At 65.1% G+C, this 57671-nt stretch carries 45 protein-coding genes (1 of these 45 only partly in view); 14 read left to right on the top strand and 31 right to left on the bottom strand.

Features of this window, described 5'->3' with window-relative positions:
* Positions 1-793, bottom strand: the 5' portion of a protein-coding gene (locus tag IFT58_RS13620) for a hypothetical protein (RefSeq protein ID WP_192095501.1). Its footprint begins 65 nt before the window's first position; 793 of the gene's 858 nt are visible here — the first part of the coding sequence; it begins with the start codon at positions 791-793; its stop codon lies off the left edge, out of view.
* A 100-nt stretch (positions 794-893) separates the two neighbouring features.
* Complete coding sequence (locus IFT58_RS13615) at positions 894-1376, bottom strand: Lrp/AsnC family transcriptional regulator (RefSeq protein ID WP_188325584.1); 483 nt, start codon at positions 1374-1376, stop codon at positions 894-896.
* Between the two features lie 125 nt (positions 1377-1501).
* Between IFT58_RS13615 and phhA the strand changes: the two genes are divergently transcribed.
* On the top strand, positions 1502-2395 hold the full coding sequence (gene phhA, locus IFT58_RS13610) for a phenylalanine 4-monooxygenase (protein WP_192095500.1): 894 nt from the start codon (positions 1502-1504) through the stop codon (positions 2393-2395).
* Between the two features lie 320 nt (positions 2396-2715).
* Here the strand turns inward: phhA and IFT58_RS13605 are convergent, their stop codons facing one another.
* The 9 genes from IFT58_RS13605 to IFT58_RS13565 all read right to left on the bottom strand — a co-directional run bounded on the left by IFT58_RS13605 (position 2716) and on the right by IFT58_RS13565 (position 12253).
* On the bottom strand, positions 2716-3810 hold the full coding sequence (locus IFT58_RS13605; protein ID WP_192095499.1) for a GDSL-type esterase/lipase family protein: 1095 nt from the start codon (positions 3808-3810) through the stop codon (positions 2716-2718).
* Positions 3811-3986: 176 nt separating this feature from the next.
* Positions 3987-4742, bottom strand: coding sequence for a 2-dehydro-3-deoxy-D-gluconate 5-dehydrogenase KduD (kduD, locus tag IFT58_RS13600; RefSeq protein ID WP_188325581.1), 756 nt, complete (start codon positions 4740-4742; stop codon positions 3987-3989).
* 84 nt (positions 4743-4826) lie between these two features.
* Positions 4827-5675, bottom strand: a complete 849-nt coding sequence (gene kduI / locus IFT58_RS13595) for a 5-dehydro-4-deoxy-D-glucuronate isomerase (protein ID WP_123699973.1) — start codon at positions 5673-5675, stop codon at positions 4827-4829.
* A 127-nt stretch (positions 5676-5802) separates the two neighbouring features.
* Complete coding sequence (locus IFT58_RS13590; protein WP_188325580.1) at positions 5803-6864, bottom strand: LacI family DNA-binding transcriptional regulator; 1062 nt, start codon at positions 6862-6864, stop codon at positions 5803-5805.
* A gap of 39 nt (positions 6865-6903) precedes the next feature.
* Positions 6904-8493 carry a family 43 glycosylhydrolase gene (locus tag IFT58_RS13585; protein WP_192095581.1) on the bottom strand — a complete coding sequence of 530 codons (1590 nt, stop codon included), beginning with the start codon at positions 8491-8493 and terminating at the stop codon, positions 6904-6906.
* A 70-nt stretch (positions 8494-8563) separates the two neighbouring features.
* Positions 8564-9847: a TRAP transporter large permease gene (locus IFT58_RS13580; protein WP_192081967.1), complete on the bottom strand. Its 1284-nt coding sequence runs from the start codon at positions 9845-9847 to the stop codon at positions 8564-8566.
* 1 nt (position 9848) lies between these two features.
* The gene (locus IFT58_RS13575) at positions 9849-10394 is read right to left on the bottom strand and encodes a TRAP transporter small permease (RefSeq protein WP_188325577.1); all 546 of its coding nucleotides are present in this window, start codon (positions 10392-10394) and stop codon (positions 9849-9851) included.
* A gap of 10 nt (positions 10395-10404) precedes the next feature.
* Complete coding sequence (locus IFT58_RS13570; protein ID WP_192095498.1) at positions 10405-11406, bottom strand: TRAP transporter substrate-binding protein; 1002 nt, start codon at positions 11404-11406, stop codon at positions 10405-10407.
* A gap of 37 nt (positions 11407-11443) precedes the next feature.
* The gene (locus IFT58_RS13565) at positions 11444-12253 is read right to left on the bottom strand and encodes a 2-keto-4-pentenoate hydratase (protein ID WP_188327143.1); all 810 of its coding nucleotides are present in this window, start codon (positions 12251-12253) and stop codon (positions 11444-11446) included.
* A gap of 178 nt (positions 12254-12431) precedes the next feature.
* Here IFT58_RS13565 and IFT58_RS13560 point away from each other — a divergent pair, with 178 nt between their 5' ends.
* The 5 genes from IFT58_RS13560 (at position 12432) to IFT58_RS13540 (ending at position 17676) form a co-directional block, all read left to right on the top strand.
* Complete coding sequence (locus IFT58_RS13560; RefSeq protein ID WP_249405705.1) at positions 12432-13430, top strand: alpha/beta hydrolase; 999 nt, start codon at positions 12432-12434, stop codon at positions 13428-13430.
* Positions 13427-15049 carry a carboxylesterase family protein gene (locus tag IFT58_RS13555; RefSeq protein WP_192095496.1) on the top strand — a complete coding sequence of 541 codons (1623 nt, stop codon included), beginning with the start codon at positions 13427-13429 and terminating at the stop codon, positions 15047-15049. Before IFT58_RS13560 ends, IFT58_RS13555 begins: the two co-directional genes overlap by 4 nt.
* 208 nt (positions 15050-15257) lie before the next feature.
* Positions 15258-16049, top strand: coding sequence for a rhamnogalacturonan acetylesterase (locus IFT58_RS13550; RefSeq protein WP_249405710.1), 792 nt, complete (start codon positions 15258-15260; stop codon positions 16047-16049).
* Between the two features lie 127 nt (positions 16050-16176).
* Positions 16177-16761, top strand: coding sequence for a cysteine dioxygenase family protein (locus IFT58_RS13545; protein WP_192095492.1), 585 nt, complete (start codon positions 16177-16179; stop codon positions 16759-16761).
* Between the two features lie 102 nt (positions 16762-16863).
* Complete coding sequence (locus IFT58_RS13540; RefSeq protein WP_192095490.1) at positions 16864-17676, top strand: hypothetical protein; 813 nt, start codon at positions 16864-16866, stop codon at positions 17674-17676.
* A gap of 42 nt (positions 17677-17718) precedes the next feature.
* Here IFT58_RS13540 and IFT58_RS13535 read toward each other — a convergent pair whose 3' ends face one another.
* From IFT58_RS13535 to IFT58_RS13525, 3 genes are all read right to left on the bottom strand, one after another.
* Complete coding sequence (locus IFT58_RS13535; protein ID WP_192095488.1) at positions 17719-21534, bottom strand: LamG-like jellyroll fold domain-containing protein; 3816 nt, start codon at positions 21532-21534, stop codon at positions 17719-17721.
* Between the two features lie 47 nt (positions 21535-21581).
* Positions 21582-24767 carry a TonB-dependent receptor gene (locus IFT58_RS13530; protein WP_192095486.1) on the bottom strand — a complete coding sequence of 1062 codons (3186 nt, stop codon included), beginning with the start codon at positions 24765-24767 and terminating at the stop codon, positions 21582-21584.
* 236 nt (positions 24768-25003) lie between these two features.
* Positions 25004-27730, bottom strand: a complete 2727-nt coding sequence (locus IFT58_RS13525) for a TonB-dependent receptor (protein WP_192095484.1) — start codon at positions 27728-27730, stop codon at positions 25004-25006.
* Between the two features lie 286 nt (positions 27731-28016).
* Between IFT58_RS13525 and IFT58_RS13520 the strand changes: the two genes are divergently transcribed.
* The 4 genes from IFT58_RS13520 to IFT58_RS13505 all read left to right on the top strand — a co-directional run bounded on the left by IFT58_RS13520 (position 28017) and on the right by IFT58_RS13505 (position 33301).
* On the top strand, positions 28017-29036 hold the full coding sequence (locus tag IFT58_RS13520; protein WP_188325568.1) for a sugar kinase: 1020 nt from the start codon (positions 28017-28019) through the stop codon (positions 29034-29036).
* Positions 29023-29661 carry a bifunctional 4-hydroxy-2-oxoglutarate aldolase/2-dehydro-3-deoxy-phosphogluconate aldolase gene (gene eda, locus IFT58_RS13515; protein ID WP_192081958.1) on the top strand — a complete coding sequence of 213 codons (639 nt, stop codon included), beginning with the start codon at positions 29023-29025 and terminating at the stop codon, positions 29659-29661. The genes IFT58_RS13520 and eda overlap by 14 nt, the downstream gene beginning before the upstream one ends.
* Before the next feature lie 315 nt (positions 29662-29976).
* On the top strand, positions 29977-30369 hold the full coding sequence (locus IFT58_RS13510) for a hypothetical protein (RefSeq protein ID WP_192095482.1): 393 nt from the start codon (positions 29977-29979) through the stop codon (positions 30367-30369).
* A gap of 115 nt (positions 30370-30484) precedes the next feature.
* Positions 30485-33301 (top strand): TonB-dependent receptor, encoded by a 2817-nt coding sequence (locus IFT58_RS13505; protein WP_192095480.1) that lies wholly within the window; start codon positions 30485-30487, stop codon positions 33299-33301.
* Positions 33302-33662: 361 nt separating this feature from the next.
* Here the strand turns inward: IFT58_RS13505 and ligD are convergent, their stop codons facing one another.
* The 3 genes from ligD to IFT58_RS13490 form a co-directional block, all read right to left on the bottom strand.
* Entirely contained in the window at positions 33663-36155 is a 2493-nt protein-coding gene (gene ligD, locus IFT58_RS13500) for a DNA ligase D (protein WP_192095478.1), read from the bottom strand.
* A gap of 3 nt (positions 36156-36158) precedes the next feature.
* Positions 36159-37124, bottom strand: a complete 966-nt coding sequence (locus IFT58_RS13495) for a Ku protein (protein ID WP_192095475.1) — start codon at positions 37122-37124, stop codon at positions 36159-36161.
* 279 nt (positions 37125-37403) lie between these two features.
* On the bottom strand, positions 37404-37808 hold the full coding sequence (locus IFT58_RS13490) for a hypothetical protein (protein WP_188325562.1): 405 nt from the start codon (positions 37806-37808) through the stop codon (positions 37404-37406).
* A gap of 150 nt (positions 37809-37958) precedes the next feature.
* Between IFT58_RS13490 and IFT58_RS13485 the strand changes: the two genes are divergently transcribed.
* The gene (locus tag IFT58_RS13485; protein WP_192095472.1) at positions 37959-38306 is read left to right on the top strand and encodes a hypothetical protein; all 348 of its coding nucleotides are present in this window, start codon (positions 37959-37961) and stop codon (positions 38304-38306) included.
* 57 nt (positions 38307-38363) lie between these two features.
* Here the strand turns inward: IFT58_RS13485 and IFT58_RS13480 are convergent, their stop codons facing one another.
* Positions 38364-40490, bottom strand: coding sequence for a TonB-dependent receptor (locus tag IFT58_RS13480; protein WP_192095470.1), 2127 nt, complete (start codon positions 40488-40490; stop codon positions 38364-38366).
* A gap of 167 nt (positions 40491-40657) precedes the next feature.
* Here IFT58_RS13480 and IFT58_RS13475 point away from each other — a divergent pair, with 167 nt between their 5' ends.
* The 3 genes from IFT58_RS13475 to IFT58_RS13465 all read left to right on the top strand — a co-directional run bounded on the left by IFT58_RS13475 (position 40658) and on the right by IFT58_RS13465 (position 43803).
* Positions 40658-41860 carry an aromatic amino acid transaminase gene (locus tag IFT58_RS13475; protein ID WP_192081952.1) on the top strand — a complete coding sequence of 401 codons (1203 nt, stop codon included), beginning with the start codon at positions 40658-40660 and terminating at the stop codon, positions 41858-41860.
* Between the two features lie 136 nt (positions 41861-41996).
* Positions 41997-43013 (top strand): class 1 fructose-bisphosphatase, encoded by a 1017-nt coding sequence (locus tag IFT58_RS13470; protein ID WP_192095468.1) that lies wholly within the window; start codon positions 41997-41999, stop codon positions 43011-43013.
* Between the two features lie 82 nt (positions 43014-43095).
* Positions 43096-43803: a 2OG-Fe(II) oxygenase gene (locus IFT58_RS13465; RefSeq protein WP_192081951.1), complete on the top strand. Its 708-nt coding sequence runs from the start codon at positions 43096-43098 to the stop codon at positions 43801-43803.
* Between the two features lie 268 nt (positions 43804-44071).
* On the opposite strand, the gene IFT58_RS13460 is transcribed toward IFT58_RS13465, so the two are convergent.
* From IFT58_RS13460 to gyrB, 13 genes are all read right to left on the bottom strand, one after another.
* Positions 44072-44458: a hypothetical protein gene (locus IFT58_RS13460; RefSeq protein ID WP_192095466.1), complete on the bottom strand. Its 387-nt coding sequence runs from the start codon at positions 44456-44458 to the stop codon at positions 44072-44074.
* A gap of 421 nt (positions 44459-44879) precedes the next feature.
* Positions 44880-45449 (bottom strand): DUF6624 domain-containing protein, encoded by a 570-nt coding sequence (locus IFT58_RS13455; protein ID WP_192095464.1) that lies wholly within the window; start codon positions 45447-45449, stop codon positions 44880-44882.
* A 47-nt stretch (positions 45450-45496) separates the two neighbouring features.
* Positions 45497-46612, bottom strand: a complete 1116-nt coding sequence (locus IFT58_RS13450) for a PA0069 family radical SAM protein (RefSeq protein ID WP_192095462.1) — start codon at positions 46610-46612, stop codon at positions 45497-45499.
* 319 nt (positions 46613-46931) lie between these two features.
* Positions 46932-47675, bottom strand: a complete 744-nt coding sequence (locus IFT58_RS13445) for a pyridoxine 5'-phosphate synthase (RefSeq protein ID WP_192095460.1) — start codon at positions 47673-47675, stop codon at positions 46932-46934.
* Between the two features lie 42 nt (positions 47676-47717).
* On the bottom strand, positions 47718-49178 hold the full coding sequence (gene cls / locus IFT58_RS13440) for a cardiolipin synthase (RefSeq protein ID WP_188325553.1): 1461 nt from the start codon (positions 49176-49178) through the stop codon (positions 47718-47720).
* A 111-nt stretch (positions 49179-49289) separates the two neighbouring features.
* Positions 49290-49703, bottom strand: coding sequence for a biopolymer transporter ExbD (locus IFT58_RS13435; protein ID WP_188325552.1), 414 nt, complete (start codon positions 49701-49703; stop codon positions 49290-49292).
* A 3-nt stretch (positions 49704-49706) separates the two neighbouring features.
* Positions 49707-50132 (bottom strand): biopolymer transporter ExbD, encoded by a 426-nt coding sequence (locus IFT58_RS13430; RefSeq protein ID WP_188325551.1) that lies wholly within the window; start codon positions 50130-50132, stop codon positions 49707-49709.
* A 55-nt stretch (positions 50133-50187) separates the two neighbouring features.
* Positions 50188-50946, bottom strand: coding sequence for a TonB-system energizer ExbB (gene exbB, locus IFT58_RS13425; RefSeq protein WP_188325550.1), 759 nt, complete (start codon positions 50944-50946; stop codon positions 50188-50190).
* Positions 50947-51034: 88 nt separating this feature from the next.
* On the bottom strand, positions 51035-51592 hold the full coding sequence (locus IFT58_RS13420) for an energy transducer TonB (protein ID WP_188325549.1): 558 nt from the start codon (positions 51590-51592) through the stop codon (positions 51035-51037).
* 255 nt (positions 51593-51847) lie between these two features.
* Positions 51848-53068 carry a tetratricopeptide repeat protein gene (locus IFT58_RS13415; RefSeq protein WP_192081946.1) on the bottom strand — a complete coding sequence of 407 codons (1221 nt, stop codon included), beginning with the start codon at positions 53066-53068 and terminating at the stop codon, positions 51848-51850.
* Between the two features lie 131 nt (positions 53069-53199).
* On the bottom strand, positions 53200-54006 hold the full coding sequence (locus IFT58_RS13410; RefSeq protein ID WP_192095458.1) for a M48 family metallopeptidase: 807 nt from the start codon (positions 54004-54006) through the stop codon (positions 53200-53202).
* Between the two features lie 213 nt (positions 54007-54219).
* A complete protein-coding gene (locus IFT58_RS13405; protein ID WP_192081945.1) occupies positions 54220-55074 on the bottom strand; it encodes a type II CAAX endopeptidase family protein in 855 nt (284 codons plus the stop codon).
* A gap of 68 nt (positions 55075-55142) precedes the next feature.
* Positions 55143-57608 carry a DNA topoisomerase (ATP-hydrolyzing) subunit B gene (gene gyrB, locus IFT58_RS13400; protein ID WP_192081944.1) on the bottom strand — a complete coding sequence of 822 codons (2466 nt, stop codon included), beginning with the start codon at positions 57606-57608 and terminating at the stop codon, positions 55143-55145.
* Positions 57609-57671: the final 63 nt, after the last annotated feature.

Below are 57671 nucleotides of genomic sequence, written 5' to 3'. Positions count from 1 at the left end.
CGATCTCACCCCAATGTTCGAGTCCTTCACGCGGATAACTGATGCGAATCAGGGTGTCGCGCGAAGCGATCATGAAGGTGTGTTTACATTCGGCGTATCCGATCTCACTGCTCTTGACCAGCTTGCCGTCCCGATATTCGACGCCTGATGTAATCACTTCGCGTGGCGTGCATTTGACCACGGTGGTGACTTCGCCATTTTGATCCTTGGAAAGAAACCAGTCGGAGTGCCACTCGGCCTGCATGACCGGCGCATCTTCACGCAATCCCTTCTTCCGGTAGTGGGCCCGCACGACGTTCATGTCCAGGTAGTAAGGGCTCAAGCCGTATACGGTGGGGCCACCGAGGCGGCCTTCCAACGTTTCTTCAGGATCGTCTTTCTTGTATTCCATCGGGACGTAGTTCCTACGCATTGCCTCATGCACATCGATCCTATCGATGAAGTCGTAGTCGACCGTAACGGTGCGCGCAGAGACATCCGCTGTCAGCCCCATCCGCTCCCCCGGCTTGAACGGTTGCAGCGATGGGTACTCCAATGCCAACGCGTAGCTGCCATCGTGCTCGGCGCCGATCTGGTTGTAGAAATAGTTCTGCGGGATCTCCAGCAGATAGGGCCCCAGGCAGGCCTGCTTCAACGGCGGCGGCTCCTTGAATGGATCCTGCGGCCCGACGCTGCGGATACGCGTGCAGCCTTGCTCGTTGGTCTGCGTCGTGGCCACCGCGTCCTGCCGCGCGCACGCCAACAGCGGCAGCATCAGGCACAGGACGCATCCAAGTTTGATCATCAGTTTCACGGTAGCGCGGAACTCCCGTCCTGGAGTGGGTGAATGCACGATGCACTTCTGCAACTATGAACGAAGCCTGCAACACAGGGCAAAGCCGAGCACGCCACGCTTATTCCAGCTGCGCCAGCGGCAGCGCGCGGAAGGGCTTGACCGTGCGCAGCACGAAGCTGGAGTTGACGTCCGCCACGCCGGAGGCGTTGAGCAGCTTGTCCAGCAGGAAGTTGGAGAAATGCTCCAGGTCGCGCACATAGATCTGCAGCAGGTAATCCATGTCACCGGTCAGCGCATGGCAGGCCACGACCTCATCCCATTCCACCACACTGTCGGCGAAGCGGGCGATGGCGGCCTGGTCGTGCTTTTCCAGCTGCACGCGAACGAAGGCCTGCAGACCCAGACCGATCAGCTTGGGTGCCAGCCGCGCGCCATACCCGGCGATGATCCCTTCGCCTTCCAGCCGCTGCAGACGACGCAGGCAGGCCGAGGGGGACAGGTTCACCCGCCCGGCCAGCTCGGCATTGGGGGCGCGGCCGTCGCGCTGGATCTCCGCCAGCAGCCGTAGATCCGTGCGGTCGAACTGGACTTCAGCTGCCATTGCTGCCTCGCAACATGGGATGTGCGCAATGATATTGCGCTATGACGGCTTGAGCGCGCAACTTTGCAACCCTGTTGCGCGTCCCCTGCCCTAGCATCGACACATACCCGTCAGGAGTGGAACCCATGGACCAGAGCATCCCCCGCCGCGTCGAGCACCAGCAGACCGACAAGGGCTATGTGCCGGTCTATACCACGGCCATCGTGGACCAGCCCTGGGACAGCTACAGTGCCGATGACCATGCGACCTGGGCGACGCTGTTCGAGCGCCAGCGCGCGCTGCTGGTCGGCCGTGCCTGCCAGGAGTTCCTTGATGCGCAGGATGCGATGGGCATGAGCGCCGACCGTATTCCGCGCTTCGAACAGCTCAACGAAGCCTTGGCGGCGGCTACCGGCTGGACGCTGGTTGGTGTCGAAGGCCTGCTGCCGGAACTGGACTTCTTCGATCATCTGGCCAACCGCCGCTTCCCGGTGACGTGGTGGATCCGCCGCCCGGACCAGATTGATTACATCGCAGAGCCGGACATGTTCCATGACCTGTTCGGGCACGTGCCGCTGCTGATGAACCCGGTATTCGCCGACTACATGGAGGCTTACGGCCGTGGCGGCGTCAAGGCGCATGCACTGGGCCCGGACGCGCTGCAGAACCTGACCCGGTTGTACTGGTACACGGTGGAATTCGGTCTGATCAACACACCCGAGGGACTGCGCATCTACGGCGCCGGCATCGTGTCGTCGAAGGGCGAGTCGCTGTACTCCCTTGAATCGGCCGCTCCCAACCGCATCGGCTTCGACCTGGAACGCATCATGCGCACGCAGTACCGCATCGACACATTCCAGAAGACGTACTTCGTGATCGACAGCTTCGAGCAGCTGATGCAGGCCACGGCCCCGGACTTCACCCCGATCTATGCGGGATTGGCCCAGCAGCCGCAGCTGCCGGCCGGTGATGTGCAGGCTGACGACCGTGTGTTCCAGAAAGGCACGGGCGAAGGCTGGGCGACGGGCGGCGACGTCTGACGCTGTGGGTGTGCGGTGGGTGTGATTGGTGGTGCCGATTGGTAATGACGACGGGTTACGCCGATCGGTTACGTCGACTGGTTACGTCGACTGGTTATGCCTACCGGTCATGCCGATTGGTAGAGCCGACTTTAGTCGGCTGCGTCGCCTTGGACGAACAGCAGCCGACTGAAGTCGGCTCTACCGGTTGGCTGCTTCGCCCGGAATGCAGAGCAGCCGACTGAAGTCGGCTCTACCGGTCGGCTCTACCGGTCGGCTCTACCGGTCGGCTCTATCCGGTCGGCTCTATCCGGTCGGCTCTACCCGGTTGGCTCTACCCGTCAGCGCGGGTATGCGAGCAGCACCACCAGGTCATTCTCGCCGCGCTGCTGCAGCGCATGGTGACTGCCGGTGCGGGTCAGCAAGGCGTGCCCTGCACGCAAGTCGTACTGCTTGCCATCCAGCACGTAGGATCCTTCGCCGCTGACGATGTAATAGATCTCGTCCTTGTGCTGCGGATGCAGGCCGATCCCTGCCCCTTTGTGCAGCACGCGTTTGCGCAGCACGAACGGCAGGCCCTGGGCGTCGGCGAAGAACGGATAGGCCGTGGTCGGGCCCGCGCCGCCGTGCGGACCGGGCTGGGGGCGCGCGATGTCGTCCTCATGCACGATCTGCGACGGTCGCTGGGGGTCGGCCCCCTGCCCTGCAGCGCCGTCGACATCGCAGTCGATGTCGCGCACAAGCGCGGGCTTCAGTTCCGGCTGCAATGCCACCCAGTCGCGCAGCACCAGGCACGCCACGGCCGTCGCGCCAGCGCTGCTGAAGTGGGTGCCATCGGCCTTCTGTTGTTCCGGCACGAACAGGAAGTACGGCTTGGCGCCCTGCTCGCCCAGCGCGCGGATCCAGCGCGTGGAACTGCCGTTGAGGTCGATCAGCGCGATGTCCTCGCGCGCGGCCAACTGCTTCATCGCCGCGGTGTATACCCCATGCGTGTCCAGCAGCGAACCGAAGTCGTACAGCAGTCGCGCCACCGGCGTGATCAAGATCGGCGTAGCGCCCTGCTCGCGTGCCAACTGCACGTAGCGCATCAGGAAGGTGGCGTAGTCGCCGGCAGGATCGGTGTAGCGCGTGGGGTCTTCGAACTTCGCATCGTTGTGGCCGAACTGGATCAGCAGCACATCGCCTTTGCGGAGTTCACCGGCAATGGCATCCAGCCGCCCTTCGGCGATGAAACTGCGGGTGCTGCGCCCGCCCTTTGCATGATTGCGCACCTCGATGCGCGCCGGATCCAGATAGCTCTGCAGCATCTGCCCCCAGCCCGCCTGCGGCGCCCGCTCCGGCCCATACGGGGCTGCAGTCGAATCCCCGGCAATGAACACCCGCACCGGCGCCGCGTGGACACCGGGAGCGACGATGGACAGAAGCAGGAATAGCATCAGACGCACGATGTGTACCTCGGCAATGCCGGCCTCCGGTCTGTATCTGGAGGAGAGCCCCCTGAGTCAGGGGGCGACCGCGAAGCGGTGGGGGTCTGGAAGCAAGGTGACGCGGGGCCCGCGGTTTGCAGTGCAAACCGGGGGAGCGCCAGCGCAAATGCGATGGTGCTATCGCGTTACCGCGCCAGCCAGCCACCATCAACCGGCAGCACTGCACCGTTGACGTAGTCCGACGCCGACGAGGACAGGAACACCGCCGCGCCGGCCAGGTCCTCCGGATTGCCCCAGCGTGCAGCGGGAATGCGGTCCAGGATCGACTTGTTGCGGTCTGCATCGGCGCGCAGTGCGGCGGTGTTGTCCGTCGCCATGTAGCCCGGTGCGATGGCATTGACGTTGATGCCCTTGCCTGCCCATTCGTTGGCCAGCAGCCGGGTGATGCCGGCGATGCCGCTCTTGCTGGCGGTGTAGGACGGCACGCGCACGCCGCCCTGGAAGGAGAGCATGGAAGCGATGTTGACGATCTTGCCGTGGCCCTGCGCGATGAAGTGCCGGCCGGCCGCCTGCGAGATGAAGAAGGCCGACTTGATGTTGACGTTCATCACGTCGTCCCAGTCCTGCTCGGTGAAGTCCACCGCATCGGCACGACGGATCAGCCCGGCATTGTTGACCAGGATATCCAGGCCACCCAGGCCCTCGATGGTTTCGCGCACGACGCGCTCCACCGGCTCGATGCTGATCAGGTTGGCTTCGATCGCCAGGCAGCGACGGCCCAGTGCGGTGATCTTTGCCACGGTGTCGGTCGGCGGTGCGATGCCGGCCACGGCCACGTCGGCGCCTGCGGCGGCCAGTGCCACGGCGATACCCTGCCCCAGGCCGGTATTGCCACCGGTGACCAGCGCGACCTTGCCTTCCAGACTGAACGGATTAGCCATTGATGCATTCCTTTTGGGTACGTGCCTTGCCGGCACGGATGACGGACCGCCGCCGGCCACCGGGCCGACGGCGATGCGGATGCCTTACTTGAGCTGGCAGATGTCCAGCACGTGCATGTCGGTGTAATCCAGGTTCTCGCCACCCATCGCCCAGATGAAGGCGTAGTTGCTGGTGCCGGCACCCATGTGGATCGACCACGGCGGGGAGACCACCGCTTCGTTGTTCTGGATGACGATGTGGCGCTGTGCTTCCGGCTCGCCCATGAAGTGGTACACGCGGTCGTTCTGGCCCAGGTCGAAGTAGAAATACACTTCGCTGCGACGGTCGTGCAGGTGCGGCGGCATGGTGTTCCAGACGCTGCCCGGCTTCAGCACGGTCAGGCCCAGCAGCAGCTGCGACGACTGGCAGGTGGCCGGCACGATGTACTGGTAGATGGTGCGCTCGTTGCTGGTTTCCAGCGCGCCACGGTCCAGGGCCACAGCGTCCTTGATCGACAACGCCTTGGTCTCGAAGCGCGCATGCGCCGGGGTCGAGGCCAGGTAGAACTGCGCCGGGTTGGCCGCATCGTCCGAAGCGAACACCACGTCTTCGCTGCCCATGGCCACGTACAGGCCGTCCTTCGGGCCCAGCGTGAACACGGTGCCGTCCACGGTGATGGTGCCGCTGCCGCTGCCGACGTTGATCACGCCCAGTTCGCGACGTTCCAGGAAGGCATGGCCGGCAGCCGAAGCCGGCTCGGTCTGCTTCGGCAGCGATACCGGACCGTTGACCGGGGCGGCGCCACCGAGCACGAAGCGCTCGTAATGGGTGTACTTCAGGGTCACCGCATCAGCGTTGAACAGGCCATCAAGCAGGTACAGGTCACGCAGGTCGTCATTGCTGGCGCCCTTGATGGCATCGGGATGGGTGGCGTAATGGGTCTTGCAGTACATGGCTTCTCCAGAGCAGGGGGCGGGCCGATGGGTCGGCTCCCGCGCGGTTCGATGGCTAGTCTAGCGGTCATGGACACCGGTGTCATTTTGCAGCGCAAGGTAGCGCTGCGACATGACGGGGGGTCCTTCAGTCGTCCTGCGGCGGCTGGCAGGAATCGCGCACGATCAGGTGCGGGCGTACGCTGGCGATCTGCATGGCGGGCTGGCCGTCAGGCTGGATCAGCATCGCCGCGGCGGTGCGGCCGGTGTCCCGGGTGTGGCGGCGTACCGAAGTCAGCGAAGGCCACAGGCGCGAGGCCAGCGGGCTGTCGTCGTAGCCGATGATCGACAGCTCGCGCGGGATGTTGATGCCTGCGCGCAGCGCCACCTTGTAGATACCGGCGGCCATTTCGTCGTTGCCGGTGAAGATCGCGGTCGGCCGCTTCTTGCCCAGCAGCAGCTTTTCCGCTGCGGCCACGCCGGATTCAAAGGTATAACCCGCTTCAACGATGCGGTCCTTCGGCAGCTCGATGCCGCGCTTTGCCAGTGCATCGATGAAGCCGGACGTGCGCTCGTGGGCGGAGCGATACGCGCTCGGTCCGGTGACCAGGGCGATGTCGCGATGCCCCAGTGACAGCAGGTAGTCGGCCGCTTCGGCCGCACCATCGCGGTCATGGGTGACCACCATCTGCGAGGTCTCATCCAGCGGCAACGAGGCGATGCGGGTGAACCGGCAGCCGATCTCCTGCAGCGCGTCCGCCAGGGCCTGGTCTTCGGATGCGCGCGGCACCAGGATCACCCCATGCAGCTTCTGCTGCTGCACGAAGCGGCACACGCCTTCAATATAGCCGGGGCTGCGGCTGTCACAGGGGTGCACCACCAGCTCGAAACTGGAGCCCCTAAGGGCATCGAGTGCGCCGTACTGCATGTCCACGATGTACTGCGCGGTGGGGTTGTCGTAGACCATGCCGATCAGGAACGAGCGGCGGAAGGCCAGGCCACGCGCCAGCGGGTCGGGCGTGTAACCGACCTCGCGCATCAGGGTTTCGACTTTCTCGCGCGTGTCCTTGCGCACCAGCGGCGAGTTGTTGATGATCCGCGAAACCGTTTTCTTGGACACCCCCGACAGTCGCGCGATGTCATTGATCGTGGCCGCCTTGCCCTTCATCACTGCCGGCTTGACGGCATCGTTCTTGTTGCGCACTGACATGTCTTCAACCCGAGGTGTCCGAAGATTCTAGCCGCGCGCTCAGTCGAGCGCGCGGTAGCGGAAATTGCGGAAGGTGACGGCGCCGTCGCCGGCGGCGTAGATCGCCGGCTTGAGGGCCAGGAACTTGCCTGCCACATTGTGATGGTAACCGGACACTTCCATCTGAACCGGGTACTTCACCCAGGTCCGGCCGTCGGTGCTGGAGTGGATGGTGACGATGTGGCGGTTGTTGGTGACCCGCAGCCAGAGCTTGCCGCCGGTGGTGCTGGGTGCCAGCCGGGTGGGGCGCTCCTCACCGTAGCGGTGCATGATGAACTTCTCGCCATTGCTGCCCACGCCCACGTACAGGCGGTCGCTGTAGTACAGCAGGGCGCCGCCCACTGCGCCGGGCGCGACGTCCATCTCGACCTCGAACTGGTAGGCCTTGTCACCGGCGATGGCGGTCAGCGGGGAGCTGTCACGCGGGGTCTCACCCTTGCCCTGCAGCACCAGGCCCTTGCCGGTGAAGTCCAGCCGCTTGTATTCGTCCTGCGCCGGATTGAAGAAGGACCACTGCGGGCCGAGCTTGCCGCCATTGAAACGGTCCGACAGGGCCATGCCGTGCTGGCCGACCGACTCGCCGGATGGCTTGCGCAGCGGCTGGCCGAGATCGCCGCCCTTGGCCACGAACCAGCCATCGGCGGTCCATTCGATGGGTTCCAGCAGGGCTTGGCGACCCAGCGTCCAGTACCCGTTCTCGTAGCCGTGGTACATCATCCACCAGCGTCCGTCGGTGCCTTCGATCACCGTGGCATGGCCACGCGACCACCACGGCTCCGCCGCTGACTGGGTCCGCATGATCGGATTGTTCGGTGCATTCACCCACGGTCCGTGGATCGAGCGGGAGCGTGCGGTGATGACCATGTGGCCGGTAGGCGGCCCGGCGGTGCCGCCCACGGCGGTGGTCATGTAGTACCAGCCATCGCGGAAATTGATCTTCGGGCCTTCCTGCGCATAGGCCTCCACGTCCCAGCTTTCCGGATACTTCCAGCCGTCGTAGACGTGTTTGGGGGTGCCCACCACGCTCAGGCCGTCGTCGGCCAGCTGCACGTAGTCGCCGCCACTGAGGAACAGGTAGCGCTTGCCGTCTTCGCCGACAGCGTGACCGGGATCGATGTACTTCTCCAGGCCGATGTCGATCGGCTCACTCCACGGACCCTTGATGTCATCGGCCCACACCACGAAGTTGCTGCGCGTTTCACCGGTACGCGCCGGGAAATAGATGTAGTAACGGCCTTCGTGCTTGATGATGTCCGGCGCCCAGATCGCACCGACATTCTTCGTGATCGCATGCCCCAGCGGCTGCCAGTTGACCAGGTCGCGCGAGTGCCACAGCGGCAGGCCGGGATAGGCGTCGAACGAAGACAGCGTCAGGTAGTAATCGTCGCCGTCCTTCAGCACCGACGGATCCGGTCGGTCGCCGGCGAACACCGGATTGAGGAACGTGCCGTTGCCCAGGTCCGCCTGGCGCTGGTTTTCGATGCCGCGCGTCCAGTTCGTGGCGGCTACGGGGCCTGCCGCAGCGGCAAGCGAGGTGGCCATCAGCAGGCCACTGGCCAGCAGGATCTTCAACGTGTGCTTCAACTGCATCGTGGTCCCTCCCAGGATCATGATTTCAAGAACGGAAGGGGACGACCGCCGGCCGTCCCCTTCGCCTGTATTACGCGCGCAGCAGGTGCGGCAGCCACAACGACAGACCCGGGAAGAAGGTCACGATGAGCAGCACGCCCAGGGCGGCGAACCAGAACGGCCAGATGCTGCGCATGCTTTCGCCGACGCTGATCTTGCCGATGGCGGTGCCGATGAACAGCACCGAGCCTACCGGTGGTGTCACCAGGCCGAGGCCACCGGTCAGCACCAGCACCAGGCCGAAATGGATCGGATCGATGCCGTAAGCCTTGGCGACCGGCAGGAAGATCGGCGTACAGATCAGGATCATCGGCGCCAGGTCCATGAAGGTGCCCAGCAGCAGCAGCATGATCACGATCATCAGCAGCACCATGAACTGGCTGTGCGCGAACGACTGCAGGAAGTCGACGGCGGCCGTGGGCACCTGCAGGAAGGCCAGCAGCCAGCCGAACACCGCGGCCGTGGCGATCACGAACAGGATCACGCCGGTGCTGCGCGCGGCATGGATGACCGTGCCGAAGAACTCGCGCCACGGCAGCTGCCGGTACAGCACGGTGGTGACCAGCAGGGCGTACACCACGGCAATGGCCGCACTCTCCACCGCAGTGAAGATACCGGCGCGGATGCCCACGAAGATCAGCGCCACCAGGCCCAGGCCGGGCAGGGCGGAGAAGATGCGCAGGGCCACCGCGCGCCAGCCCGGGAACACCTCCACACCGTAGCCGCGACGACGCGCCACGATGTAGCCGGTGATCATCAGCGCCAGCGTCATCAGCAACGCAGGCACGATGCCGGCCGCGAACAGGTCGGCGATGGACAGGCCACCACCGGCAGCGGCCGAGAACAGGATCAGGTTGTGCGACGGCGGCACCAGCAACGCCACCAGCGCGGCGGTGATGCTGACATTGACCGCGAAGTCGCGGTCGTAGCCGCGCTTGACCATCTGCGGGATCATCGTGCCGCCCACCGCGGACACATCGGCGATCGCCGAGCCGGACACACCGCCGAAGAACAGCGAGGACAGGATCGACACCTGGCCCAGGCCGCCGCGCATGCGGCCGACCAGCGATGACGCCAGGGCGATCAGGCGCTCGGAGATACCGCCGCGCATCATGATTTCACCGGCGAAGATGAACAACGGAATGGCGATCAGCGAGGCCGAACCGGTACCGGCGGATATCTGCTGTACCAGCACGATGCTGGGGATATCCAGGTACAGCAGGGTGGCCAGGGCCGCAGCGGCCAGTGCATAGGCGACCGGCACACCCAGCAGCAGCAGGCCGGCAAACACCAGGAAAAGCAGGGTAATGCCCATCTCAACGATCTCCTTCAGCGTCAGCGTCGGCCACGACGGCGAGCGGGTAGTGCACCCGCCACGCGCGGTTGAGCGCGAACAACACCATCAACGCACCGCCCAGCGACAGCGGCAGGTAATTGATGCTCTGCGGCAGGTTGGCCCCTGCAGTCTTGATGTCCAGTCCGTCCTGCAGCAGCACCATCGCCCACACGGCGATGAACCCGCCCAGCACGGCGATCACCAGCTGCACGAAGGTATCCACTACGCGGCGCAGGCCAGCGCTCATGTAAGCGGCCAGCAGGAAGAACCCGAAGTGGCGATTGGTATGCACACCGCAGGCCGCACCCAGGCTCATCGCCGTGCTCAGCAGCAGCAGCGTTACCGGTTCGGTCCAGCTGGGCGAATCGTTCAACACGTAGCGTGCGAACACCTGCCAGCCCTGCACCACCACCAGCCCGAGCAGGGCGGCCACGGCGATGTAGATGGCGATGTCGGCGATGCGGTCCAGCAGGCGCTGGCCGGCACTCAGGGCGATCGGGGCGGTGCCCGTCGTCGTATCGGTCATGGCGGAATCCTCAGGCGAGATCGCGGATGCGGTTGACCATGGCGGCCAGCTCGGGCTGCTTCAGGTACTCCTGCAGCAGCGGATCAGCGGCCTTGCGGAATGCCGCCAGGTCCACCTCGTTGGTCTTGACGCCGAAATCGGTCACGGCCTTGCGCGCTGCGTCCTCCGATGCATCCCACTGCTGGCGCATCACGTTGACCGATGCACGGGCCGTGTCGAGCAGCAGCTGGCGATCAGCCGGTTGCAACTGCTCGAAGCTGGCGCGCGACATCAGCAACACGTCGGGGGCATACGAATGGTCGCTCTGCGACCAGTAGTGCGCGGCTTCGAAGTGACGGCTGGAGTGGAAGCTGCGCATGTTGTTTTCCGCACCGTCGATCATGTGCGTTTCCATGCCCGAGAACGTATCGCCCAGCGACATCGGCGTCGGGTTCGCACCGAACAGACGCATCAACTGGATGAAGATGTCCGACGATGCCACGCGCAGCTTCAGGCCGCGCAGGTCGTTCGGCTCCACGATGGGGTGCTTGGTGTTGTAGAAGCAGCGTGCGCCCGAATCGTAGATGGCCAGGCCGATAAGATCGCGTGTCTCGAAGCTGCGCAGCACCGCGTCGGCCACGCCGCCGTCCAGTGCGGCACGCATGTGCGCCACCGAATTGAACACATACGGCAGGCACAGGGCCTGGGTGAGCGGGAATGCATTGTTGAGTGCACCGGAATACACACGGGTGATGTCGATGGCACCAAAGCGCGCCATGTCGATCGCCTCGGACTCGCGACCCAGCTGGCCAGAGTGGTACTGGCGCAGGCGCAGGCGGCCACCGGTTTCGCGGGCCAGGGTCTCGCCGATCCACTTCACCGCGGTCACGGTGGGGTAATCAGCGATATGGACATCGGTCGCGGTGAGCAGGTGCCCACCGGCCACGCTGTCGCCGGCTTTGCTGCAGCCTGCCAGGACCGGCGCAGCAAGCGCGCCGAGGCTGGTGGCAAGGAAGTTTCTACGTGTGATCATCTGCGCCCTCCCGCGCGTGTTCACCTGGCCGGCGCGGTCATCCCGCTGCCACGGCCCGGCAGGCAATGTCTCCGAAACCAGCGAACCGCACCACTGCCGTCTGGCCTACGCTGATGTCGTGGATACCGGTCGCATTGCCGGTGGCGATGAGTTCGCCGCGCTTGAGCGGGCGGCCACGCTTGGCCGAGCGGGACAAGGCAAAGGCGATGGCGGTACGCAGGCCGCCGGGCAGACGCGTTGCACCACCGGTGCCGACGACCTCACCCTCGATCAGCGTCTCCGCGCGCAGTTCGCTGTCATCGCGGGTGGTCCAGTCGGTGATTTCCGGCCCCAGCAACAGCCCGTTGTTGTTGCCGAAATCAGACACCACCACCAGCGGGCCGAGAATGTTGATGGTCGCCAACGGGCTGCTGGCCACTTCCACGCCGATGTACAGGCGCGCCGGCAGCGCTTCGGCCTGCTCGGGCGTCCACTCCAGCTGATCAGCCGGTGCATCTTCCAGCAGTTCGATCACGTACTCGGCCTCGACCGCGGCGAAACCGCCTTCGAAGACCGGAATGTCGAGAACTGTTCCACCGGTAGCATTCTGCAGCCGATTGTTGAAGATCGGGCCCAGCAGGCGGTCATCGCCGGACACATCGCGGCGCTCTTCGGCGATGTAGCCGACCTTCCAGCCCACTACGTCATGGCCCCATTCGGCGATGGCCAGGTCCTGCACGTGGTAGGCGGTGACCAGGTCGGCGGGGATCGTACCGGGGAAATCAGGCAGGGAAGCGCCTGCACGACGCGCGCCGGTAAAGGCGCTGGCGATGGCGGCCGGGTCGGCCGGTGCGGTTGGCAGGTCCATGTTGCCGGGTTCGTTGCTCAAGGAGGCTCTCCCTTTGGCGTTGTTGCGCTGCGCATCGACAGCGTTCGGATGACGTGTATATGGTAAACCGGTGTCATCTGGCAATGTGCAGTGCGTCAGAAGGCATTCCGGGGTCCGCCCGCAACGACCCGTCCTTCTGTCTGGAGCCTTGCGCCATATGAGATTGCCGTTGTTTCTGCTGCCGCTGTCGCTGATTTCCGCGATGTCGTTGTGCGTATCCGCCGCTGCAGCGCAGCGCGCCGTGTCACCGGTCGAAATGGCGGCCGACGAGGCACCGGGCGAGCGCATCCCGCTGTGGCCCGCAGGTCAGGTTCCGGGCGAACAGGGCACCGCCCGCCCGATGCATGTGGTCGAACGCAGCACCGACCCGGCCCGGCCTGACCGCTATGTCGACCAGGTGGACGCCCCGTGGCTGGTGGTGCATGCGCCCGCGCGGCCCAACGGCAAGGCCGTGCTGGTCATCCCCGGCGGCGGCTACCAGCGCGTGGTGATCGACAAGGAAGGCACCGAGCTGGTTCCGGACTGGGTGGATCGTGCGGGCTACACGTTGTTCGTCCTGCGCTACCGGTTGCCGCAGCAGGGCCGTGATCGCCAGGCCGCACTGGCCGACGCGCAGCGCGCGCTGCGCAGGGTGCGCGCCATGGCCTCCGGCCGCGGGCTCGACCCGGATGACATCGCCGTGATGGGGTTCTCCGCCGGTGGCCACGTGGCCGCGCGGCTGGCGACCGGTTTCGATGCCACCGCGTATCCCCCACGCGACGACCTGGATGGGCTCAGTGCCAGGCCGTCGCGGGTCGTTCTGGTCTATCCCGTGATCGACATGGGCACGCACGCGCACAGCGGCTCGCGGCAGCACCTGTTGGGTGAGCATCCCGATCGTGCCCTGCAGGACACGTTCTCCCTGCAGACGCAGGTACGCCGGGACATGCCGCCCACGCTGCTGCTGCATGCAGCCGACGATGCAGTGGTCAGCGTGGACAACAGCCTGCTGATGGCGCGTGCCTTGGCCGATGCAGGTGTGGAGTACGAACTGCATGTATTCGCCCACGGTGGCCACGGCTTCGGCATGCGGGCACCGGTAGCTTCCACCACGGCCCTGTGGCCGCAGATCGCGCAGCGCTGGCTGCAGCACCCGACTCGCAAGGAGCAGCCATGACCGACCTCGCCGACCTGCAGCGCCGCCGCTTCCTCAGCGACAGCGCACGCTGGGCCTTCGCCGCGGCGACGGCTGCCGCATTGCCCAGCGCCTTCGCCCGACCTGCGGCGCGGACGGACAACCAGGTGCTGGCCCGTGTGCGGGGCGGCCGCGTGCGGGGCCAGCGCGAGCAGGGCATCAACGTGTTCCGTGGCCTGCGCTACGGTGCGGATACTGCCGCGTACCGCTTCCAGCCGCCGCGCGCCGAGCTCCCTTGGCGGGGCATCGCCGATGCCCTGGAGTTCGGCAGTGCCGCCCCGCAGGGCGGCAAAGAGGGGCCGGGCAGCGAAGACTGCCTGTTCCTCAACGTGTGGACGCCTGCGCTGGGCGACGGCGGCAAGCGGCCGATTCTGTTCTATATCCACGGCGGCGGCTTCAACAACGGCTCCGGCAGTGATCCGCTGTACGACGGCAGCGCCCTATGCCGTCGCGGTGACGTCGTGGTGGTGACCGTCAACCATCGCCTCAACCTGTTTGGCTATCTGTATCTGGGCGCGATGGGCGACCCACGCTATGCCGCATCCGGCAATGCAGGTCAGCTCGATCTGGTGCAGGCCCTGCAGTGGGTGCGCGAGCACGCCGCGACCTTTGGCGGCGATGCGGCCAACATCACCGTGTTCGGCCAGTCCGGTGGCGGCGCGAAGATCGCCACGTTGATGGCGATGCCGGCAGCGAAGGGACTGTTCCAGCGCGCGTGGACGATGAGCGGGCAACAGGTGACGGCCGCGGGACCACGCGCCGCCGCGCAGCGCACCGACATCGCCATGAAGGCGGCAGGGGCAGACGACATCGATGCGCTGCTGCGCCTGTCACCGGCCGCGCTGCTGGCAGCGGGCAAGGCACGCGATCCGTCGCGTGTGGAGAACAGCAGCCTGTATGTCGGCCCGGTGCTGGACGACGTGGTAGTGCCGGTGCATCCCTTCTTTCCCGACGCTCCTGCCCAGTCCGCTCACATCCCGATGGTGATCGGCAATACGCGCGATGAGACCCGCGCGTTCCTTAGCAATGATCCGGCCAACCATGAACTGACATGGGACACGTTGCCGGCGAGGCTGGAGCAGGAGCAGTACGTTGACCTGCGGCCGCAACGCGTCATCGACGCCTACCGGCGCATGTATCCGCAGTACACGCCGTCGCAGGTGTTCTTCGCAGCCACCACCGCAGGCCGTTCGTGGCGTGGGGCCGTGGAAGAACTGGAGGCGCGTGCGCGCCAGCCGGTCGGGGCCGCGCCCACCTGGGCCTACCAGCTGGACTGGGGATCGCCGCTGGATGGCGGGCGGTTCGGGGCGTTCCATACGCTGGATATCCCGTTGGTGTTCGACAACGCCGGCCAGCCCGGCTCGCGCACCGGCGATGGTCCGGACGCGACGGCGGTCGCCGCGATGATGAGCAGCGCACTGATCCACTTTGCCCGCACCGGCGACCCCAACCATCCGGGCATCGCACGTTGGGAACCGTATGACCTGCCGCGTCGGCAGACCCTGCTGTTCGATACGCGCAGCCAGTTGGCCGATGATCCACGTGGCGGCGAGCGCGAACTCTATCGGCAGGCGCCCTTCATGCAGCGCGGCACGTTCTGAGGCGCTGCTGCGCGTGTTTCCCGTTTCCGCCAACCGCTGCCGAGCATGCTCGGCGACCACGGGACCTCGTGCCGTGGGTGATGACCGCAGGTCGTCGCGCTGTTGCCGCTGCGCTCGCTGAGCATGGCTCGGCGCTACCGGAGTTCCGTCGATGTCGAACCGTCGCTGCGTGTTGTCCCTGCTTGCTCTCTTCGCTGCGTTGCCTGCCATGGCGGGCGACAGGCCGCTGCCTGCGCCCATCCGGGCGAGCAAGATCATCCTGGTCGGGGACTCGACCACGGCGGTGCAGGGCGGGTGGGGGCCGCGCTTCTGCGGCGACCATGTCACGTCCTTCGCGGCCTGCATCAATCTGGCTCGCGGTGGGCGCAGTACGTACAACTACCGTGCTGAAGGGTCATGGTCACTGGTGGAATCGGAGATGCGCGCACCGGGCTATGCCGCCACGTGGGTGCTGATCCAGTTCGGGCACAACGACCAGCCGGGCAAGCCCGGACGCTCCACCGACCTGCAGCACGAGTTCCCGGACAACCTGCAGCGTTATGTGCAGGAGGTACGGGCCGCGGGTGCCGTGCCCGTGCTGCTGACACCACTCACCCGCCGACAGTTCGCCGATGGCCGACTGATCGATGACCTTGCCCCCTGGGCCGATGCCATACGGCGGGTAGCGCGCGAGCTGGATGTTCCGCTGGTCGACCTGCATGCGCGCAGCCGGGCGCTGGTGCAGGCGATGGGTCCGGTCATGGCGATGACACTCGCCCAGGCACCCGCCTCCCAGCCGCAGGTGGCGGCCGCGCTGTCGGGCACCACCGTAGATGCGGCCGCAGCCGCACCGGGCGCCGGTGCCGCTGCACAGAACGCGCTGATCGAGCCGATGGGCCAGGCCAAGCGAGCCTTCGACTACACCCACCTGGGAGACGACGGTGCGGCGGTATTCGCCACGGTGGTGGCCGAGGAGCTTGCGCATACGGTGCCGCCGATGCGCCCGCTGCTGCTGCCGTGAGACGTCATCCGGCCAAGCGGCGGCGCCCGATGGGTGGATAACGACTGAAACCCGCACTTTTCGCTCATATTCCGGCTGTAAAGGCCGTGCGAACGTTCTGCGGACCGATGTGGCCTAGACTGGGTGCATGCAAGTGCAGTCGATCCCCTCCGGTTTCCGTGGCAAAGACAAGTTGATTTCGGCGCTGGATGCGGCGGTCGACCAAGGCGATGCTGCGTCGATCACCGCGGCCCTGCAGCAGACCCTGCGCAGTGCCATCGGCGATCCGTCCATCGAGCTGCCGGCCTGCGTCCATCGTCCCGTGCAGGGCCGCTATGCGCGGCGCGAACTGCATCGCAGCCCTACGCTGGGCTACAGCGTGATCGCCATGTGCTGGGGCCCGGGGCAGGGTACGCCGCTGCACGATCACGACGCGATGTGGTGCGTGGAAGGCGTATGGCGGGGTGATCTGGTCGTCACCCCGTATGCGCTGCTGGAGCAGGACGGCGACCGTGCCCGGTTCGCCGCGCAGGCGCTGCTGTATGGCCAACGGGGCAGTGCCGGCAGTCTGATTCCACCGCACGAGTACCACACACTGCGCAACGCCAGCAGCGAAGAGATCGCGGTGTCGGTCCACGTGTACCAAGGCCCGATGGAACGCAGCACCGTGTTCGAACCGATCGGCGATGGCTGGTACCAGGCGCGCGTGCACGCGCTGGACAGCGACGCCTGACCCGGCACCCGGCGGTGCGCCCGGCTGACTGATTTCTGCAAGCCTGCGTCCCATGGCGCTCTGTAGGATTTTTTACAGACTTCGGAGGAGCGCACCAGCGCCATGGACCTTGCACATTGCCTGCTGGACCGACGCGACTACACGGCGGTCCAGTTCCAACAGCTGACACTGCCCGACCTCGGCGCGAAGCGACGCAACCTGGTGTGCATCACGTGCGGGCAGCAGGCGTTCTTCCGCAAGCCCAGTGCAGATGGGCGGTCCGCCTGTTTCGGTGCGCGCCCGCATGCTGCTGGCTGCAGCATGGCGGCGGAGGATGCGCTTCGCGTCGAGAGCGCGATCGGTCCCGATGAAGCGATCATCCGCAACACCGATGTCCTGGTGGTCGATTTCAACTTCGGCGCGGTGCAGGGCGCGCCGCATCTGCAGGATAGCGAACAGGCCGGCGCGCAAGGACGCGGGGGGCGGCACGTCGCCGGGGCCGGGCAGCGCACGGCACGTCCCCATCGCAGGCTGAGTACGCTGCTCAAGCACCTGCGCAGCTCCGCAGCCTTCGGCGCTTCGAACCAGCCCATCGAAATCGGCGGGATCGCCAACCGGACGTTGCGCGACTTTTTCGTCGAGTTCTCCGCGCTGCAGCCCCACCACTTCAGCCAGGTCGTCGGCTGCTGGGGCATGATCGCCTACGCGGGCGCCGGGAATGGCGTCACCTGGCTGAATTCCGGCGGCCGGGGCGATATCAGCATCGGGATCCCGGACGCCATCGGCGCGGCGTTCACGCAGCGCTTCCAGGTGACCGATCTGGAAGATCTGGCCGGCGCCTATGTGCTCGCCATCGGCACGCCGTGGATCTCACAGCAGGGAAAGAAGTGCCTGATCGTGGACGACATCGAGTTCGTCACCGCCAGCCTCGCCTGAGGGGGCAAGGCTGACGGCCAGCGGCCGTCACTACCCTCACGCTCAGGGTAGGTCGGCCACGTTGTTCAGGCGCGTGACTTCCTCGCCATCGTCGGCCAAGGCCACGCGTACGCGCAGGCCACGGCGGTCGCCTGCAGGCAACGGCAGGGCGACGGTGGTCGTGCGCGGCTGCAGGTCACTGGGCGCGTCCAGCGCCGGCACCTCGATACGCGCGATCTCACGGCCACGCGCATCTTCCAGCACCGCCACACCGGTTCCGGTGCCCACATGCCCCAGGCTGTGGACGGTCACGTGCACCTGCCTTCCATCGACCCGGACGTCGCCCCGGCCGATGCCCAGGTCAGGACGTTGGTCCACGGGGGTGCCGGCACGGACGCGCTCGAACTCGAACACTTCGGTCCTGCCCGGCTGGAACTGCAGCGGCGTGCTGACGCTGGTTTCCAGCATCACGTCGCGTTCGCTCACCTTGCCGTCGATCTTCCCGTCGCCGTTGGCGTCCACGCCGCTGCGCACCCGCCACGTGCCGCTGGCCACGTTCCAGCCGGTCATGTCCGCGGTGATCGCCTGCTTGGCCAGGTTGTAGCTGGTGACGGTGAAGCGTTCGCGTGAGGGCGCATGGACCAGCAGCGCCACCTGTTCGGCCGCATCGTCGCGGTCGAAACGCCAGCTCACCGTGTGCCCCGGCCAGCTCTGGTTGCGCTTCAGGGCGATACCTCCCAGGCGGGCACGCTGCAGGAACTCGCTCGGTGCCTCCACCCGGTCCGACCACCAGTGGCCGTCGGTATTCATGTATTCGCGCTGCGCCTTGGCCTGGATCCCCTCGGCGTGCAGGGCCTCGATGTACTTCACATCGCCGCTGGCCTGCCATGCCATCACGCTGGCGAAGCCGGTCTTGCCACTGTCTGCATCGGCAGTCAGCTTCGGATACCAGTCCTGCTGTCGCCCCAGCACCTCCACGTAGTTCTCGCCGAGGTTGGACAGCGCACCGGGTCCACCGCGCTCCACGCGGTAGTCCAGTGCTTTCAGGTACTTCTCATCGCCGGTCCAGCGCCACGCCGCCCAGAAGGTGTGCATGATGTCGCCGCTGCCGGACCCGTTGTTGAGTTCACCGCCGCGCACCTTGCCGGTGGCCCAGTTGATCTCGTTCGGCAGCGCCCAGCGGCCCTTGTCGTCGGTGTAGGCGTGGGCGAGGTAGCCATCGGCCAGGCCGGTGACCAGGCGTCGGCTGCTCGGATCGGCATTGAACTGCCCGAGCAGGAAGGCGGGGTGCAGCACCGGGAATGAATACGGTTTCTGCCACTGCCAGTTCGGCTCGCGGTAGACCTTGTTGCCGCCGAACCAATTGCTGGAGAACAGCAGGTGGCCCTGCGGGTTGGTCAGGATGATCTTCTCGTCGAAGGCTTTCACCGTCTCCATCAACCGTTCCACGGTCAGTGGATCACCCCAGTTGAGGTACAGCATGGCGCTGTTGGTGTTGATGCCTTCCTCGTAGGCGTGCAGCTCGTCGGTTTCGATGGTGCTCAACCCGTTGCTGAACATGCCATTGCGGTACACCGCGTCGGACAGCGCGGTCAGCGACGCGTTCAACCGGTCCGGCTGCACACCCATCAGGGCCAGGCCCGGCCACTGCTGGGTCAGGTCCGAATCGTCGGAGATGCCGCCGCCGAAGTCGCCGTACGGCACCTGGCGGTGCTCGATCCACCAGTCGATGAAGCGCCGCACATAGGCCAGGTCCTGGGTCTGGTTGAATGCCCATGCCGGCACGCCCTTGGGCACTTCCGGCGCGGTGAACGGCGGTCGGCCCTGGCTGTTGTAGCTGATGTAGTTCCAGTACAACCGGCCCAGCTGGTGATCCGGATCCACCCGCAGCAGGTCACTCAGGTCGGCGTACACGCGGGCGTACAGGCGCTGCCGCTTGGAGGTGGTGTGTTCCTCCACGAGGAAGCCCCAGTTGTCGCGCACCTGGTTGAAGCGGTCTGCGACGTGCTCGGCGATCGCATCGCTGCGCGGCTTGAACACCATGCGGATTTCCGCGCCGTCCAGCGCGCGTGCGTCGAAGCCGGGAGCCGCCGAGGCGATGCTCAACCACAGGCTGTCGGCGGTGAGGATGCGGTCGCGCAGGTCCAGCCACAGCGTGCGTTTCTTGCCGGGTTGCACCGAGACCGATACATCGATCATGTCGCGGGCCGGCCAGATCGGATCCTTGATGCGGATGTTGAGCGGGATCAGGCCGTCATGGGTCGCCGGCAGGTCCAGCGCCGGCAGGTCGATGGCCACGCCGTCCAGACCGTCATGCATGTTTTCCCAGCTGTGCGCCCAACTGCGGATCAACGGCTGGTTGGCCGGTGCATCACCCACGCCGGACGGGATCAGCACGTGCACGATGGGCAGCGGCTGGGCAGGCAGCGTATCGGCACCGCGACGGCGCGAACCGGCCCCCTTGGGCAACGCCATCACCGTGCTGCGTTCGGCCACGGGGTAGCGGCCGTCGATGTAGTGTCGCAGCGTGTCCAGGTTGGTGTAGTCAGGCAGGGCCTGGCTGTCCACCACATAGGTCTGCTTGACGCTGCCGTCCGGCTCACTGCCTTCGCCCACGTGATAGGCCCAGATCTCCTGGATCGGGGTCTCCTGTTCCACGTTGCTGAAGCGCAGCACGCCCCCCTGCTGGGTGGGGATGTCATCGACACTGCGCACCACGCCGCGCGGGCGCTGCAGCACCGTTGTGGTCGCGCTCTGCGCATCGGCGCCGTGCGCCAAGGTGCCGAACGCCGCGCCACGCACCTCGATGCGGTTCACCGGTTCGCCATCGGGCAGGGTCAGGTCCAGGTGCTGCCCGGCCTCGACATAGGTGTTCCAGTCCGGCAGCTGGAAGTAATCGTTACGGCCCGGCAGGCGCGAGCGGTTGTAGACCCCCGGCCAGGTGGTTTCAGCGATGCCATCGGTGGCCTTCCACATCCACTGCTTGAGGTCCTTGGTATCGGCGAACTCGATCTTGCGTATGCGCGTGCCTGCGGCGGCCAGTGCCGGCGGAGCCGCACTTTCCCAACCGAAGCGATGCCGCCATGCGCGCTGGTCTGCCGACGCCACGACGGCCGTCGCCGGTGCCTTGCCTTGCGCCAGTGCAGCTACCGCCGGTCCATCCAGCATGCGGTCGAAGACGCGGATGTGCTGGAGATCGCTGCCGCGCAGGAAGTTGTAGCGGCTCTGCACCTGATAGGGCGCCATCACCCGCCCGGCCAGGCCCAACTGGTCCAGCGCGGCATCGTAGTCGCCCCTGGCATCGACCCGTGCGACTTCCTTGCCATCCACGAACAGACGCACCCCGTGGTCTTCGTCCCAGGCGAACGCCAGGTGCACCCACTGCGCCGGGGCCGGGTTCTGCGGCAGCGCGAACGACACCCGGGTGCGCGCCAGGTTGGCATCGGTGACGAACGCATCGAAGCCGTGTCCGTTCCAGTCGATGCGCAGCCACGCCATGTCCCAGCTGCTGTGGTCGGCATAGCCGACGCGGAAGATCACGAACGGTGCTTCACCAACGGCATAGCGCGATCGCCAGTCGAAGGCCAGCGTGCCGCGCTGCGCCAGGATGTTGCCGGGCGCATCCCACGACAGCACGCCATCGTCTTCCCACTGGATCGCCTTGCCGCGCGCACCGTCATCGACCACCTTCACCTTGTCGCGGAAGTTGGGTACCGGATCGCCCTGCGCCACCTCGGCTTCCAGGCCGTGGTTCGCATCCACGTGGAACAGCAGCGCGGGTGCCTCTGCGGCGAGCGACGGCGCAACGAACAGCGCGGTGGCCAGGGCCAGCAGGCGGCGACGGGGCAGGCGGGCGAGGGCAGTGGGACGGTGGGGCATGGAACCTTCCTTTCAACAGCGGGCGACGGTGGGCGCGTGGTGCAGGATCAGAACTTGTAACGCAGGCCGAGGTAGTACTGGCGCCCGGTCTGGGTGTAGCGGTCCGGCAGGGAAAGCGCGGAATCCACGTAGCGTTCGTCGGCGGTGTCCAGCAGGTTGATCGCCTCCAGGCTGACGGTCAGCTGCTTGTTGAACTTCCACGACATGTTGAAATCGACGTTCTCCACGCTGTACTTGCCGGTGACATCCGCCGTGGCGAGCGCGTTGCCATCCAGGTCGCGGATGTTCTCCTGCGCCAGGATCTGGTTGATGTAGGCATCGCGGTAGCTGGTGGATACGCGCGCACTGAAGCGCCCGTCGTCGTAGTACAGGGTGGCGTTGTACGAATTGGGCGACAGGTTCAGCAGGTCGTTTTCCGTGTACGTGGTGACGATGGTGTTGCCGCTGCCGGAGCTGAAAAGGTACTGGATCTTCGAATCGACGTGGGTGTAGTTCAGCTGGATGCCGAAGTTCTTCCAGAAGCCGGGCAGGAAGCTGAAAGGCTGCTGGTACGTGAGCTCGTAGCCCTTCAGCGGGCCACCCGGCGTGTTGAAGTAGCTCTGCACGTTGAACAGCGTGTTCGGGCTGAAGCCGGCAGGCAGCAGGTCCAGCGAATAGCCCATGTCGTCCCAAGTGGTCAGCAGGCGGGTACGCTGCACATAGGTTTCGATGTCCTTGTAGAACACCGCGGCCGACAGCAGCGCACCTTCGCTGAAGTACCACTCCGCACTCAGGTCGTAGTTGGTGGAGCGGAACGGATCCAGCTTGGGATTGCCGAGGTTGATCGAGTAATACCGGTCTTCATCGAGGAAGGCGCTCGGCCCGCCGCTCACGCTCGGTGACAGGTTGGACAGGGTGGGGCGGGCCATCGTCTTGGCCGCACCGAAGCGCAGCACCACGCTGTCCGTCACGTCCCAGGCCAGGTTCAACGACGGCAACCAGTCGTCGTACTGATGGCCGACGCGGGTTCCCACCAGCAGGCGTTCGCCGGCGTCGGCGGTCGCGCTCGCTACGCCCAGGAACGGCTGGCAGGCCGCGGACAGATCGCCGCTGCTGGCCGCCTGGCACGGCGCATAGCCATCCGCGGTGATCTGCGTCTGCACGTAGCGCATGCCGATGTTGCCGCGGAACGGTCGGCCCCACAGGTCGGTGTTGAAGTCGAGTTGCAGGTACGTCGCGTAGCTTTTCTCGTTGACGTCGAAATTGTTGTTCGACGAACCGAAGTGGCCCACACCGGCGAGGCGGTAGTCGCCCCCCAGGCTGCCGGTATCGCAGTTGCAGTAGATGTCCAGCAGCTCGGCGACGCGCTTGAAATCGGGGATCAACCAGCTTGATGGCGTGGCCGTGTCCAGCCCCTTGCCGAAGCCATTGAGCGTGCTGCTGAGGTCGCCGATGCCGGTGCCGCCGGGCAGGGCCTGGGCCAGCCGTCCGTAACTGATGTTGCGGTACTCCTGCGTGCTCATGTCGTAGTCCTTGTAGGCAAGACCACCACGCAGGGTGAACGTCGGCGAGACCGTGAAGGTCAGGTCGACCTTCGCCGTATCGAACTGGTTGTCGACGTAGTTCGGGTTCAACCGCACTTCGCTGATGTTGCTGCCGCGCGCGGTGCCATTGGCGTTGACCGGGGCGGTGCCATAGCCCAGCCACTGCCAGGCGTTGGGATCATTCAGCGCGAACGGGAAGCCCATCGACGGCAGGCCGGCATTGTTGCGCGCATCGAAGACGAACCCGTCCAGATTGCTGTTGTCGAAGCTGACCATCGAGAACACCGGGCGCTCGAAACTGGACGAAGAGTGGCCCACCAGCGCGTCCAGGCGTACCGCATCGTTGAAGCGGTGTTCGAATTCGAGGCTGACCTGCTTGAACTCGGTGCTCTCTTCGATGGACGTCGATTCCGTGCGGAAGTCCACGTTGTCGAACACGCCGTAGACCAGGCGGTTCTGGTTGTCGACCTGGGCCTCGCGTACCGCGATCTGGGTCTTGCCACCGTACTGCGCGGTGCGGTGCAGGTTGGCACCCAGCGAATCCTCGCGCTGGTCCTTGTCCAGCTTGGAGTACATCAGGTCCAGGTTGAGCAGGCTGTCGTCGCTGAACTTGAACTGCAGGGCGCCGGTGATGCCAAGGCGCTCGAGCTCATGTTCGGTGCGGACATAGCGCGGGTAGCGCGGAATCCACGCGTTGGTCGCGGTCTCGTACGCGGCGATGTTTTCCGCTGTCGCCGCGGGACGGTCCAGGCCGGTGCCGCAGTGTGCGGCATCGGTGCCATAGCTGCCCCAGCCGTTGTTACGGGCCTGGTTGGCCGCGCTGCCCACACCTGCAGCCGTCTCGTTGGCCAAGGGATTGCGCGGCGTCTGCGGGTCATACCCCAGTGGGCTGCAGAAACCGTACGTCCCGTTGTTGGTCGCCGTGGGCTGGTTCGAATTGCGATGGTTGCCATGCTCCCAACGGACCGGGTTGTAGCCTTCTTCGAAGATGGTGCGCTTGCTGTAAGCCACCGACATCAGCGCGCCGAAGCGGCCGTCGGCCCAGGTGTTGCTGAGCAGCGCCGATACGCGCGGGTCCTTGCTGCGCGACAGCTCGTTGAAGCCGTACTGGCCGTTGAGCGACGCCTGGAACCCATCGAAATCGAACGGACGCGACGCACGCAGGTCGACCGTGGCGCCGAGTGATCCTTCGTCTGTCTGCGCGGACTGCGTCTTGCTGACCTTGACCCGGCTGAAGAGCTCGGAGGCAAAGGTGTTGAAATCGAATCCGCGGCTGCGGTTGACGCCGGCGGTGCCGCTGCCCGCGGTGGACAGCGCTTCCAGGCCGTTGATGCGCACGCGGGTGAAGTCCGATCCCAGCCCACGGACCGATATCTGCTGGCCTTCTCCGCCCTCGCGGTCGATCGATACACCGGCGATGCGCTGCATCGACTCGGCCAGGTTGAGATCAGGGAACTTGCCGATGTCTTCGGCATAGATGGCGTCGACCTGTTCGACGCTGTAGCGCTTTTCATCCAGCGACTGCTGCAGGCTTTCGCGGTACGTCGCCTTGACTTCCACCTTGTCCAGATCGACGGCGTTGGGTGCGCTGGCAGCGGCCTCCGGTGTCTGCTGCGCGGCCGCGGTGCTGGTCAGTACCAGACCGATGGAGAGTGCGAGCAGCGTGAATGGCGTATGGCCGGCACGGTGGCGTGGGTGTGACAGATCCATGTTGTAAGCCCCTCCCAGGGTGTCCTCAAAGCGTGCGTGTGTACTGCAGGCGATGAACCGGCCTCCACCGGACCACTGCCTCGGCGCAACGTCTTGCTGACACCGCAGGTCACGGGAACGTAGCAAAGCACTCACGGCGCAGCATCTTGCGCCGCAGCAGCAGGCCACGGTGTCGGGATCGTCGGCGTTGCACCTGGCGGCGGCGTGGTTGCCACGCCGCCGCTTCGGTCGGTGGATCAGAACTTGTAGCGCACGCCGAGCAGGAACTGGCGGCCGGTTTCGGTGTACTGCAGCGGCAGCTGGCCGGTGAGCGGCGAACGCACCCACTCGTCGGACGCTTCGTTGGTCAGGTTGACACCTTCCAGGGTCAGCTCGAGCTGGTCGCTGACCTTGTAGCGCAGCGAGGCGTCGATCATCGTGGTGCCGGTCATGCCGTGCACGCCGTCTACGTTGAAGCCGGTTTCCTGGCCCGGTGCCTGGGTCAGGTAATCGTCGCGGTTGGTGGCCGACACACGGCCGGACCAGGTGTCACCTTCATAGAACACCGTGGCGTTCCACGAGGTCGGCGACAGACCGGTCAGGTCGTTCTTCATCACCGCCTGGCCTTGGCCATTGAGGTACTGGATCTTCGATTCCACCCAGGTGTAGTTCAACTGCACGCCGAGGTTGGACCACTTGCCCGGCAGGAAGGTGAAGGGCTGGGTGTAGTTCGCTTCCACGCCATGCAGCTCGCCGCCGGGGGTGTTGAGCGGGATGCTGAAGGTGAACTCGTCGTTGACCGTGGCACCGGTGCCGTCCAGCAGGCTGGCCGGCAGGCCACTGGTGGAATACGGGCGCACATCGCGGGTGGTCTGCACGAAGGACTCGATGTCCTTGTAGAACAGGCCCAGGCCGAGCATTGCGCCTTCGTTGAAGTACCACTCGAAGCCGAGGTCGACGTTGGTGGCGCGGATCGGATCCAGGTTCGGATTGCCGCCGGCCACGGTGCGGGCGCCGCCGGCCACTGCCACGGTCACGCCGGGGGTCAGGTTGCCCAGGCCCGGACGGGTCATCACCTTCGCCGCGCCGAGGCGGATCAGGAAGTCCGGTGCCACTTCGGCGACCAGGTTGAACGAGGGCAGCGTGTCATCGTACTTGCGGTTGCTGGTGGTCAGCACCGGCACGCCACCGACGGTCGCGTAGCCGTTGGATTCCTGCTTGGTCTCCACGTAGCGCACGCCGAAGTTGCCGGACAGCGGGATCGATCCGAGGTCGGTGGAGAACTCGCCCATCAGCCACACGCCGCGGTCCTTCTCTTCCACGCTGCGGCTGTTGTTCAGCCGCGGCGCGACGGCGAAGGTGCCGGTGTTGCTGTAGATGTCGAACAGGTCGGCTACCGCGTCCAGGTTCGGCACGACCCAGTTGGACGGATTGCCGGTGATGCCCTTCAGGCCTTCCTGCTGGGTGTATTCCGGCGGCACGATCAGGCCGCTGCCCGGGAAGGTCGGCACGGCCAGCTCACTGGCGCGACGCAGTTCCACGGTGTTGAAGCTGTAATCCTTGGCCAGCACGCCGCCCTTCAGGCGGAAGCCCGGGCTGATGTTCCAGTTGAAATCCAGCTGCGCGGTGTCGAAGTCATTGTCCACCGACTGCGGACGCAGACGGATCTCGGCCAGGGTCCAGCCGTTCGGGTTGGTCGGGTCGATGCCGTAGTTGAAGGCAGGCAGGTTCTTGTTGCCGCGGTAGTCGTAGCTGTACCCGTCGACATCGAACTTGTCCATGATGACCGTGGTCTGCACCGGGTTCTCGTGAGACGAACGCGAGGTGCCCAGCTTGCCGGTGATCTGGAAGGCTTCGCTGAAGCGGTGCTCCAGGTTCAGGCTGACCTGCTTGAAGTCGGTGCTCCACTCGTCGTGGCGGTTTTCGCTGCGGATATCCACGTTGTCGAACGCGCCATAGACCAGCGCGTTGTTGCGGATTTCGCCGTCGCGCACGATCGTCTGCGGCTTGCCGGCACCGGAGCGGCTGAAGGAAATGGCCTCGATGTAGTGCTCATCGCGGTCGGCATCGATCTTCGAGTACAGCGCGTCGAGCGACAGCTCGGTGCGGTCGGTCGGCTTCCACTGCAGCGAGCCGGTGACGCCCAGGCGCTCCTGCTTGTGCTCCATCTGCACGTAGCGCGGGAAGCGCGGGTGGAACACATTGGCTCCGCGCGCGGCGGCGAACGGCGAGCTGGCAGCGAAGCCACCGTTGCTCGGCCCGTTGGCCCAGCGGCCGGTGTTGGAGCCTTCTTCCAGCGCCTGGCGCTCGGAGTAGGCCACCGACAGCAAGGCACCGAAGGTGCCGTCAGCGAAGGTGTTGGAGATAAGCGCCGCCATGCGCGGATCCGCTTTCTGCGCCATGTCGTTGTAGCTGGCCTGGCCGCTGGCAGCGAAGGTGAAGCCTTCGTAGTCGAACGGACGCGCGGTGCGCAGGTCGACGGTGGCGCCCAGCGAACCTTCTTCCACGTCAGCCGAGGCCGTCTTGCGCACGATCAGCTGCGAGAACAGATCCGAAGCAAACACGTTGAAGTCGAAACCACGGCCACGGTTGGTACCACCGCTCTGGTCGCCGGCACCGACGGTCGCCAGGGCCTCCATGCCGTTGATGCGCACGCGGGTGAAGTCCGGGCCCAGGCCACGCACCGAGATGCTGCGGCCTTCGCCGCCATCGCGGGTGATCACCACGCCGGGGATGCGCTGCAGCGATTCGGCCAGGTTGAGGTCGGGGAACTTGCCGATGTCTTCGGCGACGATGGCATCGACCACGCCGGCTTCGCTGCGCTTGATGTCCAGCGCCTTCTCCACGCTGGCGCGGTAGCCGGTGACGGTGACCGTATCCAGGTCCGTTGCCTGCTGTGCCTGTGCGGTGGCGCTGATGGCCAGACCGATGGACAGGGCCAACAAGGTAACCGGTGTCTTTTTGCTGCTGTTACGAGAAATCATGGCCTTTCCCTCTCCCAAAGGTCTGGTTCACAACGCAGTGTCAGCAAGATGACACCGCTGGTCAGGGCGGACGTTAACAGCACCTTCAGGATCGGGCATCTTGCACCGCAACAGATTCGTAATGTCCCTGAGACGCTTGCGGGACAATGGCTTGAATGGAGAGACGGGGTGGACGCGACAGCCTATGGGGCTAGAATGACACCGATAGCCAAGAGCCACGCGGGGTGCGTGGTTCCCTCCGGCGCGCTGCAACGCGATGCTGCGGTCCGGGCAACGAGGACATCTGATGAGTCGAGTGGTCTGTTTCGGGGAACTGCTGTTGAGGATGGGCGCACCGGGCAACGAGCTGCTGCTGCAGTCGCCGCGCCTGGAGGTGCACGTCGGTGGGGCGGAAGCCAATGTCGGTGTCTCGCTGGCGCACTTTGGCCATGACGTGGCGATGGCCAGCGTCGTGGCGGACAATCCGCTGGGCGCGCATGCACTGGGCGAACTGCGCCGTCATGGCGTGGACACGCGGGGCGTGCGCCTGCAGGCCGATTCCCGCATGGGTCTGTACTTCCTGACCACCGGTGCGGTGCAGCGGGCCAGCGAAGTGGTGTATGACCGCGCGGACTCTGCGTTCGCGCTGAGCAGCGCGGCGGACTACGACTGGTCCCAGCTGCTGCAGGGCGCGGAGTGGCTGCATCTTTCCGGCGTCAGCCCGGCCCTGGGTGCCGACGTGGCACAGGCGACGCTGGCCGCCGCACGTGCCGCACGCGCGCAGGGCGTCAAGGTGTCCTTCGACGGCAATTTCCGGCCGAAGCTGTGGCAACGCTGGGGTGGCGATGCGAAAGCCATCCTGCGTGAGCTGTTCGCACAGGCGGACATCGTGTTCGCCGATTACCGCGATATCGAAGTGGTGCTGGGCCAACCGTTCGCGCAGGACGACGTGGTCGCCCGTGTGGACGCTGCCGCAACCGCCGCGTTTGCCGCGTTCCCGCACCTGCAGTGGATGGCGTGCACGCAGCGCCAGGCGCTGAGCGTGGACCACCATGCACTGGGTGCATTGCTGATCGGCCGTGATGGCACGCGCGCACAGGCGCCGGTACGTCAGTTGCAGGGCATCGTCGACCGGATCGGCGGCGGTGATGCGTTCGCTGCCGGCATCCTGCATGGCATCATGCGCGGCTTCGATGCCGACGCCACTGTGCGCTTCGGTTTGGCCGCCGGTGGTCTGAAGCACTCGATCCCCGGTGATTTCAATCCCGTCAGCGAAGCTGACGTGCTGGCCCTGGTGGGCGAGGAGCGTTTTGATGTCCGGCGCTGATCCGCGCGTTCGCGCGGTACTGAAACTGGCACCGGTGATCCCGGTGTTCACCCCTGATGACGTGGACGATGCCGTGCAGGTCGCCCAGGCCTTGTTCCGCGGTGGCCTGCCGGTGGTGGAAGTCACCCTGCGCACGCCGCGTGCGATGGAAGCGATCAAGGCCATGGCCGAGGCCGTGCCCGACGCAGTGATCGGCGCAGGTACCGTGCTGACGGCCGCGCAGATGCAGGCGGTCAAGGAAGCGGGCGGTCGTTTCGCCGTGTCCCCCGGTGCGACGGAGCGGCTGTATGCCGCTGCGCGCGATACCGATCTGCCGTTCCTGCCGGGCGTAGCGACATCGTCCGAACTGATGCACGGATTGGAGCAGGGGCTGGATACGTTCAAGTTCTTCCCGGCCGTGCAGGCCGGTGGTGCGCCGTTGCTGTCGGCGTGGGCCGGTCCGTTCGGCGATGTGCGTTTCTGCCCCACGGGCGGCATCAGCGTGCAGACCGCGCCGCAGTTCCTGCACCTGCCAAACGTGCTGTGCGTGGGCGGCTCATGGCTGACCACCGCTGCCCTTCTGCAGAGCCGTGATTGGGCAGCGATCGAAGAACTGGCCCGGCAAGCGTCCGTGCTGGCGAGCTGAGGGTCGGGGTCGCGCCGGCTGGATTGTGCCGACTGGATTGTGCCGGCTGGGTTGTGCCGACTGGGTTGTGCCGACTGGATTGTGCCGACTGGATTGTGCCGACTGGATAGAGCCGGCTGGGTAGAGCCGACTTCAGTCGGCTGGTCTTGGGTGCACTCCAGGACAGCCGACTGAAGTCGGCTCTACCCCCATCGGCTGCTCTCCGCGCGGATCAATTGCAGCCGACTGAAGTCGGCTCTACCGGTCGGCTCTACCGGTCGGCTTTACCGGTCAGCTCTAACCGTCATGTCGACCGGTCGGCTATACACTGGCCGCATGGCGATGTTCAAAACCTTCCTGTTTTCCCTGCTTGCGCTGGCCGGTGCGCTGCTCGCGCTGGTGCTGGTCACCACGGTGGCCAGTTGGCTGCCGCCGTTGATCGGCGTGCATGCGGGCGGCGCGGTGCAGTTGGGTTGGGACCTCGCGTTCACCGTGCTGGGCGGCATCGCCGCGGTCGCCTTTGCCAGCTACCACGCACCGTGTTGGCCGCGTTCGCACGGCATGGGCATCTGGTTGCTGCTGGCGATCGCCTCGCTATGGGCAGCATGGGACATGGGCAACGAGTTCCCGCGCTGGTTCGTACTGCTGCTGGTGATCTCGCTGCCGCTGCAGCTGGGCATCGGTCTGTGGGTCGGCGCAAGAAAGTGGCGCACCGCAACATCCCCTTAACAATTCACCTCTAGTCTCTTGGCCGCCGGCTACCGGCACGGTCGCGCACGTTTTCTGCACGCTACACAGCGGACAGGCGCGCGGCACGCACTCACAGAGCAATGGGGATCATCCGATGCGCAACACCCTGCGGGAGACGCCGACGCGCGTCCCCCATGCGAAGCTTTTGTCCCGCGCCGTGCGCGCCGTGCTGATCAGTAGCGTCGCCAGCCTGCCGATGCAGGCAGTGGCCGATGAAGCAGTGGCGGTAGCCACCAGCGCCGATACCAGCGCCGCCCTGCAGCAGCTGGATACGGTCACCGTGACCGGCGGCTACGCGCGCAGCCTGGAGCGCGCGGTCGACCTCAAGCGTAGCAACATCGGCTTCTCCGACTCCATCGTCGCCACCGACGTGGCCGACTTCCCGGAGCAGAACCTCGCCGAGGCGCTGCAACGCATGCCGGGCGTGACCATCGAACGCAACAAGGGCCTGGGCAGCAAGGTCAGCGTGCGCGGCCTGCCCTCCGAGTTCACCCACGTGTCGATCAACAACCTCGCCACGGCCTCGGGCAGCGGCGGTCGCGACGTGCAGTTCGATATCTTCGCATCGGATGTGGTGCAGACCGTCACGGTGCAGAAATCGCCGACGGCGGCAGACGAAGAAGGCGGCATCGCCGGTTCGGTGTACATCGAAACCGCCAGGCCGTTCGACTACGCCGAGCCGAAATTCAGTGCATCGGCGGAAGCGGCGAACAATTCGATCAACGGCAAGACCGATCCGAAGATCTCGTTCCTGGCCAGCGACACCTGGGGCGACTGGGGCGGTCTGGTGTCGTTCTCCAAGGCAAAGCGCACCAACCGCACCGACTCCAACTCGGGCATCAACTTCCGCCCGATGGGGCGCTTCCTCGAAGCGTCCGGCACGCGGGGCACGCAAGCCGCTGCCGTGCTGGCACGCGACGCCGGCATCGTCATCAACAACCGCATGGACAAGGACGCGACCAACCGGATCATCTTCCAGGACAAGGTCGGCGACCGCATCTACCTCAACGAGCAGGACCAGTGGGGCGCGACCGCATCCCTGCAGTTCAAGCCCAGCGAGGCATTCTCGGTGAGCTTCGATGCGATGCTCGGCGGCTACGATACGCATGAAGATGAGTACGACGCCGCTGCGTATTCGGCGTCCAGCCGCAGCACGCTGGACACCATCCATTCGTATGATGCCGACACCCTGTCCCAGTACGGCGTGGTGGTCCTGCGCGATGTGTCCTACACGGCCACCCAGCATGAAATCCTGAGCAAGGAACGCTTCGCCAACACCGACTACCGGCAGTTCAGCAGCAAGCTCGACTGGACCGTCGGCAGCTGGGACATCGATGCCCTGGTCGGCTATTCCGGCGCACGCCGCAACTCGGACTACGCCAACCTCAAGCACGTGGCCTACGCACCGTCGCGCACGCGCTGGACCGCCAACGGCGGTGAGACGCTGGCCAGCGCGGCGTCCAATGGGTTCGACATGTACAACTCGCCCGGGAAGTACCTGTTCGAAGCCTATGAGACCGAAATCGAGCACGTGAAGGACGACAAGTACGCCGCGCAGCTGGACTTCCGCCGGTCGATGGAACTGGCGTTCTTCCCGGCGCTGACCAGCGTCAAGTTCGGTGCGCGTTACACCGACAAGTCCAAGGACCGCGAGTTCGGCAACACCAAGATCCAGGGCCCCACCGCCGGTAGCGCAGCGTGGGTCAACACCCGCACGTTGGCTGACAGCAATCCGGGTTGGATCAGCGACATCGTCCCCGGCGGCGGCTACAAGCCGAGCAACCTGGACTGGCAGCAGGTGTCCAACAGCTACGCACGCAACACGTTCCGCTATGCGGGTTTCACCACCCCGCTGGATCCGGGCCAGTTCTACCAGGTCGATGAAAAGACCCTGGCGCTGTATGCCATGACCGATTTCTACTTCGATATCGGCCGCGTGCCGGTGTACGCCAACCTGGGCGTGCGTTCGATCGACACCAAGGTGGATTCGGCCGGTTTCCACCCGGTGCAGAATGCCGATGGCTGCAGCGGCTACACGCCCACGCCGATTTCCAGCAGCGGTGACTACAGCGACCTGCTGCCCAGCTTCAACATGACCGCCGAGATTGCCGATGGATTGGTGCTGCGTGCGGCGGCGTCGGAAACGCTGATGCGTCCGTCGCTGACCGACATTGCCTACCGCCGCACCGTCAGCTGGTCCAGCTTCCGCTTCATGGACGGCAATCCGGCCCTGAAGCCAACGACCGCCAAGCAGTGGGAAGTGGGCCTGGAGAAGTACCTGGAGAACGGCGGACTGCTGTCGGCATCGTACTTCTCCAAGAAGATCGACGGCGTGGTGCGGCAGTCGTTGACCGGCATCGTACCGAACGTAGAAAAGCTCAACGCCAACGGATCGTTGGATGGGTACTACGACTTCGAGGTCTACCAGCCGGTCAATGCCGAGGGTTCGTACAAGGTCACCGGCGTGGAGCTGGTCGCCCAGCTGCCGCTGTCGATGCTGCATCCCGCGCTGGAAGGGTGGGGCATCAATGCCAACTACACCCAGCTGGACAACTCGCTGACCGGTGCATCCGACATCGACATCCCGACCCCGCCGGAAGGGCTGGCCGAGAAAGCCTACAACTTCACCCTGTACTACGAGAATGATCGCTTCGACGCGCGCGTGTCCTACAACTACAAGGACAAGTACGTGGAGTACATCCACCTCAACATGTATCCGGTGTACCGCGATGCGTACGGGCAGACCGATGCCTCGATCGGCTTCCGCTTGAACGACACCTGGAAGCTGAGCCTGGATGCGATCAATGTGTTCGACGAAGAAACGTCGGGCTACACCATCGATAAATCCTTCCCCACGCAGTACGAGTTCTCCGGCCGCCGCATCGGTCTGGGCATTCGCGCCGATTTCTGAAGCGTGCAGTAACCGGCGGCCCTCGTACCACGTTTGGTAGAGCCGACTTCAGTCGGCTTTCCCGAGTACCACGCCTGGTAGAGCCGACTTCAGTCGGCTTTCCCGAGTACCGCGCCTGGTAGAGCCGACTTCAGTCGGCTTTCCTGATTACCACGCCAAGAGCAGCCGACTGAAGTCGGCTCTACCAACGGCGGGGTTCCGGAGGTCCGTGCCAGTGACGGGGTCCCATATCAGTGACGGAGTTCCGTATCAGTGACAGGTCCCGCATCAGTGACGGAGTTCCGTATCGGAGACGAGTTCCGCATCAGTGACAGGGTCCCGTATCGGAGACGAGTCCCTTGCGCCCGCAGCGGGGCCCGCGCTACAACGTCGGCAGGCCCTGCTTCATCGTGGTGATCCCTTCCCAGGGATCACCGTTCAGGCGCTTGGCCCGCGCCAAGGCCTTGTGCATCGGGAACGCATCAGCGGCCGCCACGCGGCCCAGCTCTTCCCAGCGCAATGGCACCGCCACGCCCGCGCTTTCGCGTGCACGCAGTGACCACGAACACACGCTGGTCGCCCCGCGCGCGTTGCGCAGCCAGTCGATGAAGATCACGCCATTCCGCTTGGCCTTGCTCATCGTGGCCACGTAGCGGTCCGGCGCATGCTGCGAAAGCGCCTGTGCGAATGCCTCGCAGAACGCCTTTGCGTCTTCCCACTCAGCGGCGGGCTGCAACGGCACCACCACATGCAGTCCCTTGCCGCCGGACAGCCGTACGAAGCTCTCCAGCCCCGTTTCCTGCAGGCGCGCGCGGATGTCCCGCGCGGCCGCCTTGATGGCGGGCCAGCTCACCCCTTCCCCCGGATCCAGATCGAACACCAGACGATCTGCGCGCTCCGGATCCTGCACGGTGGCACCCCACGGATGCAGCTCCAGGGTGTTCATCTGCACCAGTTGCATCAGCCCGTCCACATCATCGATGTAGACATAGTCCTCGCGGCCGCTCTTCTGCTGCAGAGGCACGGCGCGTACCGCGCTGCCCAACCCTTGCCCATGATGCTTCTGGAAGAAGCAGGCCTTGCCGACGCCATCCGGGCAGCGCAACAGGGACAGCGGGCGATTGCGGATCTCCGGCAGGATCCACGGTGCCATCGCACGGTAATACGCCGCGACCTCGCCCTTGGTCAGCTTCAGCGCGGGATACACCACGCGTTCGGGATGGCTGATGGCCAGCGACGGCTCAGCGGCTTTCTTCTTCGGCGCAGGCACCTGGGGGCTGGCGAGGGTCTTGTCCGTGCGCAGCCGCTTGAAGCTGGCCTGGCGCAGGAGCCCCTCCTTGGCCCAGCCACGAAACGCCACTTCAGCGACCAGTTCAGGCTTCACCCAGTGCACGCTGGAGGCACGGAACGGCACGTGGGCAGGCAGTTCGACGGAGGCCGTTTCGCTGCCCAATGCCTGCAGTCGCCGGGTAAGCGTGCGCAGCTTCTCGTCATCGAACCCGGTTCCCACGCGTCCAACGTAGCGCAGGCCGCCCGTGTCCGGCGTGGCCATCAGCAGCGAGCCGAAGCCTTGCCGCGAGCCCTTCGGCGCGGTGTAACCCACCACCAGGAACTCGTCGGTGTTCTCGTGTTTGATCTTCACCCAGCTGCGGGCACGGGTCGTTACGTAGGCCGCGTCCACCTGCTTGCTGATGATGCCCTCGAAGCCGGCCTTGCCACTGGCAGCGAACACCTCCGGCCCATGGTCGATCACGTGATCGCTGTAGGCCAGCGTGCCGGGTGTGTCGCCGATCAGGTCCTTCAGCACGGCTTTCCGCTCCCGCAGCGGTGCCTGGCTGATATCAACGCCAGCGACGCCCGGCAGATCGAACACCACATAGCGCAGGGGTTGTTTGGCGCTGCCGTCGATCACCCGCTGCAGCGCACTGAAATCACTGCGTCCCTGCGCGTCGAGCACGACCAGCTCACCATCCAGGCGGGCATCGCGCACCGGCAAAGCGGCGATGGCCGTGCTGACTTCCGGGAAGTCGCCCGTCCAGTCCAGTCCGTTGCGCGAGCGCAGGGTGACCTGTCCGTCGTGCAGGTCGGCCAGCAGCCGATAGCCGTCCCATTTGATTTCGTGCAGCCAGCGCTCCCCGTCCGGCGCGCTGTCGCGGTGATCGGTCAGCTGCGGCGACCATTCGTGGGGATACGGGGTATCCCGTGCGCCCGGCAGCTCCAGCGCGCGGCGACGCCAGCGGGTATCTGCCTTGCGCGCGACAGCGGGGGATTTCTCCTTGGCCGACGTGGCAGGTCTGGTGGACTTGGCGGATTTTGCTTTCGTGGCCTTTCCTTTCTTCACTGGCGCGTCCTCCAGCAGATCGTCGGCGTCCGCATCGCGGGCATGCGCGTCGTCGCGCTTGATCAGCAACCATTGCGGCTGCCGTCCTTTCAGCGCCGTGCGCACCAGCTTCCACGCACCCGTCAGCCGTTCGCCATGCAGCACGAAGTCCAGCTTGCCGTCTGCCAGCGCCTGCACGGGATCGCCTTCACAACCCCACACGCCGTGGTCGTACACACCGACATGGCCGGCGCCGTAGTGTCCTTTGGGGATGTCGCCCTCGAAGCTGGCATAAGACAGCGGGTGGTCTTCCACCTCCACCGCCAAGCGCTTCTCGCCCACCCGCAGGGACGGGCCCTTCGGTACCGCCCAGCTTTTCAGTACGCCGTCCATCTCAAGGCGGAAGTCGTAATGACGGTGGCTGGCATGGTGCAACTGCACGACGAACACCGGCCGTTTTCCGCGCGTGCCGTTGGCCGGCGCGTCGTCGGGCTCGGGGGTGTCATCCTGGCTGGCGCCCAACCGGCGCTTGCGACGGTACTGGTGCAGCGACATGGCTCATCCCGCCTTGCGCTGCAGCGCCGCTTTCTTCGCGGATTTCTTCGCCGCTTTCTTGGCCGGCTTGGCCGCACTTTTTTTCGTTGCCGTCTTGGCCGCCGCCTTCGTGGCTTTCTTCGCTGGCGCCTTCTTTACCACCTTGTCCGTGGCCTTCTTCGCCGGCGTGCGTTTGTTCGCATCCAGGCTCTTCTGCAGGAGCGACATGAAGTCCACCACGTTGGTGCTGGCATCCTCGCGCGGGGCCGGCTCGTCTTCCACGGTGGTGGTACCGCCGTCTTCTTTGATGCGCCGGGTAAGCACGCCCTGCAGACGCTCGCGGAACTCATCGTGGTACTGCGTGGGGTCCCACTCACCGGCCATGGATTCGATCAGCTGTTCGGCCATCGCCGTTTCCTTGCTGGTGATCCGGTAATCCGCCAGCTTGCCGCTGGGCAGCTTGAAATCAGCGGGATCCACGAGCTCCTGTGGATAACGCAGGATCATCAACACCAGTGCGTCTTCGTTGGGCATCACCGCGCACAGGTATTCGCGGGTGCGCACCACCACCTTGGCGATGCCGACCTTGCCGGTGCTGCGCAGGGTCTCGCGCAGCAGCACGTAGCCCTTCTCGGCTTTCTTGCCGGGCACCAGCAGGTACGGCTTTTCGAAGTAGCGCGGGTCGATCTGGCTTGCGTCGACGAAGCTTTCCACTTCGACGGTTTCATGGCTCTCCGGCGCAGCCGATTTTATATCGCCGTCCTCAAGCACCACGTAGCTGCCCTTGTCGTACTCGAAGGCCTTGACGATATCTTTCCACGGCACTTCTTCGCCGGTATCTGCGTTGACACGCTCGAAGCGGATCGGCTTCTTGTCGCGCGAATCCAGCATGCGGAAGTGCAGGTCGATCTTGCGCTCGCCCGACATCAGGGACACCGGCACGTTGAGCAGGCCGAAAGAGAGGGTACCGGTCCAGATCGGGCGGGCCATGGGACGCACCAGGGTGACAGGGGAAGCCAGCTTCGGCGTGCGCGCGTGAAACGGCTGTGTCCACCGCGGAGGGGAGGCCGCTGCGACCGCTCTGTTAGTGATGGCCGCTGGCCGTCAGGCTGTTTCTCTCGCGGGCCATTGCCGCTGCGCTCGCCGAGCGTGGCTCGGCGCTACCGGAGGGTCGCCCGCGGGCCCCGGCGTTGTAGCGCCGAGCCATGCTCGGCGGATTCTGTGCCGGACGTTGTAGCGCCGAGCCATGCACGGCGGAATCTGTGCCGGTTACTGCAGCAACGGGCGGACGGCAGAGGCGGGCATGTGGTCCAGCGCCAGCCAGGCATCCTCCACCACCTCCCGGGCCTTTGGCCAGCGCAGGCGCGATTCGCCACGCATCTGCTCCCAATGGGCTTCCAGCGCGTCTTCGGTCTGTTCATCACTGCCGCGCGGCCAGTTGGCGGCGTGGGTCGTCAATGCAAACGCGTAGGCGGGGCACAGATCGCGCCAGCTGCGGTGCGCCTGACGGCGACGCACGTCGTAGTCGTTGAGCATGTACTGCAGGTAATCCTGCGCTACCGCCTGCGGGTCTTCGCGCTGCTGCCGCCGCGCACGGCGCTGGGTCGGGCTGCCGCCAAGCGGATCGCGGCGGGCATTGAACACGGAGGGTGCGGGACGTTCCAGGCGGTGCATGGCGCGGCTCCTGCGGTGCAGTCGGGCGGCCAGATGTAACGGCGTCGCCGTTACCCACCTGTGAGAGGCATGTAGAGGAACCAGCAGCCAAGGTTCGCGGTAGCTTTACCTGCATAGCGCTGTAGTAGCTCCTCCATCAGGAGAGCAGCCATGAACCGAGATACATCGCGCGATCCCCTGCGCCAAGCCACTCCCCCGATCCCCGGCGAACAGCATGGCAAGCACGACAACATGGACGCGGAGGACCGCGGTACCGGCGCGCCGTTCATCGACGCCGCCGCAGAGGCCGATGATCACCTGCCCGTAAAGCATGAATGCGAGCAGGCCGCGCAGGACCGGAAAGACTGCGGCGACCGTCATCGCGGCGGCCAGGAGAGCCCGCTCAAGCGTCGCGAGCGCAAGCAGCACGCCAGCGACAATCAGGATCAAGCGCTGGAAGAAACCTTCCCGGCCAGCGACCCGACATCACCGTTCGTGCCGGCGAAGGCGCCGGATTGATCTACAGCAGCTCCGGGGCTGACGGCCCACGGCCGTCACTACCCTCGGAGGGCGGGCTCAGCGCCACGACCACTGCAGGCCCAGGCTGCCACGGCGATCCGGGCCGGGTTCGTAGAAGCGACCATTGCCGTCGTTGACGATGACCGAGCCGATGTAACGCTGGTCCAGCAGGTTATCCACACGCGCGAATACCCGCAGATCCCCGCCCGGCAAGGTCCAACGGCGGCCGGCCTCCAGGTTCACCACGGCATAGCCGGGGGCGCGTTCAGTGGCCAGGTCATTCACCACCGTGTCGCTGCTGCCGGTGACTTCGGCGGCCCACTGCCATGCAGCGGGCTGCCACTGCAGGCGGGCGAAGGCCTGCTGTCGCGGCACGCCGGGCAGGCGGCTGCCGGCCTCGACCGGCGTGTCGGGCACGGCGCAGCCACTGCCGGCGCAGGTCAGGTAGCTGCTGCGCACCTGCGCCTGCAGCCACGTCCAGGCCACCTGCAGTTCCAGGTCCTGTGCCAAGGGCTGACGCCACGACAGCTCTGCGCCCTGCCGCCGGGTGCTGCCGATGTTGCGATACGTGCTGCGGCCATTGGTGTTGCTGGCAACGGCCAGTTCGTCGTCGGTGTCGGCGCGGAACACGCTGACCTCCAGCTGCTGCCCGTTCTGGGCGTGCCATTTGCTGCCGATCTCAACGTTTCGGCTGCGGGCAGCAGACAGGCCCAGGGCCAGCCCGGCCTGGCCGTCGTTGCGGTAACCCAGCTCGTTGAAGGTGGGCGTTTCAAAGCCGCGACCCATCGCAGCGTGCAGGCGCCACTGCGGGTTCACCTCGAAGCTCACGCCCGCCACCGGCGTGGTGGCCTGGTAGCGCCGGCTGCCGCTGTCGTCCGGATTGCGGCCGACGATGTAATGGTCGTCCGATCGGAACCGCACACTGCTGTGACGCGCGCCGGCCAGCACGGACCAGCGCTCGGTCCATTGCCACCACGCCTGCACGAACTGGTCGACGTTGGTGACGGTATCGCGCTGGTCGCGACGCAGCGCACCGCGCACGCCCAGCTGATTGCCGACGAAGTTCTCGTAGCCGGTACGGTGCTGCCGCTGGCGATCGACATTGGCACCGGCGGTGATGTCCAGCGCGCGGCCGGCCAACGTACCGTTCCAGCCCCAGCGCGCGTCCAGCCCGCCGAAGTCACCGTCCAGGTCGATGACCCCGCCGGCATGTAACGGATTGGCCTGCGGGCCCGGCGGAATGGCCAGGAACTGGGTGACCTCGCGCTGGCCGGCATACCCGGTCAGGCGGAAGCGGTGGTCATCGCGTTCGCCGCTGTAGACCAGTCCAGCCTGCGACTGGCGTACGGATTTGCGCGTGTTGTACAGGTGGGCCACCGAGGTCGCCTGGCGCGGATCCTCCGCCACCTGCGCACGGGTCAGGCCGAGCGGATCCTGCGCGTCGGGCGCGTCCAGATGGTTGACCAGCAGCTCCAGGCGGTCCTCGCCCACGGCCATGCCCAGCCGCGCGTTCAACGATTCGCGGCGCGCGCGGCTATGGTCGCGCCAGCCATCGGTGCGGAAATGGTTCGCTGCGATGTTGTAATCCACCGGGCCCTGCACGCCGCGCAGGTGGGCGCCCACACTCAAGGTATTGTCGGCCCCGTAGTTCATGCGCAGCCGCCAGGGATCGCCCTCGCGGCCGCGCGCGGTATGCACCTGCAGCACCCCGCCGGACGAATTGCCATACAGGGCGGAAAACGGCCCACGCAACACCTCGATGCGCTCGGCGCCCAGCAGGCTGGCATGCGACAGCTGACCCTGGCCGTCGGGCATGGTCGCCGGTACGCCATCGACCAGCACCCGCACCCCGCGCACGCCGAACGTCGAGCGGGCGCCGAAGCCCCGGATCGACAGCTGGGTATCCTGGGCCAGGTTCTGCCGGTCCCGCGCCACCACCCCGGGGACACCGCCCAACGCTTCGGACAGCTGGGCCTGCGGACCACTGCGGTCATCGTCGATCCACACGGTGGTGGAGCTGGACGGCAAGGCGAATGCGTCAACGCCGGTCACCCGGGCGGCCTCCACTTCCACCGCCGGCAGGCTGCGCGTCGGCGCTTCCTGCGGGGTCTGGGCCAGTGCGAGAGAGGGCAGCAGCAGGCTGCAGGCGGCGGACAGGCGGCAACGCGCCGGAAGCAGATTCATCATGTGGATCGGGGGGATAGCGAAGATCAAGCCCCATCCTACGGTGCATGGCGTGAGGATGAATGCCGCGCCCCCGGCCCCCTTTGTTACGATGGCGTGGTTGCGTCCGGTGCGGACGCGACGCTGCTGCGTGCTTTCTTCCTCCCCCTCAACGAATGAGTACCGCCGTGTCCTTCTTTGCAAACGTGGAACTGGTCCCGGGCGACCCGATCCTGGGCCTGACCGAGGCGTACAACGCCGACAGCCGTCCGACCAAGGTCAACCTGGGTGTGGGCATCTACTACGACGAGAGTGGCCGCATTCCGCTGCTGCGCGCCGTCAAGCAGATCGAGCAGCAGCTCGCCAACGAAGCCAAACCGCGCGGCTACCTGCCCATTGATGGACTGCCGGCGTACACCCAGGCTACCCGTGAGCTGGTGTTCGGCAAGGAGTCGCCACTGCTGGCCGCCGGCCGCGTCGCCACCACCCAGACCGTGGGCGGCAGCGGTGCGCTGCGCGTGGGCGCCGACCTGCTGCACAAGCTGCTGCCGCACGCCACCATCGCCATCAGCAACCCCAGCTGGGAAAACCACCGCGCCGTGTTCGGCGCCGCGGGCTTTGAAGTCGTGGAATACGCGTACTTCGACGCACAGACCCACGGCGTGGATTTCCCCGCGATGCTGGCCGACCTGCAGAAGCTGCAGCCGGGCACCGTGGTGCTGCTGCATGCGTGCTGCCACAACCCGACCGGTGCCGACCTGACCGTCGCGCAGTGGACGCAGGTAGCCGAGGTACTGAAGGAACAGCAGCTGTTCCCCTTCATCGACATGGCCTATCAGGGCTTCGACAAGGGCATCGAGCAGGACGGTGCGGCCGTGCGGATCATCGCCGAAGCCGGCATCGACAGCTTCATCGTGGCCAACTCGTACTCCAAGTCGTTCTCGCTGTATGGCGAGCGCGTGGGTGCGCTGTCGATCGTGGCCCCGGATGCTACCGCCGCCAAGGCCGTGCAGTCGCAGATCAAGCGCATCATCCGCACCATCTATTCCAGCCCGTCCAACCACGGTGCGGCCCTGGTGGCCGGCGTGTTGAACAGCCCGGAGCTGCGCGCGCTGTGGGAAGCGGAACTGACCGAGATGCGCGAGCGTATCCATGCCCTGCGCCACGGGCTGGTGGATCGTCTGGTCGCCCTGGGCGCACCGGAGTTTGCCTTCATCAACGACCAGGCTGGCATGTTCTCGTACTCCGGCCTGAGCCGCGTGCAGGTGGAAAAGCTGCGCGATGAGTACGGCATCTACGCCGTCGGTACCGGCCGCATCTGCGTGGCCGCACTGAGCCAGAGCAACCTGGACTACGTCGCCCAGGCCGTGGCCAACGTCGCCAAGGCCTGACCCGACAAAAAGGGGACGGAGGGGATTAAGTCGTTATCGGCTCGCATGAGCCGATAACGACTTAATCCCCTCCGTCCCCTTTTTTGCATCCGGGCGGCGACAATAGACGCATCTTTCCGTCGCTCGAGCCCTGCCCATGTCCCGTACGTCGTTGACCCGGTATCTCATCCAGGAACAGCATGCCGGCCGCATCAATGCCGACCTGCGCCAGCTGATCGCCGTGGTGGCCCGCGCCTGTACCAACATCTCCATCGCGGTCAGCAAGGGTGCCCTGGGCGGCGTGCTGGGCGAGGCCGGTACGGGCAACGTGCAGGGCGAAGCGCAGAAGAAGCTGGACGTCATCAGCAACGAGATCCTGCTGGAAGCCAACGCGTGGGGTGGCCACCTCGCCGCCTGTGCATCGGAAGAAATGGACCATTCGCAGCCCGTGCCGGACATCCATCCGCGCGGGGACTTCCTGCTGTTGTTCGATCCCCTCGATGGCAGCTCCAACATCGACGTGAATGTGTCGGTCGGCACCATCTTCTCCGTGCTGCGATGCCCGAAGGGCGTGGAACTGCCGGGCGACGACAGCTTCCTGCAGCCGGGTACCGCGCAGATCGCGGCGGGCTACTGCATCTACGGGCCGAGCACGCAGATGGTGCTCACCGTTGGCCACGGCACGCATGCGTTCACCCTGGACCGTGAGAGCGGCGAGTTCCTGCTGACCACCCAGGACATGCAGATCCCGGCGGCCACGCAGGAGTTCGCGATCAACATGTCCAACCAGCGCCATTGGGAAGCCCCGATGCAGGCCTACGTGACCGATCTGCTGCAGGGCAAGGAAGGCGCGCGCGGCAAGGATTTCAACATGCGCTGGATCGCCAGCATGGTCGCCGACGTGCATCGCATCCTGACCCGCGGCGGCATTTTCATCTATCCGTGGGACAAGAAAGATGCGTCCAAGGCCGGCAAGCTGCGCCTGATGTACGAAGCCAATCCGATGGGTCTGTTGGTGGAACAGGCAGGCGGTGCCGCCTCGACCGGTCGCGCGCGCATTCTGGACATCCAGCCGGACCAGCTGCACCAGCGCGTGCCGGTGTTCCTTGGCTCGCGCGATGAAGTCAACGCCGCGGTGAAGTACCACCAGCAGCACGACGCGCAAAACGCTTGATTCGCCGCACGCTCATGACGTTGGCGTGACATCCCCTTCGCCAGTGGGCACCATCAAGGTTCCACTGGCGAGGGATCCATGCATGCACGCGCAGGAACCGGTAGATTTCATTGAAGTGATCCACAACGCCGTCCCCGCTGATGTATGCGCGGCGATCGTGTCGCGGGTCCGCGCAAGTGACCACCTGCAACCGGGTGCGGTAGGCAGCGGGGTGTTCCCCGAACTCAAGCGCAGCAAGGATCTCCGGATCAGCGGCCAGCCCGATTGGTCGGATGTGGAAAACGTCCTGCAACAAGCGGTTTTCGCCGGGCTGCAGACTTATCTACGCCGTTATCCACAGGCATTGATCGCGCCGTTGATGTTGCAGATACAAGACAGCAACGGCCAACCGAAGCGCCTCACGGCCGAAGACTTCCCGCAGATGGATGGGGCTGCCTTGTCGGATCTGGCACGCACCTGCCTGCGTCCGGGCGCGATCAACCTGCAATGGTATGCAGCAGGCGAGGGCGGCTATCCGTACTGGCATTGCGAGCTGTACCCGAAGGACCCGCAGGCTGAAACGTTGCACCGGCACCTGCTGTGGACGCTCTATCTCAACGACGGGTTCGAGGAGGGCGAAACCGAGTTCCTGTTCCAAGGCCGGAAGATCGCACCGCGTACCGGCAGCCTGCTGATCGCGCCCACGGCGTTCACCCACACCCATCGCGGTAACCGTCCACAGGGTGGGGACAAGTTCATCGCGACCAGCTGGATCCTGTTCCAGAGCGCGCAGCAGCTGTTCGGCAGCTGATCCGCCACGCCTGGGTCCTCATCTCCCCGGGTGCTGAACGCACACGTGTCCACCTTTCCCTTGGCCGACATGTGCAGCGACACCCGGGGAGATGAGGATTTCGGCAGATCGAGCATCATGCTCATGGGTGAACCTTCCGTGGGTCTGTGCGCTGTCGTCTTGATTGATGGAGACGATCTAGATTTGGCTTGTTACTGCATGAAACCTATGGTGCACGACGATCGCGACAGGGCCTTTCAGAAATCGCTCACTGCGTAGCCCACCGACGTCATGCCACTTCGCTCGCCGAGCAGGGCGCGGCGCTCCCGTCGGCGGCGCAACGTCCATCACTCGGCTGGCGTTCCGCCACATGCACCCGCATCTGCAATCCGAGTGCGCGCAACGCACCCATCACCGTACGCAAGGTCAAGGTGCGTCTTCCACCCAACTGCCGATGTACCACCGCGGCAGGCAATCCGCACTCGCGCGCGATCCCCCGCAGTCCCTCTTCACCTGCGACATAGGCCAACGCTTCACCAAGAATGGCCGCATCGCCCTGGCTCTCCACGATGCACTCGTTCAAATAATCCACAACTGCCTGCGGGGTACGCGGACGATCAAAATGGCCTGCCGCTTCCATCTCCGCGTGCGTCATGGTGGCGCGCGGTGGCGTCATCGTGGCCCCCATGCACTCAGTTCGGGGGTCCGGAAAGACACGCGCGCAGGGCGCCGGAGCTGCAATGACATCGGTAGGACCTCGCAAGGCAAACGGCCACCTGCGCCAAAGCGCGAGGTGGCGGGCGGTGCGGGTTGGCGTACCGGACTATCTGAGAGCTCAAAACCGGCGGATCGGGATCCCCGCGCACCGCCCGCCGTATGACCGGCAGTGCAGTGCATTCTCCGCCGTGCCCGAAGGCCACAACAGAGGCAATTGCTCTCAGGTAGTAACAGGACGCCAATCCCGGCTGGCACATTCGGCACCAGCCCGGTCATCGTGCGATGTGGCGTCCAAGGGCGTCCATCAGGAAAGCTGCGGAGTCATCCTGCGTGACCTGTGTAAGGCCGAGGGCGACAGGAATTTCAGGTGACGCCGGTCATCAGTCGATTGCCCCCGCCGGCGCGCACATTTCGCTGCCTGCTTCGACATACTCCGACAATGTCCCAAGACCCGCAGCCGCTCGGCGGCTATCCACCTGCGGCGCCTCTTCGATCTCATCCGGGTACCACCTCTGTCCCACACAGCTGCCCTGAGTGCCGTATCGCTGTGGGCTGTGGGTCCTGTCCCAGAGGTAAGCATACTTACGGGCGTCTACTTCGCCTGATCCGAGTAGAGGCAACATCAGGGCCAGTGCTTGGCGCTGCACCTGGGGGGCACGATCGGCATGCAACGCCAGCAAGGCGGCTGCATCGGCGGCCGGTTTTCCGACGACCGATACACGTGGCCAGCCGGATGCGGCCATGATTGCCGAGAGCCGACTGGAATGTGCGGCGTCCGTGGACAGCACATGGGCGACGTCGACGGGCTGCGTACTGCGGACCTGTTGATCGGCCTCCGCCATCGCGATGAGTTCGCTGGCCAGCTCAGATGCGTATTCGCTTCCCCACGTGGGATAGCTCGTCATGCCGAACAATGCGAACAGCAGCAGGTGAGGCTTCGTCCTTGTCATACATCGTCCTTGGTTGCCGAAGGCGTCGGGCAGAGCACGCCGGCTCTCTAGAATAAGGTGCCCTGTGCTTCATCTTTCACTTTGATCAATAGCGGCCGCACAAACCGCGTGCAATCCAGCTTCGGCCAATGGCTGTTCTGCGCATCAAACCCCAGCCGCTTGCGCGCCAGCTTGAATCGATTGTTCAACAGGTCTGCATAGACGCCCTGGCCGCGCATGCGCGTGCCGAACTGGCTGTCGTAGTCCTTGCCGCCGCGCAGCTGGATGATGGTGCTCATCACGTGCGCGGCACGGTCGGGGTAGTGCGCTTCCAGCCAGTCGCGGAACAGCGGCGACACTTCCAACGGCAGCCGCAGCAGCACATAGCCGGCAGTGCGCGCGCCGGCATCGCGTGCTGCCTCCAGGACGGCTTCCAGCTCGGCATCGTTCACCCACGGAATCACCGGCGCCACCATCACCCCGACCGGGATGCCCGCGTCGTGCAGCCGCCGCATGGCGCGCAGACGGGCACGCGGTGCAGCGGCACGCGGCTCCAGTTTCGATGACAACACCGGGTCCAGCGAGGTCACCGAGAAATGCACGCTGACCAGGTTCTTTTCCGCCAGCGGCATCAGCAGATCGATGTCGCGCTCGACCAACGCGTTCTTGGTGATCAGCGAAAACGGGTGCTGTGTTTCCAGCATCACTTCGATCAGCTGGCGGGTGAGTTTGAACTTGCGTTCGATCGGCTGGTAGGCGTCGGTGTTGATGCCCAGCGCGATCGGCTGCGGCACGTACCCGGGCTTCGCCAGTTCCTTGCGCAGCAACTGCGCAGCATTGGTCTTGGCGAACAGCTTGGTTTCGAAGTCGAGGCCAGGCGACAGATTCAGATAGGCGTGGGAGGGACGCGCGAAGCAGTAGCTGCAGCCGTGCTCGCACCCGCGGTAGGGGTTCACTGACTGGCTGAAGCCTACATCCGGGGAGCTGTTGCGGCTGATGATGCTGCGTGCGGTCTCCGTGCGCACTTCCGTCCGCAGGCGGGGAGTCAGGAACTCCTCGCTTTCATCCGGCTCCCAGCCGTCGTCCACCGCTTCGCTGACTGTGCTCTCGAAGCGGCCCGCGATGTGGGAGGTAGCACCACGGCCTTTGATCGCTATAGGGGGAAGGGAATCAGGGCGACCCATGGGAATTTTCTACTGAAAGTGCGATTAGTATTATTGCTAACCACAGCATATGCAATGTGCTGGAAATCAGATGGCTGTAGGCGTGGAGCGGGTTGCGGCTGGAGGTTGCCCCCATGGTTATCCACAGGACATACGGTCATGTCAGGACAACGCGCAGGACATTGCAGGCCACGCGATGCGCAGCCGAGGGTAGGGGATCTGGGTCTCAGGGGATGCGACATGAGACGTTGTGACAGCCAGCGGCCTTCGCTACCTGGGTGCCCGGGTTTCACGGGGCGGATGGTTTCCGCTGACCCTGGGGCGGCGCTACCAGAGCGGGTCAGAGCCGGGCCAGGTAGGCCTTTACCGTGGCATCCAAGCCCTCGTACAGCGCTTCGCTGATCAGGGCATGGCCGATCGAGACTTCCAGCACGTCAGGTACGGCGGTCAGGAAGGCGCGCAGGTTGGCCTGCGACAGGTCATGGCCGGCGTTGACGCCCAGGCCCACGGCCTGAGCGCGGCGGGCGGCGGTTGCGAACAGCGCCAGCGTGTCGGTGGCATCGCCAGCGGCATGGGCTTCGGCATACGGTCCGGTGTACAGCTCGATGCGGTCGGCGCCTACGTCGGCGGCCAGTTCCAGCAGCGGATTGCCGGCATCGACGAACAGGCTCACGCGGCAGCCCATCGCCTTCAGCGAGGCGATCAGAGGCCTCAACCGGTCTGCATCACGCTCGAAATCGAACCCGTGGTCGGACGTCAGCTGGCCATCGCCATCGGGCACCAGGGTGGCCTGCGCGGGGCGGGTGGCCTCGCACAGCGGCAACAGGCCCGGGTAGCCATCACGTGGCGGGGCGAACGGGTTGCCTTCGATATTGAACTCGACGCCGCGTGCCTGGGTCAGCGTGGACAGCGCGTGCACATCTTCCGCCGTGATGTGCCGCCGGTCAGGCCGCGGATGCACGGTGATACCGTGCGCGCCGGCGTCCAGGCACGCCTGCGCGGCGCGCAGCACATCCGGATCGTGGCCTCCGCGCGAGTTGCGCAGTACGGCGATCTTGTTCACGTTGACGCTGAGACGGGTCATGGCGGTAAGGCACGGACAGAGGGGCGCAGTGTAGCGCCGCTGTCACAGCAGGGGCGAGGCCAGGCGGGCGAACGCCTCGGGCAAGCGGTGCCGCCACAGGCCGCGGTTGCGCTCGTTGTGCACGCGCGTCGCACTGGAAAACTCGTGCTCCAGGATGCCGGCCAGCTCGGCGACGCGCCCCTTGTCCCGCAGCAGCATCGACAGCTCGAAGTTGAGGCGGAAACTGCGGTGATCGAAGTTGGCGGTGCCCACGATGCACACGTCGTCGTCGGCGATGAACGCCTTCGTATGCAGCATGCGCGGACCGTACTCATGGATCTTCACCCCGGCCTGCAGCAGTTCGTCGAAGTAGGAACGCGCGGCCTGGGTGACGAACCACGAGTCACTCATCTTGGGCACCAGCAGGCGCACGTCCAGTCCACCGAGTGCGGCCGAGGTGAGTGCCATGCGCGCGGCCTCGCCGGGCACGAAGTAGGGCGTCACCAGCCATACGCGGTGCTTGGCCTCGTGGATGGCCGCCACGTGCAGGCGGTGGATGGTTTCCCAGCCCGAATCCGGGCCGGACACCAGCACCTGCGCGTTGATGCTGCCATCGGCCCGGGTCGGCATTTCGCGTGGCCACAAGCGCAGCTGATCGAACTGTTTGGCGTCCTGGCCGCTGGCATACAGCCAGTCCTCCATGAAGACCAGTTGCAGGCTGCGCACCACGTGCCCCTGCAGCCGCATGTGCAGATCGCGGTAGGCGTTCGGGTCGCGCTGCTCGTTCTCTTCGTCGGTGATGTTGATGCCGCCGGTGAAGGCCAGCACACCGTCGATCACCACCAGCTTGCGGTGGGTACGCAGGTTCAACCACGGCCGCTTGAAGGGCTTGAGCAGTTGCCGCGGATGAAACCACACCGCCTCGCCACCGGCATCCAGCAGCGGCTTCAGGAAACGCGCACGGATCTTGCCCGCACCTACTGCATCGAGCAGCAATCGCACCTGCACACCGCGCTGCGCAGCAGCCACCAGCGCATCGCGCACGGCGGTACCGGTGTGGTCGGGTTCGAAGATGTAGTACTCCAGGTTGATATGGTCCCGCGCTTGGGCGATGCCTTCCAGCAGGGCCGCGTAGGTCGCTGCACCGTCGACCAGCCATTCCACTTCGGTGGCGCTGCTGGGCGCCAGGCCGGTGGTCGCCTGGCCGATCGCCGCCAGCTCGGTACAGTCGGCGTCCGGCGGGCAGACGGTGCTGTAATGCTCCATGCCCGAACGCGAACGGCCGCGGCGCAGGCGCTGCCGATTTACTTTCTGCGGGCCGAGCAGGTAATAGATGAACAGCCCGATATAGGGCAGCGCCGCCAACGACAATATCCAGCTGAGCGTGGCAACCGGCTCGCGTTTCTGCAGCATGATCCAGCCGATCAGGCCGATCAGATACAGCGCATAGGTAATCGCCAGCGACGTGCCGAGGTGGGGAATGGTGTCCAGCCAATGGCGGAGGGCGTCGAAGAAAGCAATCATCGGCGGATGATACGCGAGCGAAGGCGGACGTCAGATCCCGGATAAAAAAAAACGCCTCCGTTTCCGAAGGCGTTTTCCAGTCGCGTCATGAGTGCGGACTGCGTAGTGCGTTTACTGCTGTACGAAACCAATCTTCTTCATCTGGGCGTTCTTCGCGCTGGCCAGGATCTTGGCCATCACGTCGTACTCCGAGTCCGGGCTCGCGTCGATCCGCAGTTCCGGCTGGTTCGTCGGGTCACGCTGGACCTCCTGTTCCATCCGTTGCTGCAGTTCGGTCACGGCGACCGGGCTGTTGTTCCAGAACACCTGGTTGCTCGCATCGACGCGCAACTCGACCGGCGGCGGCGGTTCAACCGTCACCGGTGGCGGGTTGAGCACACGCTGCGGCAGGTCCACGGCGATCGGGTAGGTCATGATCGGCGCGGTCACGATGAAGATGATCAGCAGAACCAGCATCACGTCCACGAGGGGCGTGACGTTGATATCGGCCATGGGGCCTTTGCCACCACCAGAACTGAATGCCATGGCTTACTGCCCCTTCTCTTTGGTCGCAACGAAGCCGACGTCCAGCATGCCCTGTTCCTGCGCGACCTTGGTCAGCTCATTGATGACACGCATCTTGGTGGTGCGGTCACCACGCAGGTTCAGCGGCGGCTGCGGGGTCTGCTGGGCGGCGGTGGCGAGGCGGGACTCAAGCGTCCCGCGATCGATTTCCTCGTCGTTCCAGTAAACCGAACCGTCTTCCTTGACCGCCAGCGTGATCGGACCCTTACGATCATTTGCATCGTCCGGGTTCTGGATCAGATTGGCTTCGGGCAGCTCGACCTTGACCTTGTGGGACATCAGAGGCGCCGTGATGATGAAGATGATCAGCAGCACCAGCATCACGTCCACGAGGGGCGTAACGTTGATGTCGGCCATGGGGCCGCCGCTGTTACCACTACTGAAAGCCATAACGGGCTCCGTCTAGATCGGTGTGAACTACCTTCGTGCCGGGTACAGCGCGTCCTTAGCGGACGCGCGAACCGGTAGCGAAGAAGTCATGCAGGTCGTGTGCGAACGTATCGAAACGGCTGATGGTCGCGCTGTTGATCTTGCTGAAGAAGTTGAAGGCGAACACGGCCGGGATAGCCACGAACAGGCCGATCGCGGTCATGATCAGCGCTTCACCCACCGGGCCGGCGACGGCATCGATGGAGGCCGAACCGGTTGCACCGATCTTGATCAGCGCGCCGTAGATGCCCCACACGGTACCGAGCAGACCGACGAACGGAGCGGTTGCACCGACGGTGGCCAGCAGGGTCATGCCCGACTGCAGGTTGTTGCTTTCGCGGGTCACGGCCTGACGCAGGGCGCGGTCGACGAATTCCGAACGGCTCAGGGTCTCACCCAGGCCACCGGTTGCGCCGCCTTCGGCACGCTGGTGGTGGGCGGCAGCCTGTGCGGCGTCCAGGGCGATCTTCGAGAAGGGCTCCGAAGCCGGCTGCTCTTCCATGGCACGGATGGCGTCCTGCGCGTTCGGGGTATCCCAGAACAGGCTGGTGACCTTGTCAGCAGCAGCCTTCAGGCGGGCAGCACGGAAGATGTTGATGACAGTCCAGTACCAGGACATGGCCGACATGACGATCAAGGTGATCAGCACGACCCAGGAGACTGCGAAGTCGCCCGGCTGGCTGGTCATTTCATGGATGAGGTGCTCGAAGCCCATCTGCGACAGGGCGTTGGAGTTGCCCCCAGCAGCAGCGGCGATGAAAATTTCCTGCAGCATGACGCTTACCTTTGTTGTGTGTGGTGTTGAAGGGTGTAGCTGGACTAACGAACTGTCAGCAGAGGTGGCCCGGGGGCCACCCGGCGTATCAGCTCAGTGCAAAGTTGACCGGTACGCGGACGCGGCCCGCGGCTTTCTTGCCGCCCGATTCTGCTGCGTTGAAGCGCCACTTGCGTGCGGCCTCCATTGCAGCGCGATCCAGGTCGCGGTTACGGCTGGATTTCTCGACCGTGACATTGGTGACGTTGCCTTGGGCATCGACATCGATGATCAGGATCACTTCACCCTGGATGCCCGCACGGAATGCAGCCGGCGGATAACGCGGGGGATTCATGTTCTTGGACGAGATATCCACGCTGGCCTCGATGGAGGTCGGCGGTGCCGGCGGCGCAGGCGGCGACGGCGGGGTGACGATATCGGTCGGACGCGGATCCGGAATGTCGACCACCGGCGCCTGCGGCGGCGGGGGAACGGGCGACGGTTTCGGCGGCGACAGATTCTTCACTGGCGGCGGAGGGGTCTCATCCGGCGGCGGCGGCGGCGGCGGCGGCGGTGGCGGCGGCGGCGCGTCGACGATGGTCACCATCACATTGCGTTCTTTTTCCGCAGCAGCCTTGGGGGCCACGGCAGGAATCAGAAGCATCATGAAGGCAGCCAGATGCAGGGCGATTACAAACGCGATCCCGAAGATCCGGGGCCAGCTCAGCCCTTTCTCTGCAGTTTGTTCGTAGCGGTGAAAGACTAGTTGTTCCGTCATGCGCCAAGAGCTCAATTGTGGGGCCGGGTTACCGGGGAGCGGTAACCCTGATCAGCGGTGCATGACACCGCAGGAACCTCCAAGCTTATACCAATCCTGAGTGCCTGCGTACGCTTTGCGCAGGCATTCAGGCGTTATTCCTACTTACTTCAGGTTGATGATTTTATCCGCATCCGCGGCGTTCTTCAGGCCACCCTTGGCCTTGGCCTGACGTGCTGCTTCCTTGGCCTGGGGAATCTTCCCCTCACTGTGCAATACACGCGCCAGATTCAGGTACGTCTCGCCGGTGGGCGACAGCGGTGCGGCCTTCTGCCACGCCTCGATCGCCTTGTCGACCTGCTGCGGTTCGGAATAGTAGTAAGACTGGGCCAGGGCCAGGTAAGCCTGGTTGTCCGGCTTCAGGATGCCCTTCTCAAGTCCTTCGTTGATGACCGAGATTACTTCTTTTTCTTTGTTTTCGCTGTTGGCGTAGATCGAATACAGCTGCTTGTATTCGCGTTCGTCGGTCAGCTGGCCGGCAGCACGCAGCTTTTCCATGATCGCGGCGGCCTTGTCCATCTGCTCTGCCTGCATGTACATGCTGGACAGATTGATCTGCGCCTTCTTGTCGGTCGGGTTCTTCGCCGCGATCTGCTCGGCTTCCTTGACCGCGTCACCGGTCTGGCCGGCTTCGGACAGTGCAGCCATCAGCAGCTGGTTCCACTGGTCCTTCGGCTCGGGGGATGCGGCAATGGCTTCACGCAGCACCGGGATCGCATCGGCATAGCGCTCCAGCTGGTACAGCGCCTGGCCCTTGGCCATCAGGTCTTCCGGCTTCTTCGAACCGCTCTCGGCGAAATACTTGTCGATCAGGGTCAAGCCCTGCGCCTGCACGGCCTTGTCGTCGTCCTGCAGCTGCAACTGGGCCAGCATCAGCATCGACTGGAAGTGACCGTTGTTATCCAGACCATTGAGGTCCAGCACCTGCTGCAGGTACTTCTTCGCCGTGGCGACGTCATCGGTCTGGTAAGCGGCCTGCGAGGCCAGCTGCAGGGCAAGCGATTTATCGTATTCGTTCGCCGCCGAATTGCCGATGATGGACTGCGCTTCGGTCAGCGTCTCCGGGTACTGCTGTTCGTTGTAGCTGTCGATCAGCTTCTGCAGTTGCTTCCCAAGCTTCGGCGAGGACTTCACGCCCGGTTCCTTGCGGGTCGCGTTCGGGTAGAGCGGCGCAGCCGTTTCGGACTTGCTGCTGCCACGGCGCTCGCGCTGCTCGGAACGGTCGGCGGAGCGCGTCTGCGCGAAGGCATCGGTGACTACGGCGCCGCTCACGGCAGTCGCGATCAGCATGGTCAGCAGGGCTTGCTTGTGGTTACGGAGCATCATCTTTCACCTCGATCGGACCGCTTAGCGGCAGCAATGACGTACGTCAGAAAAATCTGAGCCGCCAAACGTATCAGAATTATGGGACGTGAGAAATCGTTTCCTGTGCTGCATCACAGCATTTTCATCGAATCTCAGCTACAGCGCGGCTTGCGTCCGGCCGCCTGCGCCTGCTGATAGACGCCCTGTAATCCAGGCGCATCGCGCTGCAGTTCACGGATCCGATTGGCGGGGTCCGGATGGGTGGACAACCACTGGGGACTACGTCCCGCACTCGCCGACATCATGTTCTGCCACAGGTTGACGGCCTGCGCGGGATCGAACCCGGCCTCGGCCATCAGCTTCTGGCCAACCACATCGGCTTCGCTTTCCTGGGTACGCGAACCGGGCAGCAGGAACAGGGTCTGCGCGCCCATGCCGCCGAACTGATTGACCGCGCTCGCTGCGGTATCACCATAGGCAGCGCCTGCCAGTGCGCCGACCACCGACAGACCCGTCTGCGCTCCCATCTGCCGGGTGATGCGCTCTTCATGGTGGCGCGCGATCACGTGGCCGATCTCATGACCAATGACCGCGGCAAGCTGGTCCTGATTCTTGGCCACGGTGAAGATGCCGGAGTTCACGCCGACCTTGCCGCCTGGCAGCGCGAAGGCATTGGGTTCGTTATCGGCGAAGACAGCTGTTTCCCACCGTACGCCACGGTACTGAGCAGGCAGCTGAGCCACCAGGGCCGTGACCACGCATTGCACATAGGCGGTCTGCTTGGGGTCTGTGCTGACCTTTTCCTTCTGCTTGGTTTCAGCAAAAGCCTGGGTACCCAGCTGATCGAGCTCGGCCTGGGATACACCGCCCACAACCTGACGGCGGCCGGTCGGCGAGGTGGTGGTGGCGCATGCGCTCAGCAGTGCGGTGATCGTAAAAGCCAGCAGAAGTCGTTTCATGGATCCATTCCCCGTGTTCATGCACTGAGTGTCCACGCCGCAAGCTTAATTTTTCGTCAATCCCTGCACGGTACGGACGGCACAGGCTCGATGGCGTTGTCCGTCGTACTTCGCGAACGGTGATGGCATCCGCCGAGCGTGGCTCGGCGCTACCGCTTCGTCGGCGCAGAAGGCTGCTGCTGTTGTATCGCCGAGCCACGCTCGGCGGCTGCTTCAGTGGGTGCCGAACAGCATCAGCATGCTCAACGCCACCGCATTGTTGAGCGCATGCGCGGCAATGGGCGCCCACAGGGTTCCGGTGCGCTGGTACAGCCAGCAGAACGCGGCGCCCATGCCACCGTAGATCAGCCACAACTGGGCGATTTCAGCGGGACCGTTCGCACTGGTTCCCGGTATCTCGTGCACGAGCGCGAAGGCCAGACTGCTCAACACCATGCCCAGCACGGGCTTGCCGGCCTGCCACAGGCGGCCGAACAACACGCGGCGGAACAGCAGCTCTTCGTAGGCCGGTGCCAGCACGACAGCGAACAGCATCAGGAACACAGGGAACTGATCCACCGCGCGGGTCATCAGGTCCAGGTTTGTCGGAACCGGCTCGATACCGGCGCGCTTGGCCAGGAAGGCAATGCCGTTGCTGAAGATGATGACCAGCACCGCGACGAACAGGGTCCAGCCCCACGTGGACAGCTGGGCGGCCGCGTGCCGTGAGGTTTCACGTTCCACACGCGTGGCGGGGCGTCGCCAGAAGTACAGAATCAGGGCCGCACCGCCGGTGGCCACCAGCGCCATCAGGATCTGGGCCAAGGGCCCCGGCTGACCGAGCAGGGCAGCTATTGCGTTGGGATCCGGCGCGTCAGCCTTCTGGGAAGCGGCCTCCATGCCCACCATGACCCCGCGGTACAGCCCCCACACGAGTCCTGCCATCAGGCTGATGCCAAACAGGATCAACCCGGCCAAACCCACATCGATCAGAAATCCGGCGAGGGGCGAGCTGACCTTGCGCGGTGCAGGGGGTGGCGGTGCGGCCGCAGGCAGCGGCGGCGGTGGGACCTGGGCAGTGACGGACATCGGCAACCTGGCAGCTGAAGGGGGCTTCGCCCCGTGCGCGTTGCACGGGGCGATCTCTTCGGATTGTGTCAGATATCCAGGTTGTGCACTTTCAGCGCATTGTCCTCGATGAAGTCGCGGCGCGGCTCGACCACATCGCCCATCAAGGTGCTGAAGATCTGGTCAGCCGCCACCGCATCTTCGATGCGGACCTGCAGCAGACGACGCGTATCCGGGTTCACCGTGGTATCCCACAGCTGTTCCGGATTCATTTCACCCAGACCCTTGAATCGCTGGATCTGGCGACCGCGCTTGGCTTCATCGAGCAACCAGGCCTGGGCCTGCGCAAACGAGGTCACTTCGATCGACTTGGCGCCGCGAGAGATGACAGCGCCCTCGCGCACCAGACCGTGCAGCAGCGATGCCGCCTGGTAGATCGCGCGCAGCTCGCCACCGTCGAACGCGGCTAGCGGCAGCACCTGGATGTGCACTTCGCCCATATGGCGGCGCGTCACCAACACGGCAGCGGGGCGCTGATCGTTGGGTTCCTGCAGTTCCAAGGTGAAACGCGCCGAACCGAGGCTGCCCTGGTTGAGGCGTGCTGCCAGCGCATCCAGGCCTTCTTCGGGCGATGCATTGCGCAGGTGTTCCAGATCCATCGGAATGAAGTCGACCAGCGCGGCAAGCAGCTGACGGTCATAGCGGTGGGCGTTACGCGAGATCGAGTCCAGCGCGCCGGCGTAGCTGAGCAGCAGCTTTTCCAGCGCGACGCCTTCGATGCCGTGCTCGCCGCTGGCCGGCACCAGCGTGGCATTTTCCACCGCGCTGCTGGCCAGATACGCATCCAGCGCCGGATCGTCCTTGAGGTAGAGCTCGGTCTTGCCCTGTTTGATCTTGTACAGCGGCGGCAGGCCGATGTAGACGTAACCGCGCTCGATCAGCTCCGGCATCTGCCGGTAGAAGAACGTCAACAGCAGCGTACGGATGTGCGCACCGTCAACGTCGGCGTCGGTCATGATGATGATCTTGTGGTAACGCAGCTTGTCCGGGTTGTATTCGTCCCGGCCGATGCCCGTGCCCAGCGCGGTGATCAGCGTGCCCACCTGGTCCGAGGCCAGCATGCGGTCGAAACGGGCACGCTCCACGTTGAGGATCTTGCCGCGCAGCGGCAGCACGGCCTGGTTCTTGCGGTTGCGTCCCTGCTTGGCGGAGCCACCTGCCGAGTCACCCTCGACGATGAACAATTCCGACAGTGCTGGATCCTTTTCCTGGCAATCGGCCAGCTTGCCGGGCAGGCCGGCAATATCCAGCGCGCCCTTGCGGCGGGTCAGATCGCGCGCCTTGCGCGCCGCTTCACGCGCACGGGCCGCATCGACGATCTTGCCGGCGATCGCCTTGGCTTCGTTCGGGTTTTCCTGCAGGAACGCTTCCAGACGCTGGCCGAATGCGTTCTCCACCGCCGGACGGACATCCGAGCTGACCAGCTTTTCCTTGGTCTGGCTGGAGAAGCTGGGATCCGGCACCTTGACCGACAGCACGGCGATCATGCCTTCGCGCATGTCATCGCCGGTCAGGTTGATCTTGGCCTGTTTGGCAATGCCATTCTGTTCGATGTAGTTGTTCAGCACGCGGGTCAGCGCGCCGCGGAAGCCGGCCAAGTGGGTGCCGCCATCTTTCTGCGGAATGTTGTTGGTGAAGCAGTACATCGTTTCCTGGTAGGAATCGGTCCACTGCAGCGCCACTTCCACGGTGATACCGCTGTGCTCGCCCACGACCGAGATCACGTTCGGATGCAGCGGGGTCTTCAGCTGGGCAAGATGCTCCACGAAGCTGGCGATGCCGCCTTCGTAGTGGAAATCATCGCGACGACCTTCTCCGCGCTGGTCGATCAGCACGATCTTGACGCCGGAGTTGAGGAACGAGAGCTCGCGCAGACGACGGGCGAGGATGTCGTAGTGGAACTCGACGTTGTCGTGGAATGCTTTGGTCGAGGGCCAGAATCGAAGGGTGGTGCCGCGCTTTGTGCTGGCCTCAACCTGCTTCAGCGGCATCACGGCCGCACCGTCGGCGTATTCCTGGTGGTAATGGAAACCGCCCTGATAGATGTCCAGCGTCAGCTTCTGCGACAGCGCGTTGACCACGCTGACGCCCACGCCGTGCAGGCCGCCGGAGACTTTGTAGCTGTTGTCGTCGAACTTGCCGCCTGCGTGCAGGACCGTCATCACGACCTCGGCAGCCGAGACCTCGCGATCCAGCTTCCTGCTCATCTGCTCGTGCTTGCCGGTCGGGATGCCACGGCCGTTATCCGTCACGCCCACAGACCCGTCTGCGTGGATCGTCACCGAAACGTGGTCGGCATGGCCCGCGAGCGCCTCATCGATGGAGTTGTCGACGACTTCGAACACCATGTGGTGCAGGCCGGTGCCATCGTGTACGTCACCGATGTACATGCCGGGACGCTTGCGGACGGCCTCCAGGCCCTCCAGCGCAGTGATGCTGTTGGCGTCGTAGGTGCCGCTGTTTGCAGGTGCAGGGGTGTTCTGTTCGTCGGTCATTGCGCTCGCCGTAGGCTCCGCAGGTCGGGCGCCAACGAATGGCGCGCCGAGAAAGAAGGGGTG

It is taken from the genome of Stenotrophomonas sp. CFBP 13718, assembly GCF_014842145.1.
GTDB lineage: Bacteria > Pseudomonadota > Gammaproteobacteria > Xanthomonadales > Xanthomonadaceae > Stenotrophomonas.
This window is presented reverse-complemented; position numbering and strand designations above follow the sequence as displayed.

Excerpts from the sequence above, each read along its gene's own strand:
- IFT58_RS13405 (WP_192081945.1), bottom strand. The coding sequence starts at position 55,074 with ATGTCCGTCACTGCCCAGGTCCCACCGCCGCCGCTGCCTGCGGCCGCA.
- IFT58_RS13410 (WP_192095458.1), bottom strand. The coding sequence starts at position 54,006 with ATGAAACGACTTCTGCTGGCTTTTACGATCACCGCACTGCTGAGCGCA.
- ligD (WP_192095478.1), bottom strand. The coding sequence starts at position 36,155 with ATGTCGCTGCACCAGTACCGTCGCAAGCGCCGGTTGGGCGCCAGCCAG.
- kduD (WP_188325581.1), bottom strand. The coding sequence starts at position 4,742 with ATGGCTAATCCGTTCAGTCTGGAAGGCAAGGTCGCGCTGGTCACCGGT.
- IFT58_RS13450 (WP_192095462.1), bottom strand. The coding sequence starts at position 46,612 with ATGGGTCGCCCTGATTCCCTTCCCCCTATAGCGATCAAAGGCCGTGGT.
- IFT58_RS13535 (WP_192095488.1), bottom strand. The coding sequence starts at position 21,534 with ATGCCCCACCGTCCCACTGCCCTCGCCCGCCTGCCCCGTCGCCGCCTG.
- IFT58_RS13540 (WP_192095490.1), top strand. The coding sequence starts at position 16,864 with ATGGACCTTGCACATTGCCTGCTGGACCGACGCGACTACACGGCGGTC.
- phhA (WP_192095500.1), top strand. The coding sequence starts at position 1,502 with ATGGACCAGAGCATCCCCCGCCGCGTCGAGCACCAGCAGACCGACAAG.
- IFT58_RS13435 (WP_188325552.1), bottom strand. The coding sequence starts at position 49,703 with ATGGCATTCAGTTCTGGTGGTGGCAAAGGCCCCATGGCCGATATCAAC.
- IFT58_RS13455 (WP_192095464.1), bottom strand. The coding sequence starts at position 45,449 with ATGACAAGGACGAAGCCTCACCTGCTGCTGTTCGCATTGTTCGGCATG.
- IFT58_RS13520 (WP_188325568.1), top strand. The coding sequence starts at position 28,017 with ATGAGTCGAGTGGTCTGTTTCGGGGAACTGCTGTTGAGGATGGGCGCA.
- IFT58_RS13570 (WP_192095498.1), bottom strand. The coding sequence starts at position 11,406 with ATGATCACACGTAGAAACTTCCTTGCCACCAGCCTCGGCGCGCTTGCT.
- IFT58_RS13445 (WP_192095460.1), bottom strand. The coding sequence starts at position 47,675 with ATGACCCGTCTCAGCGTCAACGTGAACAAGATCGCCGTACTGCGCAAC.
- IFT58_RS13580 (WP_192081967.1), bottom strand. The coding sequence starts at position 9,847 with ATGGGCATTACCCTGCTTTTCCTGGTGTTTGCCGGCCTGCTGCTGCTG.
- IFT58_RS13465 (WP_192081951.1), top strand. The coding sequence starts at position 43,096 with ATGCACGCGCAGGAACCGGTAGATTTCATTGAAGTGATCCACAACGCC.
- exbB (WP_188325550.1), bottom strand. The coding sequence starts at position 50,946 with ATGCTGCAGGAAATTTTCATCGCCGCTGCTGCTGGGGGCAACTCCAAC.
- IFT58_RS13615 (WP_188325584.1), bottom strand. The coding sequence starts at position 1,376 with ATGGCAGCTGAAGTCCAGTTCGACCGCACGGATCTACGGCTGCTGGCG.
- IFT58_RS13510 (WP_192095482.1), top strand. The coding sequence starts at position 29,977 with ATGGCGATGTTCAAAACCTTCCTGTTTTCCCTGCTTGCGCTGGCCGGT.
- IFT58_RS13560 (WP_249405705.1), top strand. The coding sequence starts at position 12,432 with ATGAGATTGCCGTTGTTTCTGCTGCCGCTGTCGCTGATTTCCGCGATG.
- IFT58_RS13480 (WP_192095470.1), bottom strand. The coding sequence starts at position 40,490 with ATGAATCTGCTTCCGGCGCGTTGCCGCCTGTCCGCCGCCTGCAGCCTG.
- IFT58_RS13505 (WP_192095480.1), top strand. The coding sequence starts at position 30,485 with ATGCGCAACACCCTGCGGGAGACGCCGACGCGCGTCCCCCATGCGAAG.
- IFT58_RS13430 (WP_188325551.1), bottom strand. The coding sequence starts at position 50,132 with ATGGCTTTCAGTAGTGGTAACAGCGGCGGCCCCATGGCCGACATCAAC.
- IFT58_RS13490 (WP_188325562.1), bottom strand. The coding sequence starts at position 37,808 with ATGCACCGCCTGGAACGTCCCGCACCCTCCGTGTTCAATGCCCGCCGC.
- IFT58_RS13545 (WP_192095492.1), top strand. The coding sequence starts at position 16,177 with ATGCAAGTGCAGTCGATCCCCTCCGGTTTCCGTGGCAAAGACAAGTTG.
- IFT58_RS13605 (WP_192095499.1), bottom strand. The coding sequence starts at position 3,810 with ATGCTATTCCTGCTTCTGTCCATCGTCGCTCCCGGTGTCCACGCGGCG.
- IFT58_RS13485 (WP_192095472.1), top strand. The coding sequence starts at position 37,959 with ATGAACCGAGATACATCGCGCGATCCCCTGCGCCAAGCCACTCCCCCG.
- IFT58_RS13590 (WP_188325580.1), bottom strand. The coding sequence starts at position 6,864 with ATGTCAGTGCGCAACAAGAACGATGCCGTCAAGCCGGCAGTGATGAAG.
- IFT58_RS13420 (WP_188325549.1), bottom strand. The coding sequence starts at position 51,592 with ATGATGCTTCTGATTCCTGCCGTGGCCCCCAAGGCTGCTGCGGAAAAA.
- IFT58_RS13470 (WP_192095468.1), top strand. The coding sequence starts at position 41,997 with ATGTCCCGTACGTCGTTGACCCGGTATCTCATCCAGGAACAGCATGCC.
- IFT58_RS13415 (WP_192081946.1), bottom strand. The coding sequence starts at position 53,068 with ATGATGCTCCGTAACCACAAGCAAGCCCTGCTGACCATGCTGATCGCG.
- IFT58_RS13565 (WP_188327143.1), bottom strand. The coding sequence starts at position 12,253 with ATGGACCTGCCAACCGCACCGGCCGACCCGGCCGCCATCGCCAGCGCC.
- IFT58_RS13585 (WP_192095581.1), bottom strand. The coding sequence starts at position 8,493 with ATGCAGTTGAAGCACACGTTGAAGATCCTGCTGGCCAGTGGCCTGCTG.
- cls (WP_188325553.1), bottom strand. The coding sequence starts at position 49,178 with ATGATTGCTTTCTTCGACGCCCTCCGCCATTGGCTGGACACCATTCCC.
- IFT58_RS13525 (WP_192095484.1), bottom strand. The coding sequence starts at position 27,730 with ATGATTTCTCGTAACAGCAGCAAAAAGACACCGGTTACCTTGTTGGCC.
- eda (WP_192081958.1), top strand. The coding sequence starts at position 29,023 with ATGTCCGGCGCTGATCCGCGCGTTCGCGCGGTACTGAAACTGGCACCG.
- kduI (WP_123699973.1), bottom strand. The coding sequence starts at position 5,675 with ATGTACTGCAAGACCCATTACGCCACCCATCCCGATGCCATCAAGGGC.
- IFT58_RS13530 (WP_192095486.1), bottom strand. The coding sequence starts at position 24,767 with ATGGATCTGTCACACCCACGCCACCGTGCCGGCCATACGCCATTCACG.
- IFT58_RS13575 (WP_188325577.1), bottom strand. The coding sequence starts at position 10,394 with ATGACCGATACGACGACGGGCACCGCCCCGATCGCCCTGAGTGCCGGC.
- gyrB (WP_192081944.1), bottom strand. The coding sequence starts at position 57,608 with ATGACCGACGAACAGAACACCCCTGCACCTGCAAACAGCGGCACCTAC.
- IFT58_RS13555 (WP_192095496.1), top strand. The coding sequence starts at position 13,427 with ATGACCGACCTCGCCGACCTGCAGCGCCGCCGCTTCCTCAGCGACAGC.
- IFT58_RS13460 (WP_192095466.1), bottom strand. The coding sequence starts at position 44,458 with ATGACGCCACCGCGCGCCACCATGACGCACGCGGAGATGGAAGCGGCA.
- IFT58_RS13550 (WP_249405710.1), top strand. The coding sequence starts at position 15,258 with ATGGCGGGCGACAGGCCGCTGCCTGCGCCCATCCGGGCGAGCAAGATC.
- IFT58_RS13495 (WP_192095475.1), bottom strand. The coding sequence starts at position 37,124 with ATGGCCCGCCCGATCTGGACCGGTACCCTCTCTTTCGGCCTGCTCAAC.